The sequence below is a fragment of the Streptomyces sp. NK15101 genome (assembly GCF_020400725.1).
GTDB lineage: Bacteria > Actinomycetota > Actinomycetes > Streptomycetales > Streptomycetaceae > Streptomyces.
The window spans coordinates 1-41,823 of the sequence record NZ_JAINVG010000068.1; the positions used below are offsets into that span (position 1 = coordinate 1).

Annotated in this window: 36 protein-coding genes; 13 read left to right on the plus strand and 23 right to left on the minus strand. The window is 72.8% G+C overall.

From position 1 onward, the window contains the following. Positions 1–608 (plus strand): HAMP domain-containing sensor histidine kinase (locus tag K7G60_RS28545; RefSeq protein ID WP_225803837.1); only part of this gene is annotated, 608 nt, incomplete at its 5' end. An 18-nt stretch (positions 609–626) separates the two neighbouring features. On the opposite strand, the gene K7G60_RS28550 is transcribed toward K7G60_RS28545, so the two are convergent. Further along, positions 627–1,814 (minus strand): aromatic amino acid transaminase, encoded by a 1,188-nt coding sequence (locus K7G60_RS28550; RefSeq protein WP_225803838.1) that lies wholly within the window; start codon positions 1,812–1,814, stop codon positions 627–629. Then, complete coding sequence (locus K7G60_RS28555; protein WP_225803839.1) at positions 1,807–2,850, minus strand: DMT family transporter; 1,044 nt, start codon at positions 2,848–2,850, stop codon at positions 1,807–1,809. The genes K7G60_RS28550 and K7G60_RS28555 overlap by 8 nt, the downstream gene beginning before the upstream one ends. 158 nt (positions 2,851–3,008) lie before the next feature. On the opposite strand from K7G60_RS28555, the gene K7G60_RS28560 reads away from it, so the two are divergent. The 7 genes from K7G60_RS28560 (at position 3,009) to K7G60_RS28590 (ending at position 15,025) form a co-directional block, all read left to right on the plus strand. Continuing rightward, positions 3,009–3,506, plus strand: coding sequence for an Lrp/AsnC family transcriptional regulator (locus K7G60_RS28560; RefSeq protein WP_225803840.1), 498 nt, complete (start codon positions 3,009–3,011; stop codon positions 3,504–3,506). A gap of 184 nt (positions 3,507–3,690) precedes the next feature. Then, positions 3,691–7,065, plus strand: coding sequence for a pyruvate carboxylase (locus K7G60_RS28565; RefSeq protein ID WP_225803841.1), 3,375 nt, complete (start codon positions 3,691–3,693; stop codon positions 7,063–7,065). Positions 7,066–7,455: 390 nt separating this feature from the next. Further along, entirely contained in the window at positions 7,456–7,701 is a 246-nt protein-coding gene (locus K7G60_RS28570; RefSeq protein ID WP_225803842.1) for a hypothetical protein, read from the plus strand. A gap of 244 nt (positions 7,702–7,945) precedes the next feature. After that, complete coding sequence (locus K7G60_RS28575; protein WP_225803843.1) at positions 7,946–9,634, plus strand: GMC oxidoreductase; 1,689 nt, start codon at positions 7,946–7,948, stop codon at positions 9,632–9,634. Then, positions 9,631–11,178 carry a patatin-like phospholipase family protein gene (locus K7G60_RS28580; RefSeq protein WP_225803844.1) on the plus strand — a complete coding sequence of 516 codons (1,548 nt, stop codon included), beginning with the start codon at positions 9,631–9,633 and terminating at the stop codon, positions 11,176–11,178. The genes K7G60_RS28575 and K7G60_RS28580 overlap by 4 nt, the downstream gene beginning before the upstream one ends. A gap of 28 nt (positions 11,179–11,206) precedes the next feature. Then, on the plus strand, positions 11,207–13,084 hold the full coding sequence (locus K7G60_RS28585) for a hypothetical protein (RefSeq protein WP_225803845.1): 1,878 nt from the start codon (positions 11,207–11,209) through the stop codon (positions 13,082–13,084). A 141-nt stretch (positions 13,085–13,225) separates the two neighbouring features. After that, positions 13,226–15,025: a SpoIIE family protein phosphatase gene (locus K7G60_RS28590; protein WP_225803872.1), complete on the plus strand. Its 1,800-nt coding sequence runs from the start codon at positions 13,226–13,228 to the stop codon at positions 15,023–15,025. 52 nt (positions 15,026–15,077) lie between these two features. Here the strand turns inward: K7G60_RS28590 and K7G60_RS28595 are convergent, their stop codons facing one another. The 3 genes from K7G60_RS28595 to K7G60_RS28605 all read right to left on the minus strand — a co-directional run bounded on the left by K7G60_RS28595 (position 15,078) and on the right by K7G60_RS28605 (position 19,107). Then, on the minus strand, positions 15,078–16,247 hold the full coding sequence (locus K7G60_RS28595) for an esterase-like activity of phytase family protein (RefSeq protein WP_225803846.1): 1,170 nt from the start codon (positions 16,245–16,247) through the stop codon (positions 15,078–15,080). Between the two features lie 134 nt (positions 16,248–16,381). Then, positions 16,382–17,983, minus strand: a complete 1,602-nt coding sequence (locus tag K7G60_RS28600) for a M4 family metallopeptidase (RefSeq protein ID WP_225803847.1) — start codon at positions 17,981–17,983, stop codon at positions 16,382–16,384. A 143-nt stretch (positions 17,984–18,126) separates the two neighbouring features. Next, positions 18,127–19,107, minus strand: a complete 981-nt coding sequence (locus tag K7G60_RS28605; protein WP_225803848.1) for a LysR family transcriptional regulator — start codon at positions 19,105–19,107, stop codon at positions 18,127–18,129. A 289-nt stretch (positions 19,108–19,396) separates the two neighbouring features. On the opposite strand from K7G60_RS28605, the gene K7G60_RS28610 reads away from it, so the two are divergent. The 4 genes from K7G60_RS28610 (at position 19,397) to K7G60_RS28625 (ending at position 24,080) form a co-directional block, all read left to right on the plus strand. Further along, positions 19,397–20,017, plus strand: coding sequence for a carbonic anhydrase (locus tag K7G60_RS28610; protein ID WP_225803849.1), 621 nt, complete (start codon positions 19,397–19,399; stop codon positions 20,015–20,017). Positions 20,018–20,025: 8 nt separating this feature from the next. After that, a complete protein-coding gene (locus K7G60_RS28615) occupies positions 20,026–20,670 on the plus strand; it encodes an L-threonylcarbamoyladenylate synthase (protein ID WP_225803850.1) in 645 nt (214 codons plus the stop codon). A 232-nt stretch (positions 20,671–20,902) separates the two neighbouring features. Continuing rightward, complete coding sequence (locus tag K7G60_RS28620) at positions 20,903–22,453, plus strand: FadD3 family acyl-CoA ligase (protein ID WP_225803851.1); 1,551 nt, start codon at positions 20,903–20,905, stop codon at positions 22,451–22,453. A gap of 13 nt (positions 22,454–22,466) precedes the next feature. After that, entirely contained in the window at positions 22,467–24,080 is a 1,614-nt protein-coding gene (locus K7G60_RS28625; protein WP_225803852.1) for an NAD(P)/FAD-dependent oxidoreductase, read from the plus strand. A 70-nt stretch (positions 24,081–24,150) separates the two neighbouring features. On the opposite strand, the gene K7G60_RS28630 is transcribed toward K7G60_RS28625, so the two are convergent. The 10 genes from K7G60_RS28630 to hsaA (K7G60_RS28675) all read right to left on the minus strand — a co-directional run bounded on the left by K7G60_RS28630 (position 24,151) and on the right by hsaA (K7G60_RS28675) (position 34,171). Beyond that, the gene (locus K7G60_RS28630) at positions 24,151–25,065 is read right to left on the minus strand and encodes an alpha/beta hydrolase (protein WP_225803853.1); all 915 of its coding nucleotides are present in this window, start codon (positions 25,063–25,065) and stop codon (positions 24,151–24,153) included. Beyond that, positions 25,062–25,826, minus strand: a complete 765-nt coding sequence (locus tag K7G60_RS28635; protein WP_225803854.1) for a glucose 1-dehydrogenase — start codon at positions 25,824–25,826, stop codon at positions 25,062–25,064. The genes K7G60_RS28630 and K7G60_RS28635 overlap by 4 nt, the downstream gene beginning before the upstream one ends. Then, complete coding sequence (locus tag K7G60_RS28640; RefSeq protein ID WP_225803855.1) at positions 25,826–26,596, minus strand: glucose 1-dehydrogenase; 771 nt, start codon at positions 26,594–26,596, stop codon at positions 25,826–25,828. Before K7G60_RS28640 ends, K7G60_RS28635 begins: the two co-directional genes overlap by 1 nt. Positions 26,597–26,604: 8 nt before the next feature. After that, entirely contained in the window at positions 26,605–28,284 is a 1,680-nt protein-coding gene (locus tag K7G60_RS28645; RefSeq protein WP_225803856.1) for an FAD-dependent oxidoreductase, read from the minus strand. Between the two features lie 80 nt (positions 28,285–28,364). Further along, complete coding sequence (locus K7G60_RS28650) at positions 28,365–29,234, minus strand: MaoC/PaaZ C-terminal domain-containing protein (protein WP_225803857.1); 870 nt, start codon at positions 29,232–29,234, stop codon at positions 28,365–28,367. Then, positions 29,234–29,722, minus strand: coding sequence for a flavin reductase family protein (locus tag K7G60_RS28655; protein ID WP_225803858.1), 489 nt, complete (start codon positions 29,720–29,722; stop codon positions 29,234–29,236). The genes K7G60_RS28650 and K7G60_RS28655 overlap by 1 nt, the downstream gene beginning before the upstream one ends. Then, on the minus strand, positions 29,710–30,603 hold the full coding sequence (locus tag K7G60_RS28660; protein ID WP_225803859.1) for a VOC family protein: 894 nt from the start codon (positions 30,601–30,603) through the stop codon (positions 29,710–29,712). The genes K7G60_RS28655 and K7G60_RS28660 overlap by 13 nt, the downstream gene beginning before the upstream one ends. A 43-nt stretch (positions 30,604–30,646) precedes the next feature. Further along, positions 30,647–31,519 carry a 4,5:9,10-diseco-3-hydroxy-5,9,17-trioxoandrosta-1(10),2-diene-4-oate hydrolase gene (gene hsaD, locus K7G60_RS28665; RefSeq protein ID WP_225803860.1) on the minus strand — a complete coding sequence of 291 codons (873 nt, stop codon included), beginning with the start codon at positions 31,517–31,519 and terminating at the stop codon, positions 30,647–30,649. Between the two features lie 12 nt (positions 31,520–31,531). Then, positions 31,532–32,698, minus strand: coding sequence for a 3-hydroxy-9,10-secoandrosta-1,3,5(10)-triene-9,17-dione monooxygenase oxygenase subunit (hsaA, locus tag K7G60_RS28670; protein WP_225803861.1), 1,167 nt, complete (start codon positions 32,696–32,698; stop codon positions 31,532–31,534). Between the two features lie 303 nt (positions 32,699–33,001). After that, positions 33,002–34,171, minus strand: coding sequence for a 3-hydroxy-9,10-secoandrosta-1,3,5(10)-triene-9,17-dione monooxygenase oxygenase subunit (gene hsaA, locus K7G60_RS28675; protein ID WP_225803862.1), 1,170 nt, complete (start codon positions 34,169–34,171; stop codon positions 33,002–33,004). Between the two features lie 180 nt (positions 34,172–34,351). Between hsaA (K7G60_RS28675) and K7G60_RS28680 the strand changes: the two genes are divergently transcribed. Then, positions 34,352–35,230, plus strand: a complete 879-nt coding sequence (locus tag K7G60_RS28680; protein WP_225803863.1) for an IclR family transcriptional regulator — start codon at positions 34,352–34,354, stop codon at positions 35,228–35,230. Here K7G60_RS28680 and K7G60_RS28685 read toward each other — a convergent pair. The 8 genes from K7G60_RS28685 to K7G60_RS28720 all read right to left on the minus strand — a co-directional run. Continuing rightward, positions 35,214–35,660, minus strand: coding sequence for an SRPBCC family protein (locus tag K7G60_RS28685; protein ID WP_225803864.1), 447 nt, complete (start codon positions 35,658–35,660; stop codon positions 35,214–35,216). The genes K7G60_RS28680 and K7G60_RS28685 overlap by 17 nt on opposite strands. A 126-nt stretch (positions 35,661–35,786) precedes the next feature. Then, positions 35,787–36,563: an SDR family oxidoreductase gene (locus tag K7G60_RS28690; protein WP_225803865.1), complete on the minus strand. Its 777-nt coding sequence runs from the start codon at positions 36,561–36,563 to the stop codon at positions 35,787–35,789. A gap of 13 nt (positions 36,564–36,576) precedes the next feature. Beyond that, on the minus strand, positions 36,577–37,623 hold the full coding sequence (locus K7G60_RS28695; RefSeq protein ID WP_225803866.1) for a ferredoxin--NADP reductase: 1,047 nt from the start codon (positions 37,621–37,623) through the stop codon (positions 36,577–36,579). After that, entirely contained in the window at positions 37,616–37,978 is a 363-nt protein-coding gene (locus K7G60_RS28700) for a hypothetical protein (RefSeq protein ID WP_225803867.1), read from the minus strand. Before K7G60_RS28700 ends, K7G60_RS28695 begins: the two co-directional genes overlap by 8 nt. A gap of 1 nt (position 37,979) precedes the next feature. After that, on the minus strand, positions 37,980–39,134 hold the full coding sequence (locus K7G60_RS28705) for a Rieske 2Fe-2S domain-containing protein (protein ID WP_225803868.1): 1,155 nt from the start codon (positions 39,132–39,134) through the stop codon (positions 37,980–37,982). A 25-nt stretch (positions 39,135–39,159) separates the two neighbouring features. Then, positions 39,160–40,182, minus strand: coding sequence for a 4-hydroxy-2-oxovalerate aldolase (dmpG, locus tag K7G60_RS28710; RefSeq protein WP_225803869.1), 1,023 nt, complete (start codon positions 40,180–40,182; stop codon positions 39,160–39,162). A gap of 12 nt (positions 40,183–40,194) precedes the next feature. Further along, a complete protein-coding gene (locus K7G60_RS28715; RefSeq protein WP_225803870.1) occupies positions 40,195–41,106 on the minus strand; it encodes an acetaldehyde dehydrogenase (acetylating) in 912 nt (303 codons plus the stop codon). A 7-nt stretch (positions 41,107–41,113) separates the two neighbouring features. Continuing rightward, the coding region (locus K7G60_RS28720; RefSeq protein ID WP_225803871.1) for a 2-keto-4-pentenoate hydratase at positions 41,114–41,823 on the minus strand (710 nt) is incomplete at its 5' end.

A 41,823-nucleotide genomic window follows, 5' to 3' on the forward strand; every position in this document is an offset into this window, starting at 1 on the left:
CGCAGACGCTGCTCGACGTCGCCCGCAGGGACCCCACACGGGACCGGGACGAGCTCCTGGGACGGCTGCAGGCCGTCAACGCACGGGCGATCGACCTCACCGAGGCCCTCCTCGTACTCAGCCGCAGCGACCGGGGGACCTTCGACCGCGAGAGCGTCGACCTCTCCCTCCTCGCCGAGGAGGCCGCCGAGACCCTGCTCCCCCTGGCCGAACAGCGCGGGATCACGCTCGACGTCACCGGCGGGACGACTCGGACCAGCGGCTCCGCGGAACTCCTGCTGCGGCTGGTGACGAACCTCGTCCAGAACGCCGTCGTGCACAACCTCCCCGACGGCGGCACCGTGACGGTCCACACCGGGACACGGGACGGGGCGAGCGTGGTGCGGGTCGAGAACACGGGCCCTCCGCTCCCGCCCGACCTGGTGCCGACCCTCACCGAGCCCTTCCGGCGCGGAACGGAACGGGTGCGCACCGACGAGCACGCCGGCGCCGGTCTGGGCCTGGCCCTCGTGCACAGCATCGTCCGTGCCCACGACGGGACCCTCGACCTCGTCCCCCGCCCCGCCGGCGGCCTCGTCGTCACGGTCCGGCTTCCCGGCACGCCGTAGGCGCCGCCCCGTGGAACGTCAGACGGTTCCCCTGGCGGCCGGGGCCAGCAGGGTGTCGGCGATTCCCCGGGCCAGGAAGGGGATCCGGTGCGCGGGGACGCCCGCGATGTTGATGCGGCCCGAGGAGGTGCCGTAGATGCCGGACCGCCGGCGCATCCGGCGCATCCCCTCGGGGGTGAGGGGCAGCATCGAGAACATGCCCTTCTGGCGCCCGAGGACGCTTGCCGTCTCCTCGTGGCCGAGGGCGCCCAGGTGGGCGACGAGGTCCGTCCGGTTGGCCGTGATGCGGCGGCGCATCTCGTCGAGTTCGGCGAGCCAGGCGGCCTTCAGGCGCTCGTCCTCCAGCACGGTGGCGACGACGGCGGCACCGTGGTCGGGCGGCATGGAGTACAGGGTGCGGGCGGCGTTCTGGAGGGCGGTCTCGACGTGCCGGAGCGCCCGAGCCGAGGAGCCGACGACGACGGCGCAGCCGGTGCGGTCGCTGTAGAGGCCGAAGTTCTTGGAGCAGCTGACGGCGATCAGCACCTCCGGGAGCCGCTCGGCCAGCATCCGGGTCGGCCGCAGGTCGGCCTCCAGGCCGTCGCCGAGGCCGTGGTAGGCGAGGTCGACGAAGGGGACCCAGCCGTTCGCCCCGGCGAGCCCGGCGAGTTCTTCCCAGGTCTCGGGGGAGGGGTCCACTCCGGTGGGGTTGTGGCAGCAGCCCTGCAGCAGGACGACGTCGCCGGGTCCCGCCGCGCGAAGGTCCTCCAGCAGCTCCGCGGGGTCGAGCCACCGGTACGGGCGGACGGTGAGGCCCGCGCCTTCGAGGATGGGGCGGTGGTTCACGTACGCGGGGTCGCTGACCCACACCGTGGTGCCGGGGCGCGTCTGCCGTACGAGGTCGGCGAGGAGGCGCAGGGCGCCGGTCCCGGCCACGGTCTGGACGGCCGTCGCCCGCGCGGTGAGGGCCTCGGTGCCGAGGACGGTGGTGAGCATGGCGCGGTTGAAGGCGGTGTTGCCCGACAGGCCGAGGTACTCCTTGGAGCCGGAGCGTTCCGCCAGGCGTATCTCGGCCTCCTTGACCGCGGCCATGACGGGGGTGACCCCGGTGTGGTCGCGGTAGACGCCGAGGACGAGGTCGAGGCGCTCGGGGCGCGGATCGGCCGCGTACTCGGCGGTCAGGTCCCAGAGCGGGTCGGCGGGCGGGGCGGGGAGGAGCTCAAGCATCGGCGGAGACCTTGGTTCGGGAGCGTCGGTTGGCGAGCGCGACGCCGAGGGTGATGAGGGGGACGCCGACCACGACGGGCAGGGTCGGCGACTCGTCGAGGAGGGGAACGGCGAGCAGGACGACGGCGACCGGGCTGAGGCTGCCGACGACGGAGCTGCGCTCCGGGCCGAGTCGGCGGATGGCGAACGCGTACATCAGCCCCGCGCACAGGCCGACGCCCAGGCCCTGGACGACGAGGAAGAGCGCGATGTCGCCGCCGGCCGCGTCGGCGAGGCCGGTGGGCAGGACGCCGGTCAGCACCAACAGCGCGATGACGGCGAAGGAGGGCAGGCAGAGCAGGCCGATGGACCCGACGGGGTCGAGGTCCACCTCGCGCAGGCCCACGGTGTAGAGGGCCCACAGGCCGCTGGCGACGAGCAGCGTGCCCGTGCCGAGCAGGACGTCCGCGTCGAGGGCCGCGGTGTGGCGCCAGACCAGGGCCGCGACGCCGGCCACGATGAGGGCGAGGCCGGCCGCCTGGGTGCCGCGCGGGGCGCTCTTGCCGCCGGCGACCATGAGGGCGGAGACGAACAGCGGGACCATGCCGGGCACGATCGCCCCGACGAAGGCCGCGGAGGTCAGCGAGCCGCCGTACATGGCGGCGAGGAAGAAGGGGACCCCCGCACCACAGATGATCTTGGCCGCGGGGCCGGTCCGGACGGCGGCCAGCCGGCGCCTGCGCCGCCACAGGGCGGGCGCCAGGACCACCAGGGGCACGCCGAACCGCAGCAGGGCGGCGTCGGCGGGCAGCAGCGTGGAGGTGCTCAGCGCGCGGGCGCTGAGCGCGAAGGCGGCCCAGACGGTCACGGTGAGCAGCAGCGCGAGCATGCCCACGGCCTGCGGGGAGGGGCCCCGGAGCCGGCCGGTGCGGGGCTTTCCGTGGTGCCCCTGGGACGGGGTGCCTTGCCCCCGGGACGGGGTGCCGTGCCCCTCGGGCGGAGTGCGGTCGTCCCGCGCCTCCCCCGTCCTCGCCCCCACCGATTGCGTTGCGGCCACCGGCCGTTCCTCCCGCTCGAAGCCGTTCGGGCGCAGCCGACGTCCGGCTCGCCCCCGAGGAGCAACGCTAGAGCTTTTGCCGGGGCAGATGATTGCCAGTTATGCCCTGCAGACATAGCGTGGGGGCAGAATCTGCCAAAATCCATGAAGGAGAGTCGATGGACGCCGTGGACTTCCAGATCGTCCATGAGCTGCAGACGGACGGACGCCTGTCGAACCAGGACCTCGCCGACCGGATCAGGCTGTCCCCCTCCCCCTGTCTGCGCAGGGTGCGCCGCCTCGAGGAGTCCGGGCTGATCGGCGGCTACACGGCCACCGTCGACCAGGTCGCCTTCGGTCTGCCGATCACCGTCTTCGTACGGATCCGCCTGGAGCGGCACACGGCCGAGGCGGTGAACGTGTTCGAGCAGCACGTCGGCCTCATCGACCACATCCAGGACTGCTACCTGATGGCCGGCAGCAGCGACTACCTGCTCAGGGTCGTCATCGAGAGCCTGGAGGCGTACGAGGCGCTCGTCCGCACCCGGATCCACGCCATCCCGGGCATCGCGTCGATCGAGTCGAGCTTCGCCTTCGGCAGCGTCAAGCAGTCCAGGGTCTACCCGCGGCCGGGCGTCCCGTCCCGTCCGCGGGCGGGCGGTGGCACGGCCGGATGAGGCATGGCCGGCGGCGATGATCGATGTCACTGCCACGCGATCTTCAGCAGGCCGCGGCACAGCCCGTAGCGTGGCCGTGACGAGCCGGGCGCGACCCGGACGAGTGCGCGCCGAGGACGGCGCGGACGCACGGGGCCGGTCGCCGGCCCGTGGTGCTCGTCACCGGCCAGGTGAAGGGATCAGGATGTTCCGCAAGGTGCTGGTGGCCAACCGCGGGGAGATCGCGATTCGCGCGTTCCGCGCCGGCTACGAACTGGGGGCGCGGACGGTGGCCGTCTTCCCCCACGAGGACCGCAACTCGCTGCACCGGCTGAAGGCCGACGAGGCCTACGAGATCGGCGAACCCGGTCATCCGGTACGGGCCTACCTCTCGGTGGCGGAGGTCATCCGGGCGGCCCGCCTGGCCGGTGCCGACGCCGTCTACCCCGGTTACGGGTTCCTGTCCGAGAACCCGGAACTGGCGCGCGCCTGCGAGGAGGCGGGCATCACGTTCGTGGGGCCGTCCGCGGAGACGCTGGAGCTGACCGGGAACAAGGCGCGCGCGGTGGCCGCCGCCCGCGAGGCCGGCGTGCCCGTGCTCGGTTCCTCGGCGCCCTCCACCGACGTGGACGAACTCGTGGCGGCCGCCGAGGGGATCGGCTTCCCGGTGTTCGTCAAGGCCGTCGCCGGCGGCGGCGGTCGCGGCATGCGGCGGGTCGAGGACCCGGCGGCGCTGCGCGAGTCCATCGAGGCGGCGGCCCGCGAGGCCGAGTCCGCGTTCGGCGACGCGACCGTCTTCCTGGAGAAGGCCGTCGTCGACCCGCGCCACATCGAGGTGCAGATCCTCGCCGACGGCGAGGGCGAGGTCATCCACCTGTTCGAGCGCGACTGTTCGCTGCAGCGCCGCCACCAGAAGGTGATCGAGCTGGCGCCCGCCCCGAACCTCGACCCGGCGGTGCGGCGGCGCATCTGCGACGACGCCGTGAAGTTCGCCCGCAGGATCGGCTACCGGAACGCGGGCACCGTGGAGTTCCTCCTCGACCGCGAGGGCAACCACGTCTTCATCGAGATGAATCCGCGCATCCAGGTCGAGCACACGGTGACCGAGGAGGTCACCGACATCGACCTGGTGCAGTCGCAGCTGCGCATCGCCGCCGGGGAGACCCTCGCCGACCTCGGCCTGACGCAGGAGTCCGTCGTCCTGCGCGGTGCCGCCCTGCAGTGCCGGATCACCACCGAGGACCCGGCGAACGGCTTCCGCCCCGACACCGGCATGATCAGCGCCTACCGCTCCCCGGGCGGCTCCGGCATCCGGCTCGACGGCGGCACCACCCACGCCGGTACGGAGGTCAGCGCCCACTTCGACTCGATGCTGGTCAAACTGACCTGCCGGGGACGGGACTTCCAGACCGCCGTCGGCCGGGCCCGGCGCGCGGTGGCCGAGTTCCGCATCCGGGGCGTGTCCACCAACATCCCCTTCCTGCAGGCCGTGCTCGACGACCCGGACTTCCAGGCCGGACGGGTCACGACGGCCTTCATCGAGCAGCGGCCGCACCTGCTCACCGCCCGCCACTCGGCCGACCGCGGCACGAAGCTGCTCACCTACCTCGCCGACGTCACCGTGAACAAACCGCACGGTCCGCGCCCCGACCTGATCTCCCCGGCCGGCAAGCTGCCCCGGGTGCCGGCGGGCGAGCCTCCGGCAGGCTCCCGGCAGAAGCTCCTGGCACTGGGTCCCGAGCGGTTCGCCCGCGGGCTGCGCGAGTCGCCGACCCTCGGCGTCACCGACACCACCTTCCGCGACGCCCACCAGTCGCTGCTCGCCACCCGCGTCCGGACGAAGGACCTGCTCGCCGTCGCCCCGGCGGTCGCGCACACGCTGCCGCAGCTGCTGTCCCTGGAGTGCTGGGGCGGCGCCACGTACGACGTCGCCCTGCGCTTCCTCGCCGAGGACCCCTGGGAGCGGCTGGCCGCGCTGCGCGAGGCCGTGCCGAACATCTGCCTGCAGATGCTGCTGCGGGGCCGCAACACGGTGGGCTACACCCCGTACCCGACCGAGGTGACCGACGCCTTCGTGCAGGAGGCCGCCGCCACCGGCATCGACGTCTTCCGGATCTTCGACGCGCTCAACGACGTCCGGCAGATGCGGCCCGCCATCGACGCCGTGCGGGAGACCGGGACGGCGGTCGCCGAGGTCGCGCTCTGCTACACGGCCGACCTCTCCGACCCGGCGGAGAAGCTCTACACGCTGGACTACTACCTGCGGCTCGCCGAGGAGATCGTCGCCGCGGGGGCGCACGTCCTGGCGGTCAAGGACATGGCCGGTCTGCTGCGCGCCCCCGCCGCGGCGAAGCTGGTCTCCGCGCTGCGCCGGGAGTTCGAGCTGCCGGTGCACCTGCACACCCACGACACGGCGGGCGGCCAGCTCGCCACGTACCTCGCGGCGATCCAGGCCGGGGCGGACGCGGTGGACGGCGCGGTGGCCTCCATGGCCGGGACCACCTCGCAGCCCTCGCTGTCGGCGATCGTCGCCGCGACCGACCACTCCGAGCGGCCCACCGGCCTCGACCTGCAGGCGGTCGGCGACCTGGAGCCGTACTGGGAGGGCGTCCGCAAGGTCTACGCCCCCTTCGAAGCGGGCCTGGACTCGCCGACGGGACGCGTGTACCACCACGAGATCCCCGGCGGGCAGCTCTCCAACCTGCGCACCCAGGCCGTCGCGCTCGGGCTCGGCGACCGGTTCGAGGACGTCGAGTCGATGTACGCCGCCGCGGACCGGATGCTGGGCCGGCTGGTGAAGGTCACACCGTCGTCGAAGGTGGTGGGCGACCTCGCGCTGCACCTCGTCGGCGCCGGGGTGGCGCCCGAGGACTTCGAGGCGGCGCCGAACCGGTACGACATCCCCGACTCGGTCGTCGGCTTCCTCCACGGCGAGCTGGGCACGCCGCCCGGCGGCTGGCCCGAGCCGTTCCGCACCAAGGCCCTGGAGGGCCGCGCCGGCCCCAAGCCGATGCGGGAGCTCACGGCGGAGGACCGCACCGGCCTGGCCGAGGACCGGCGCGCCACGCTGAACCGCCTCCTCTTCCCCGGCCCGACGAAGGCGTACGAGGCGCACCGCCAGGCGTACGGCGACACCAGCGTGCTCGACAGCAAGGACTTCTTCTACGGGCTGCGCCCCGGGAAGGAGTACGGCGTCGACTTCGGGCCCGGCGTGCGGCTGCTCATCGAGCTGGAGGCCGTCGGCGAGGCCGACGAGCGCGGCATGCGCACGGTGATGTCCACCTTGAACGGCCAGCTGCGGCCGATCCAGGTGCGGGACAGGGCCGCGGCCGCCGACCTCCCGGTGACCGAGAAGGCCGACAGGTCCGACCCCGGCCATGTCGCCGCGCCGTTCGCCGGCGTGGTCACGCTGGCCGTCGCCGAGGGCGACGAGGTCGAGGCCGGCGCGACGGTGGCCACGATCGAGGCGATGAAGATGGAGGCCTCGATCACCGCCCCGAGGAGCGGACGGGTGACCCGCCTGGCCATCACCCGGATCCAGCAGGTGGAGGGCGGCGACCTCCTCGTCGAGATCGGATAGGCCGGGAGACGGCCGGGACGCCGGACGGGGCGTCCCGGCCGGATGCCTCCGGGGCGCCCACGAGGCGACGGGGCGGGCGCGGCCGCCGGGTGTGACAAGCGGAGGAGGAATCGTGGCACCTCTCGCGCGGCTTCCCCGCCCAGGCTCCGCTGGAGGGGCGCTTCGGCTACGGGGTGGCGGGAGATCTGCTGCCGGCCACCCGGAGCGGGGGCGCGCATCTGCGGCTCACGGCGGCCGACGACCTCACCACCGGCTTCAGCGGCGGGCCGGTGCTCGACGAGGTGACCGGTCCGGTCATCGGCATGATCACCGAGATCACCGCTTCCGACGCGTACGAGAGGGGGCGGGGCATCCTGGATCGGCTGCGCCCCGACCGGCCAACTGCCCGTCGTGCGGCGCACGATGACCTCGCTCGTACGGCCCGCCGGCCCCCGGCACCAGGTGCCCGCCATCCGGGCACAGATCCCCCTCGCGGAGCTGCGCGACCTGGCCGCGGACCCCGGCGAAGCGCCTGACGGTGACAGGGAGGTCGACGAGGTGCCGGTCGCTCCCGAGGGGCGCGCCGTCGCCGCCGCGAGCCTCGACAGGGCCGTGGGCTGTGGAACGCGGACCTCCCCCGGCCGGCAGACGCGGTGAAGAGGATCTGCGGCACCGTCAACCGCGCCCTCACCCCGGAGGAACGCTCGACGTACCTGCCGGACCGTTCGGCCGGCCCGGTGTGCCCCGCGGGCTGACGCGGTCCGCGCCGTACGGTCCTCGACCGGCGGTCGGCGGTTCGACGTGCGCGTCACGACACGCGGGTGAACCATGGAAAAGAGCGTGCAGCAGCCGCATGCGGGGAAAGGCCGGGCAAGGGCTCCGGCTCCTGGAGGTGGCGAGCGTGGACGTTTTCGATGCCGTCGTCGTCGGGTCGGGTTTCGGTGGATCCGTGACCGCGTTCCGCCTGGCCGAGGCCGGCCTGCGCGTGTGTCTTCTGGAAAGGGGGAAACCGTTCCCGCCCGGCTCCTTTCCACGGAGCCCCCATGACGCCGCCAAGAACTTCTGGGACCCGGATTCCCGGCTGTACGGGATGTACGACATGTGGAGCTTCTCGAAGCTCGACGCCCTGGTGTCCAGCGGGCTGGGCGGAGGCTCGCTGATCTACGCGAACGTGCTGATCCGCAAGCCCGAAAGCTGGTTCGTGCACGAGTCGTTCGACGGGGGCTACGAGGACTGGCCCGTCACGCGTGAGGACCTCGATCCCCACTACGACCGCGTCGAGCGCATGCTGGGCGCGCAGCGGTACCCGTTCGACGTGGAGCCCTACCGGGACACGCCGAAGACCGTCGCCATGCGGCAGGCGGCCTCGCGGCTCGGTCTCCCGTGGGAACTCCCCCTGCTGGCCGTCTCCTTCGGAGACCCTCCGGTGCCCGGCGTTCCCATCGAGGGCGGCGAGGACAATCTGCACCACAGCCCGCGCTACACGTGCAGACTCGTCGGTGAATGCGACCTGGGCTGCAACTTCGGCAGCAAGAACAGTCTGGATTTCACCTATCTCAGCGCCGCGGACCGGCTCGGGGCGGACATCCGGACCCTCTGCGAGGTCCGCGCCTTCGAACCGGTCCGGCAGGGGTTCCTGGTCTCGTACATCGAGCACGGGGGCGCCGGAGACGGGGATCCGCTCGCTCCTCCCGAGCGGCACACCGTCAGGGCCAGAAGGCTCGTGCTCTCCGCCGGCACGTTCGGCACCACCTATCTGCTGCTGAGGAACCGCAGCGCCTTTCCCGCGCTCAGTCCGGCGCTGGGCACCCGTTTCTCCGGGAACGGGGATTTCCTCGGGCTGGTGTTCAAAGCGCGGGAACGTCTTCAGGACCGCCCCGGGGAGACGGTGCCGCGCATGCTGGAACCGAGCTTCGGCCCGGTCATCACGAGTGCGATGCGCAGGGACCGCGAGGAGAACGGCGAGGCCGACCGGGGTTTCTACATCGAGGACGCCGGCTACCCTGAATTCCTCAACTGGCTCGTCGAGGACAACGTCCTCACCCTGTCGCACAGGGTCGCGAGGTTCCTGCTGCGGCGGGGGTGGTCGCAGCTGACGAGGACCGCCAGGAGCCGCGTGGGCCGACAGCTCGGTGACGCCATGGGCAAGGGGCTGTTCACCGCGACGTCCGTGCCGCTGCTCGGCATGGGAAGGGACGTGCCCAACGGCCGCATGTTCCTCCGGGACGGACATCTGGACCTCGACTGGCATCTGGCGGCCTCCGACGAGTACTTCGACCAGATGAACGCCACCATGGAGCACGTGTCACACAGCCTGGGCGGCCGCTACGCCTCGAATCCCCTGTGGTGGCTCAACCGTCTCATCACCGTGCATCCCCTGGGCGGCGCGCCGATGGGGCGCAGCGGCCGGGAAGGCGTGGTGGACTCCTTCGGGCGCGTGTACGGCTGTCCGGGGCTGTCGATAGCCGACGGCTCGGTGATGCCCGGTCCCGTGGGCCCGAACCCCTCGCTCACCATCGCGGCGCTGGCCGACCGGTCGGCCGACCGCATCATCGAGGATCACCGACAGAACTCCGCGAGGCCCTCATGACGTCCGGCCAGAACAGCGAGCACCGCAGCGCCTCCCCGCGCAGATCCCTCATCCTCGCCGGCGGCGGCCTGAAGGTGGCTTTCCAGGCGGGTGTTCTCCAGGTCCTGCTCGACGAGGCCGAGTTGCGGTTCGACCACGTCGACGGCGCCAGCGGAGGCGTGTTCAACCTCGCGATGTACTGCCAGGGGATGTCCGGGCGCGAGATCGCGGACAACTGGCGCACGCTCTCTCCGCTGAAGGGCGTCAGCCCGAACTGGCGCGAGTTGCCGAAGGGACCGTACGCCCGTTCCCTCTTCACGCTGGACGGCTACCGGCGCCACGTCTTCCCGGAGTGGGGGCTGGACTGGGAGAGGATCCGGGCCACCGACCGGGAGGCCACGTTCAACCTCTACAACTTCAGCGCCAACGAACTGGAGACCGTGACGGCCGACCGCATGGACGAGGACCGCTTCTGTGCCGGGGTTTCGCTGCCCATGTGGTTCCCTCCCGTCGTCATCGACGGGCAGACCTACATCGATCCGGTCTACCTGACCGACGGCAACGTCGAGGAGGCGATCCGGCGGGGCTGTGACGAACTGTGGATCATCTGGACGGTCAGCCGACGGCACCGCTGGCGGGACGGGTTCGTGGCCAACTACTTCCACATCATCGAGACGACGGCCAACGGCCAGCTGAAGCACTGGCTGCGCCGGATCGAGGCCAGCAACGCGGCCATCCGCGGCGGAGAGCGAGGAGAGTTCGGGCGCCTCATCGACGTCAGGCTCCTGAGCGCCGAGGTCCCGCTCAACTACCTCTTCAACTTCAGCAGGAGCCGTTTCGAGCAGGCCGTGGAACTCGGGGTCCAGCGCGCTCGCCGGTGGTGCACGGCCCAGGGGATCCCCTGGAAGCCCGGCGCCCCTCCGGACCGCCCTGAAGACCCCACCGGCATCCGCTTCACCGAGCGCATGGTCGGACGCGTCGCCTTCGGCCGGGAGGACGCCCGGGAGGCTCCCCCGCCGGAGGAGGGAGCGACCGCCGACCTGGCCCTGCACCTGACCGTCGACATCCGTGGAGTGGACCGCTTCCTCGCCGGTCCGGAACACGAAGCCTCGTTGCGGGGAGAGATCGTCTGCCAGGAGCTGGGCGGACGCCTTCCGGTCGAGGACGGAACGTTCCAGCTGTTCGTGGAGGAGTCCGACCCGGAACACCTGCGGATGCTCTACCGGTTGTTCTTCACCGATCGAGCCGGTCACCGGCTCACGCTCAGCGGACACAAGGACGTCAGCGAGGACTCCCGCCGTGGGATCTGGAAGGACACGTCCGTCCTCCGTACGCGCATCGTTCGTGGCCACGTCGGTGCCGACGAAGAGTCCGGGGCCGAGCTGGTGGCGTCGGGAGCCGTCCACATCCGCCCCACCGACTTCCTGAAGCAACTCACCACCTTCCGGGCCGAAGCGGCGACGCTGCCCGGCAGGGTGACGACGCTGGGGCGCTTCGGACAGTTCTTCTTCGGCAAGTTGTGGGACGTGTACGCGCAGGACGTCCTGCCCTGGTCACCACTGTGACCGCTCCCGGACCGACGGAGGAGCCATCGTGGACTTCCATGAGTTGCGCAAGCACGCGGCGGCGATCCTGTTCACCCCGCAGGAACCGGTGCGCTGGCTGGCGCCCAAGGAGCTGGCTCGCACGGCGGTCAAGGTCGGGCTGGCCGCCGTGTTCGCGAACTACTCGGACAAGCGCGAGATACAGGGCGCGCTCGAAGCCGTCCTGCTGCGGGCCCCCTTGGCGAATCCCGGCGCCGAGGAGATCTGGATCGACTTCGTCGCCGACCTCGGCGACGGCTTCGAGGCGACGTGCTCGGTGGCATCGGCCCTGGCCGCGGACCGGCTCGCCGTCGACGGATCCGTCTCGTGCCCTCGCGGCTCGCTGCTCGTCCTCGGCGGGGACCAGGTGTACCCGGTGGCGTCGGCCCCGGCGTACGAGGACCGGTTGAAGGGGCCCTATCGCGCCGCGCTCCCGTCGGCACCGGACCAGCCGCTCATGGTCGCGCTGCCGGGAAACCACGACTGGTACGACGGACTCACCGCGTTCCTGCGGATGTTCGCCCAGGGAGCGCCCATCGGCGGCTGGGAGACCCGGCAGACCCGGAGCTACTTCGCCGTGGAGCTGCCGCAGCGCTGGTGGCTCGTCGGGCTGGACAGCCAACTCGGCTCCTACTTCGACGATCCGCAGCGGCGCTACTTCGAGACCTTCCTGTCGCCGCGACTGCTGCCGGGGGACAGCGTGATCGTCTGCACCGCCGCGCCCACGTGGGTGCAGAGCGACGAGAAGCCCGACGCCTTCAACTCCCTGCACTGGTTCGACCGGACCATCATCCGGAAGCGGTTCGACCCGGCGACCGGGCGGCTCGAGGACACGGGCGCGTCCGTTCGTCTGTGGCTGACCGGCGACAAGCACCACTACGCCCGTTACGCGGAACGGCTGCCCGACGATCCGGCCGGATCCGGCGACGACCTGCCTCCGGACCCCCGGCGGCGCCAGATGGTGACGTGCGGCCTGGGCGGCGCGTTCCTGGCCTCCACGCACAGGCTTCCGAAGGCGCTGGCGCTGCCGCCGGCCGCCTCGCGGATGCGGAAGAAGGACGACCCGCCGCCGGCGTTCGCCCTCGCGCAGCACACGTACCCCGATGCGGAGGAGTCCCGCTCGCTCGCGCGCGCGATCGCCAAGCCCTGGTCACGGTACTGGCTGCCGCGGCGCAACCCCGGCTTCGCGGTACTGGCCGGGGCGGTGCAGCTGCTGCTCGTCCTGATGACGAGCGGCGCGTTCGCCCTGGCCGAAGGCAGACACAACCCCGTCGGCGCCGTACGGGGGGCCGGAGGTGACGACGTGCTCGGCCTGCTCTGCGCGAGTGCCGCCTTCTTCGTGCTGCCCTTCGTGTTCGGCTGGGGGAACGGGTTGCTGCGCGGACGGCGGCCCCGGACACCGTCCGGCCCGATCGTGGCGGTGCTGTTCCAGTTGGCGGTCGCCGCCGCGGCCCTCGCCGTCGCCGTCGCCGTGGCTCGGTCGGTCCCGCCCGCCTGGAGCGGGGTCTGGATCCTGGCGCTACTCGTCGTCGTCGCCGTTGTGCCGGGCGCGTTCCTCGGCTCCCAGCTCTTCGCCCTCTGGGTGCTGTGGACGGACCGCGGCCTCGTCGCCGAGTGGCAGATGTCCGGGCAGTCCGTCGACGACCGCACGGGATTCGTGCGGATGCGCATCGCGCCGGACGGCACGCTCACCCTCTACCCGCTGGCCCTCGACGCCACCTGCCGGGACTGGGACCTCCGCGAGGTTCCGGACACCCCGGCCGCATGGCAGCGCCCGGTGCCCGCGACGCCACCGACCGTGCGGCTCATCGAAGAACCCGTCGTGATCGCGCGGACACGGGTGCCCGGTGCTCAGCGGTCCGGACCGCGGGCGGCCCGGACCCCGTGACGTGCGTTTCCGCGTGTCGGACGGATCGGGCTTCCCGCACCGCCGGCGGGCGGGGAGATCTTGCGCAGCAGGAGGCGCGGCGGCCGTTTCCGGTGCACACTGGGCACGAAATGGCATCGAGTCCTGTTGGGGGCCGAAAGAGTGAACGGCGGCAGCGGCGGACGGCGCCTGCCCGGCCGCGGCTCGGCCGGGCGGGACCCGGCGGGACGCCGCTCGGCCGGGGAGAACGCCCGGTTCCGACGGGGCAGAGGCGTCCTGCCACCGGACCGGTTCACCACGCGCAGCCGGCTCGCCTGGCTGAATTCCGCCACCTCCAGGATCGGCACGACGCTGGACCTGGAGCGCACCGCGCAGGAGCTCGCGGAGTTCACCGTGCCCCGCTTCGCCGACGGGGCGGCCGTGGACATCCTGGAGAGCGTCCTGCGGGGCGACGAGGGGTCCCGGTGGACGGAGCCGGGCATCCCACCCCTGCGGGCCACCGCGCTGTGCGCCATCGAGGAGCTCTCCTCGCTGGAGCCGACCCCGGTGGGCGAGACCTTCGTCCACGCCGAGCAGCCCCACGAGACCCTGCTCCACCGGTACTGCCTCCGGCAGGGCAAACCGGTCCTGCTGAGCCGTATGCGCGACGAGGACTTCACGCGTGTCGCGCCCACCGCGAGTGCGGCGGCCAAGATGCGGGCCGCCGGGGTGCACAGCTATCTGGCCGTGCCCCTCATCGCCCGCGGGCTGCTCCTCGGCAGCGCCGACTTCGTCCGTGCCCCCGGGACGCCCCCGTTCTCCACCACCGACCTGGCACTGGCCGAGCAGCTCGCCTCCAAGGCGGCCGTCTTCATCGACAACGCCCGGCTGTACGGGCGCGAGCGCGAGCACGTCGTCTCGTTGCAGCGCAGCCTGCTGCCCCGGGTGACCCCGGCGACGCCGGGCCTGCTGGTGCACTCCGAGTACGCGCCCGCGGCGGCTCACCACGGCGTGGGCGGGGACTGGTACGACGTGATGGCGCTGCCCGGCGGGCGGACGGCCCTCATGGTGGGCGACGTGATGGGGCACGGGCTGCCGGCCGCCGCCACCATGGGGCGCCTGCGGACCGTCGCCCGCACCCTCATGACCCTGGACACGGCCCCCGAGAGGATCCTGGCCCGGCTGGACCTGGCCACCCGCGACCTGGAGGACGAGCAGGTCGCCACCTGCCTCTGCGCCGTCTACGACCCCGCCGACTCCACGTACACGCTGGCGAGCGCCGGGCACCTGCCGCCGCTGCTGCTCGACGGACAGGGCGGCGCCGGCTACGTCCCGGTGCCGACCGGCGCGCCGCTGGGAGCGGGCGTGATCCCGTACGACCCGCTGCGGGTGCGCGTCCCGGACGGCGCCCATCTGGTCATGTACACGGATGGCCTGGTCAAGTCGCGGGAGGAGGACGTGGACGCCCAGCTGGACCGGCTCAGCTCGGCGGCCCTGAGCCTGACTCCCGAGGCGCTGGGGCAGGGCGGTCTGGTGGAGTGCGCACCGGCCGCCGCCGCCCGCTTCGACGAGGCGGTGCTCCTGGTGACGGTGAGCTCCCCGCTCCCGGCCGGAGACCTGCGGGTGTGGGAGCTGCCCCGGGACGGTCGGGCCGCCTCGGTCGCCCGGGGCCTCGTCACCGACCAGCTCGCCGCGTGGGGGCTGGCGGAGCTGGCCGACGTCTCCGAGCTCGTCGTCTCCGAGCTGGTGGGCAACGCGCTGCGCTACGGGAACGGCCCGGGCGAGCTGCGGTTGCTGCGCGGGGAGCGGCTGGTCGTGGAGGTCTCGGACACCGGCCCCGACCTCCCCCAGATCCAGCACGCGGACCTCAGCGACGAGGGCGGCCGGGGGCTTCAGCTCATCAACATGCTGTGCCGCAGGTGGGGTTCCTGTCGCACGATCACCGGCAAGGTGGTCTGGGCGGAGCAGAACATGCCCTCCTGAATCCGGCACCCGCCGACGGTGATCGGCCGGCCCGGCCGCGCTCGTGCCGGGGTCAGCGGACGGCGAGGGCGACGATCTGGGTGACCGCCTCCGTGTCGAAGTTGTCGTCGCTGACCAGGATGAGCGACCGCTCGCCGGACGGCAGGTCCGGGCCCCACGTCATGCCTTCGGTGTTGTCGACGGTGGAGAGGCCGAGGGTGTCGAAGTCCGCGACGAGCGTCTTGCGCATCGCCACCACGGCCCGTCCGGCCAGGGACTCCATCGTCTGCACATCGGTCGCGCCGCGCGTGGTGGCGTCGTAGAGGCGGATCTTGTATCCCGAGCCGGCGACCCAGGTGCGTTCGAGCACGAGGTAGCGCTCGGGGTCGTCGGGGAAGGCGAGGATCGACGGGACGCCGGTGTCCGGGCCCCAGGGGCTGGTCGGGTCGGACTCGGCGAAGATCTTCTCGATGGGGTACGCGAACTGTCCGAGCACCCGGCCGCCCCGCGTCTGCTGCGTGACCCGGACGAGGGCGCCGTGCTGCAGGTCGGGTACGGGGCCGTCCTGGATCAGGGGGCCTTCGACCGCGCTGGTCACCACGCGGCCGCGGGCGCCGAAGGTGATGGCCTCGATCGCCTGGTTACGGCGCGGCCCGCGCTCCTCCATGGTGATCTCGTAGTTCGACGGCAGCCGCAGCCGGCCCAGGTGGGCGCCGGTGGAGTCGGCGAACTGGACGGACGGCTGGATCACCGGTCCGGCTCCGGCCGCCTTGGGCCGGTCGCCCTCCTGTGCCCACCAGTAGTGGCAGCTGCGCGGGTCGACCCGGATCTCCTCGGGATCGACGGCCCTGCCGTCCCCGACGGACGGCGAGGGGTAGACGGAGCCGTCCGGCTGGAGGAACGGGTGGGTGCCGGTGAAGTCGACGGAGTGCACGCCGGCCGCGTCCACGTCCAGCTCGGCGGTGTAGAAACGGGCGGGCTGCAGATACGAGCGGTCGTCGCTGATGAACACGTACTCGCCGGTGCACCGGTTGCGGTCGACACCGGAGAAGCCGCCGACCGTGGTGCCCCGGAAGTCGAGCTTGTGCGGAACGATTTTCTCACCGAGCAGACGGGCGTGTGCCGCGCGCTCCGACGGGCGGTCTTCTCCGCCGGGTTGGGCGGCCACGGCCACGGCGGGGGCCAGCGTCGACGTCAGGAGCAGGGCCGCGGCGAGCGCCCGGCGCGTCAAAGAAGATCTCATGCTGATGATCTTGCCGTCGCCCGGCGTCACGGCGCAGTCACCCAACCGGGTATTCCTGCCGGTACGGAGCTCCCGGTCCCCGCCGTCACGGCGGGGGCCGGGAGGATGATCGGACCGGGCGATGTGCCGGTGCGTCAGAGGACGTTGACCCCGGTCCAGGCCGCGGCCACGGTGGCGTACTCGGGGCCGGTGGCGCCGTACAGGTCCTTCGCGGCGTTCAGGGTCGCCGCGCGGGCGCCCTTGTAGTCCGTGGTGGAGGTCATGTAGACGGTCAGCGCCCGGTACCAGATGGCGGCGGCCTTCTGGTTGCCGATGCCGGCGACGGTGGAGCCGTTGTACGTCGGGCTGTTGTAGGCGACGCCGTTGATCGTCTTGGTTCCGCTGCCCTCGGAGGCCAGGTAGAACCAGTGGTTGCCGACGCCCGAGGAGTTGTGCACGTCGAGCCGGCCGACGGACTTCGACCAGTAGTCGGCGGAACGGCCGTCCAGGGAGGGCTTGTCCATGCGGCGCAGCCACGGCGGGGTGGACTGGTCGCTGAAGAGGTAGTCCGGTGTGTCGATCGCGTTGTCGGCGTACCACTCCACCATCGTGCCGAAGATGTCGCTGGTGGCCTCGTTCAGACCGCCGGACTCACCGCTGTAGCGCAGGTTGGCGGTGGCGGAGGTGACGCCGTGGGTCATCTCGTGGCCCATGGTGTCGAGGTCGACCTGCTCGGGGTCGACCGTGCCGTTGCCGTCGCCGGTCATCATGCAGAAGCAGGCGTCCGACCACTGGGCGTTGTCCCAGTTGGTGCCGACGTGGACGAAGACGGTGGCGCCGCGGCCGTCGTTCTTGATGCCGTTGCGGCCGAAGGTGCTCTTGTAGTAGTCGAAGGTCTTCGCGGTGTTGGCGTGCGCGTCGACGGCGGCGGTGGCGCGGTCGGTGGAGAACTTCCTGCCGTCGCCCCAGATGTTGTCGGCGTCGGTGAACAGGGTGCCGGAGGAGCTGTTCAGCGACGAGGACGAGACGTTGCGCGCGTCCTTGGTGACGTGGCCGCGGAGCGGGTCGATCAGCGCGAAGGTGCCGTTGGCCTGCTGGGTGGTGTCGAGGGTGACGTCGCCGGTGTACTCGGAGTGGCCGGTGCCGGTCGACTCGTGCTCGGCGTCGTAGTTCTCGATCGCGGCGCCGGTGGTGGCGTCGGTGACGAAGACCTCGCCGTGCGGCTGGCCCTTGTCGCCCAGGCCCCGCACGGTGGTGCGCCAGGCCAGGCGGGGGGTGCCGTCGGCGGCCCACACGATCAGCTCGGGGGTGGACCTGGCGTCGCGCACCAGGCCGTTCGCGCGCTCGAGGGCGCCGGCCGCGGTGCCCTCGGCGTCGATCGCGGGGGTGACGGAGGCGAGCGCCACCTTGCGGGCCTTGGCGTGGGTGGAGCCCTTGAGCGAGCCGTCGGCCTTCTGGTGGACGACGAAGTCGCCGCCGACGACGGGGAGGCCGCGGTAGGTGCGGTCGAAGCGGACGTGCTGGGTCCCGTCGGCGTCGATCACGACGTCCTTGACCCGGAGCGCCTGGCCCGCACCGAAGCCGAAGGTGTCGGCGTGCCGGGTCACGTTCGCCTCGGCCCGGGATATCGCCGTGTCGCGGACGGAGTTCCCGTGCTGCGCCGCGTCGGGCTGCGAGTACGCCGGTACGGCCACCGCGCCCGTGGTGATGACGGCGGCGGCGACCATCGTGGAGAGGGCAAGGAGAGGACGGGACATGACGGGGTGTTCCTTCGCTCGTCGTGGGGGGTGACGACGTCCTTGGACGTTGACGCGAAGTGTTCACCAGGTGACATGTTCCTGACGTGATCCCATATGGGGTACAGCCCCGGAGTTATAGGGGCGGAACGGGGCCCGGCCGGTCAGCCGTCCGCGCCGAGCGCGAACTCCTCACCGCCGTCCTCCCACCAGGCCAGGTACTGCGGCCGCCGCCTCACCAGCGACAGGTACTCCGCGAGCAGACGCTCGCCCACCGCGTCGGCGAGCTCCGGCGGAACCGACTCCGGGTTCCAGGCCAGTTGCAGCCGCCGGTGGAACGGGACGTCCACGAGCGGTCGCTGCACGGTGCCCTGGTCGGACACCTCGGCGCTCGGCCACACCCCGCAGACGGCACGCCGGCCGGCGACCAGGATCTGCGCCACGGACAGGTCCGGTGTCACGTGCGCGATGCGCGGGGTGAATCCCGCCGACTGGCAGGTGAGATGGAGATAGGCGTGCACGCCGCTCTCGTCGGCCTCCGGCATCACCCACTCCTCGCCCCCGAGGTCGGCCAGGCCGACGCTCTCCCGGTGCGCCAGCGGATGGTCCTCGGCGAGCAGGACGAAGACCGGCTCGCGCACCAGCGTGCGCGTCACGACCGACTCGCCGACCGGAAGCGGGAAGCCGGGGAACTCGCCGAAGACCGCTATGTCGCATTTCGACCGGCTCAGCGCTTTCACGAGGGTGTGCACCGAGCGGCGGGCGTCGATGGTCAGCCGGCCCTCCGGAACGAGCTCGAAGAGGGCGGATATGAGCAGTGACACCAAGGGGCCGGCCGTACCGCCCGCCCGCAGCGGCGGGACGGTTCCGCCGTCCGTCCCGGCGGCCGATCGCGCGTGCTCGCGCAGCCGGTCGAAGCCGACCACGAGGTCACGCGCGCAGCGCAGGACGTACTGGCCGTTCTCGTTCGGCCTCACGCCCTCGGCGCTGCGGACGAAGAGCGGACCGCCGAGCTCCTGTTCGATCCGTTTCAGTTGGGCGCTCGTGGCGGGCTGGGAGAGCTGCAGGCGCGCGGCGGCTTTGCGGATGCTGCCGGCCTCGGCGACGGTGAGCAGGACACGGAGGTGCCGGAACTCGAGGTGCATGAACTTTCCCCGCTCAGGGCGGAGGGCCCCGTGCACCCCCCGTGACCAGCAGAACCAGCTGCCCGAGGGGCATGGTCACCAAGAGTCCGACGGACCCGCCGGGGCGGCAACCACGGGAGGGCAAAATCTACGTGCGCATGACACGGTTGTACATCGGCGTCGCGCTGCCGGACGGCACGCCGTCCCGCTGCCGGACCGCACGCCGGCGGGGCGCCGCCCTCGCGGGCCCGCTCCCTCGTCCGGGGGACCGGCCGGGGGCCGGCCGAGGACGGCTCGTTAAAGTGGGGGCATGCCTCGTACCTCGCCTTCTGCCGCTCTCGAAGCCATGCTCGCCGGTAACCGCCGCTTCGTCGCCGGGACCCCGGAACACCCCAACCAGGACGCCGCCCGCCGTGCGCAGCTCGCACCCGGGCAGGAGCCGTTCGCGGTCATCCTCGGGTGCTCCGACTCGCGGCTCGCGGCCGAGATCATCTTCGACCAGGGACTCGGCGACCTGTTCGTCGTACGGACCGCGGGCCATGTGCTGGGGTCCGAGGTGCTGGGCAGCGTCGAGTACGCCACGAGCATGCTCGGCTGCCGGCTGGTCGTCGTCCTGGGACACGACTCGTGCGGCGCCGTCGCGGCGGCCCGCACCGCGGTGGAGGACGGGCTGCCGGCGGTCGGATTCGTACGGGACGTGGTGGAGCGGGTGACGCCGAGCGTCCTGGCGGCCCGCGCCGCGGGTCTGACCGAGGACAGCGACATCATCGACGAGCACATAAGGCACACGGTGCAGCTGCTCATGGACCGTTCCCGCGTCCTGTCCGAGCAGGTGAAGACGGGCGAGGTGGCGGTCGTGGGACTGGCCTACCAGCTCGCCGAGGGCAACGCCCGGCTGGTGACCTCGCACGGCGTGGAGAGCACGGAGTGAACGATCCCATGGCACAGCGATTCGACTGCTCGGACCCGTCGGCCCGCCCGGCCGGCATCGAGGCGGCGGTGACCGCCCTCGGGCAGGGGCAGCTCGTCGTCCTTCCGACGGACACCGTCTACGGCATCGGCGCCGACGCCTTCGACCCGAAGGCCGTCGCCGGTCTGCTGGCCGCGAAGGGACGCGGCCGGCACAAGCCCTCCCCCGTACTCGTCGGCTCCAGGGAGGCGCTCGGCGACCTGGTCGCGGAGCTGCCGCGAAAGGCCGAGGAGCTGATCGAGGCCTTCTGGCCGGGCGGTCTGACGCTGGTGCTCCGCCACCGGCCCTCGCTCTCCTGGGACCTGGGCGAGACCGGCGGGACGGTGGCCGTGCGGATGCCCGATCACCCCCTCGCGCTCGACCTGCTGGCCGCGGCCGGCCCGATGGCCGTCTCCAGCGCGAACCTCACCGACCGGCCCTCGCCGGAGGACTGCGACGCGGCCTTCGGGATGCTGGGGGACTCCGTGGCGGTGTACCTCGACGGGGGCCGGACCGCCGGGCCGGTGTCGTCGTCGATCGTCGACCTGACCGGCGACACCCCGGTCCTCGTCCGGGAGGGCGTCCTGTCCGCCGCGGAGCTGGCGAAGGTCGTCCCCGATCTGATCGTGCCCTGACCCCTTCGCCACCGCCGCTCCACCACCGCACCGCCGTTCCCCGTTCCGGGGACGGCGGTGCGGTCGTTCCGTGGGACGCGCGGCCCGGGGCGGAAGAAGTCCCCGCACCTTCCCGGTGAGCGGGAACCTCCTCCTGCGCCGGGGCGCCCCTCCCTGTCAGGCTCCGACCCGCTGTGGTTCCACCGCCCGCGCCCCGCCCGGGGGCGGGGCAGCAGGGAGGACGTGACAGATCATGAGGGGCGCGCAGACCATCGCCGGGCTCGCGGACTGGGCCGCGGAGCGGTACGGGGATGAGGAGGCCCTCGTCTTCGGCGAGGAGCGCTGGACGTTCGCGGAGCTCCGCGACCGGATCGACCGGGCGGCACGGGCGGTGATCGCGCGAGGGGTGCGCCCCGGTGACCCGGTCGCCGTGTGGGCCCCCAACAGCGCGCGCTGGGTGGTGGCCGCGCTCGGCGCGGTGGCTGCCGGCGGGGTGCTGGTCCCGGTGAACACCCGCTACAAGGCGGCCGAGGCCGCCGACATCCTGCGCCGCTCCCGGGCCCGGCTGCTCTTCACCGAGCACGACTTCCTGGGTACGGACTACCGCGCGCTGCTGGCGGCCTCCGGGGAGGAACTCCCGCTCCTGGAGCGGACGGTGGCCCTGCACTCGACGGACTGGCCGCGGTTCCTGTCGGCGGCGGACCGGGTGACCGGGGAGGAGCGGCTCGCCCGTACCGCCGCCGTGCGCCCGGCCGACACCGCCGACGTCCTCTTCACCTCCGGCACCACCGGCCGCCCCAAGGGCGTGCCCACCACCCACGGGCAGAACCTGCGCGTGTACGACGCCTGGGCCCGTACGGTCACCCTCCGGCGCGGCGACCGCCACCTCCTCGTCAACCCGTTCTTCCACACCTTCGGCTACAAGGCGGGCGTCCTCGCCTGTCTGCTGCGGGGGGCCACGATCGTCCCGGAACGGGTCTTCGACGCCGGGGCCGTGCTCGGCCGGATACGGGACGAGCGCATCTCCGTCCTGACCGGCGCCCCGACGGTCTTCACCTCGCTCATCCACCATCCCGAGCGCGAGGCGTACGACCTGACCTCGATGCGGATGGCGGTCACGGGCGCGGCGAACATCCCCACCACGCTCATCGAGGAGATCAGGACGTCCCTCGGCGCGCGGAGCGTCAACACCGCGTACGGCCTCACCGAGTCGACGGGCGTGGTCGCGATCTGTCCGCCGCACGAGTCCCCGGAGACCCTGGCCCGCACCTCCGGGACGGCCCTGGAGGGCACGGAGCTGCGCGTCGACGCCCCGCCCGGGGAGCCGGGCGAGATCCTCACCCGCGGCTACCACGTGATGCACGGCTACCTCGACGACCCCGAGGCCACCGCCCGGGTCGTCGACGCGGACGGCTGGCTGCACACGGGGGACGTCGGGGTGCTCGACGAGCGCGGATTCCTGAGGATCACCGACCGGCTGAAGGACATGTTCGTCGTGGGCGGGTTCAACGTGTACCCGGCGGAGGTGGAGCAGGTGCTGCGCGGCCACCCGGCGGTCCTGGACGCGGCGGTCGTCGGCGCGCCGGACGAACGGCTCGGGGAGGTCGGCGTCGCGTACTGCGTACCGGCCGGCGAGGACGGCATCGACGCGGCGGGGCTGACCGCGTACACGCGCGAGCGGCTGGCCAACTTCAAGGTCCCGCGCGCCTTCCGCGCCGTACCGGCGCTGCCGCACAACGCGGCGGGCAAGGTCGACAAGAAGGCGCTGCGACGGTCGGCGGCGGACACCACCACCACTCGATGAGGAGAGTACGAACGTGAACGACAGCATCACCGAGTCCGTCGACGTGGTCGTCGTCGGAGCGGGCGTCACCGGTCTGTACGCCGTGCACAGGCTGCGCGGTCTCGGCCACAGCGTGCGCGGCTTCGAGCGCGGGGACGACGTGGGCGGTGTCTGGTACTGGAACCGCTACCCCGGCGCCCGTTGCGACGTGGAGTCCGTGGACTACTCGTACTCCTTCGACGAGGAGCTCCAGCAGGAGTGGGACTGGAGCGAGAAGTACGCGACGCAGCCGGAGATCATCCGCTATCTGCGTCATGTCGCCGACCGCTTCGACCTGCGCCGCAGCTACACCTTCGCGACCTCGGTGACCTCCGCCGAGCTGGACGAGGAGACGCTGCGCTGGACGGTCCGCACGGACGGCGGCGAGGTGGTGTCGGCCCGGTACTGCGTGTTCGCCGTCGGCTGCCTCTCCAGCACGCACATGCCGGACATCCCGGGGGCCGGGGACTTCGCCGGCGCCACCTACCACACCGGTGCCTGGCCGCACGAGGGCGTGGACTTCGGCGGGCTGCGCGTCGGCGTGATCGGCACCGGCTCCTCCGGCATCCAGGCCGTCCCCCTGATCGCCGAACAGGCGGCGCACCTCACCGTCTTCCAGCGCAGCGCCAACTTCAGCATCCCGGCGGGGAACGCGCCCCTGGACGAGGAGACGCGCCGCCGGCAGAAGGCCGGCTACGCCGAGCGGCGGCGGCTCTCGCGGCTCAGCGGCGGCGGCTCGCCCCACGCGGCGCACCCCTCGCCGACGTTCGCCGTCTCCCCCGAGGAGCGGCGGGCCGCGTTCGAGGAGCGCTGGGAGCTCGGCGGCGTCCTGTACTCCAAGACGTTCCCCGACCAGCTCACCGACCGCGCGGCGAACGACGAGGCGCGCGCCTTCTGGGAGGAGAAGGTCCGCGCGATCGTCGAGGACCCGGCCGTCGCGGACCTCCTCGTGCCGACGGACCACCCGATCGGCACCAAGCGGATCGTCACCGACTCGCACTACTACGAGACGTTCAACCGCGACGACGTGCGCCTGGTGAGCCTGCGGGAGAACGCGATCGAGCGGATCGACCGCACCGGGATCGTGCTGGCCGACGGGACCCGGGTGGAGCTGGACGCGATCGTGTTCGCGACCGGTTTCGACGCGATGACCGGGGCGATCGACCGGGTGGACGTCCGGGGGCGGGACGGCCGGAGGCTGAAGGAGGTGTGGAGCGGGGGTCCCCGCACCTATCTGGGCCTGGGCGTCGACGGCTTCCCGAACCTGTTCAACCTCACCGGGGCCGGCAGCCCGTCGGTCATGGCCAACGTCGTGCTCTGCGCCGAGCAGCACGTCGACTGGCTCGCCGACTGTCTGCGCCACCTGGACGAGCACGGCTACCGCGCGATCGAGGCGAGCGAGGAGGCCGTCGAGCAGTGGGTCGCGCAGTGCCGCGACCGGGCGGCGGCCACGCTGTTCCCGGCGGCGAACTCCTGGTACCTGGGGGCCAACATCCCCGGCAAGCCCCGGGTGTTCATGCCGTTCATCGGGGGCTTCGGGGTGTACGGGGAGATCATCGCGGACGTCGCGGCCTCGGGGTACAAGGGGTTCACGCTGATACGGGGCTGATGCGAGCCCCCAAGGGAAAGCGCCCCGCCCCCACCGGTCAGGTGGGGGCGGGGCGCAGGCGTGCCGGCGGTCAGCGCCGGGCGAGCGCCTCGCGCAGGGCGGCGAAGGCGGTCGCGCGGGCCTCGGCCGCCGCGGGCAGGGCGCCCGCCATGGAGAGGAAGCCGTGGAACATCCCGGCGTGGTGGCGGGCCTCCACGGGGACGCCCGCGGCGGCGAGGGCCTCCGCGTACGCGAGGCCGTCGTCCCGCAGGGGGTCGAAGCCGGCCGTGACGACCTGGGCCGGCGGGAGCCCGGACAGGTCGGCGCCCGCCAGCGGGGCCGCGTAGGGGCTGGTGCGGTCCGCCGGGGCCTGCAGATAGCCGTCCCAGTACCAGCGCAGGTGGTCGGCGGTGAGGAAGTAGCCCTGGGCGTTCTCCCGGTGGGAGGGGCGGGAGCGGGTGGGGTCGAGCATCGGGTAGTACAACGCCTGGCAGGCGATCTCGGGGCCGCCCCGGTCGCGGGAGAGCAGGGTGAGGACGGTGGCGAGGTTGGCGCCCGCGCTGTCCCCGGCGACGGCGATCCGACGGCCCGGGTGGACCGCCGCCGCCCACAGCAGGGCCGTGTAGGCGTCCTCGGGGGCGGCGGGGAAGGGGTGTTCGGGGGCGCGGCGGTAGTCGACGGAGACGACGATCGCCTCCGTGGCCAGGGCGAGGGAGCGGCAGAAGCCGTCGTGGCTGTCGAGGTCGCAGAGGACGAAGCCGCCCCCGTGACAGAAGACGATCACGGGGGCGGTCTCGTGGACGGCCGGGTCGTAGACGCGTACGGGCACGCCGTCGGCGTCCTCGTCCGTGACGCGGGCGACGGGCGGCGGTGGGACGGCCGGCCCGGGGCGGGCGGCGAAGAAGGCGCGCACCTCGGCGATGTCCGTCATCTCCGTCGCCAGCGGGGGGAAGCCGGCGGTGGCCAGGTCGATGACCGCCTGGACCTCGGGGTCGGGCCGGTTCACGTGTCGGCTCCTTTCGGGGTGAGGACCGGCATGCGGCCCGCCGACGCGCCGCCGTCCACGGCGAGTTCGGCGCCGGTCAGGTAGGAGGAGTCGTCGGAGGCGAGGAAGGCGACGAGGCGGGCGACCTCCTCGGGCTCCCCCACCCGTCCGAGCGGGGCGGCCGGGTGTTCCCTGGTCTCCAGGTGTGCGGTCATGGCCGTGGCGATGGCTCCCGGGTGGACGGAGTTGACCCGGATGCCGTCCGGGCCGAGCTCCAGGGCCGCCGTTCTCGTGAGGCCGCGCAGTCCCCATTTCGCGGCTCCGTACGCGCCGTGTCCCCAGATGCCCTGGAGGCCGGCCTGCGAGGAGATGTTGACGATGGACCCGCCGCCGCTCTCCCTCATCGCTCCGGCGACGGCGCGGACGCCGAGGAACGGGCCGATCAGGTTGACGCGGAGGATCGCCTCCAGGCGGGCCGGGTCCTCCTCGGTGATGGGCGAGGTGGAGTGGATGGCGGCGTTGTTGACGAGGACGTCGAGCCGGCCGAAGGCGTCCAGGGCGGTGGCCACGGCGGCCGTCCAGGAGTGTTCGTCGGTCACGTCGTGGCGTACGAAGCGGGCGGCGGTGCCGAGGGAGGAGGCGGTCGCCTCTCCCTCCGGCTCCAGGACGTCGGTGAGGACGACCTTCGCGCCGAGGGCGGCGAACAGGCGGGCCTCGGCCTCGCCCATGCCGCGTGCCGCGCCGGTGACCAGCGCGACCTTTCCTGTCAGGTCGACGGGCATCAGGTGTTCTCCTCGATCGGTCGGAGGGCCGGGCCGGTCGTCCAGCCGCCGTCGACGGCCAGTTCGGCGCCCGTCACGTACGAGGCGGCGTCCGAGAGCAGGAAGACGACCGCCCGCGCGATCTCGTGGGGTTCGCCGACCCGTCCCATCGGTGTGTCCGGGTACTTCCCCTCGCCGCGCTCGATGCCCACGTGGGCGGTCATCGGGGTGTGGGTCATGCCGGGGTGTACGGAGTTGACGCGGATCCGGGCGGCGCCGAGCTCCACCGCGCCGAGTCTGGTGAGCCCGCGCACGCCCCATTTGGCCGCGCCGTAGCCGGCGGTCCTGGCCAGGCCCATGAGGCCGGCGGCGGAGGAGACGTTGACGACGGACCCGCCGCCGCCCTCCCGCATCGGCGGGATCACGGCCCGCATGCCGAGGAAGACGCCGGTGAGGTCGATGTCGAGGACGCGCCGGAAGTCCTCGGCCGTCTGTTCCTCCAGGAGGTGGGAACCCCCGGATATCCCGGCGTTGTTGACGAGGCCGTCCACCCGGCCGAACGCGGCGGCCGTGAAGGCGACGACCTCGCGCCAGTCGTCCTCGGAGGTGACGTCGTGGCGGACGAACCGGGCGTGGCCGCCGAGCCGCTGCGCCGTGGCCCGCCCCTCCTCCTCCCGCACGTCGGTGAGGACGACCCGGGCGCCGGACTCGACGGCGGCCCGGCCGGTCTCCGCGCCGATCCCCCGCGCCCCGCCGGTGATGATCACCGTTCTGCCCCGCAGGTCCGTCATCGGGCCGCTCACCGCGCCTCGGCGGAGCGCGTCCGGGCGATGTGGCCGGCCGCCAGCCAGCTGAAGGTCATGGCGGGGCCGATGGTCGCGCCGGGTCCCGGGTAGGTCTCCCCCATGACGGCGGACGAGACGTTGCCGGAGGCGTACAGGCCGTCGATGGGCGTGCCGTCCTCCCGCAGCACCCGGGCGGTGGCGTCGGTGACCAGGCCGCCCTTGGTGCCGATGTCGCCGGGGTGGACGGGGACCGCGAAGTAGGGGCCCTTCTCCAGCGGCGCCAGGTTGGGGTTGGGCAGCGTCGGGTCGCCGTAGTAGCGGTCGTAGACGCTGTCCCCGCGGTGGAAGTCCTCGTCGCGGCCGGCGCGGGCGAAGCCGTTGAAGCGGTCGACGGTGGCCCGCAGCCGCTCCGGGGCGACGCCGATCCGGTCGGCGAGCTCCTCGACGGTCGCGGCCTTCTTGACGAAGCCGCTCTCCAGCCACGGCCTGGGGAAGGCCTGGCCCGGGAAGAGGCCCGTGAAGACGTAGCGGGCCTTGGCGGTGGCGTCGAGGATCAGCCAGGACGGCACGGTGGTCGCCCCGGGCCTGTCGTTGGCGTACATGGCGTCGACGAACTCGTGGTACGGGGCGGCCTCGTTGGCGTAGCGCTCCCCCGCCGCGTTGACGATCACCATGCCGGGGATGCCCCGGTCGGCGACGAGGAAGAACGGCTTCCCGTCGGGGGGCACCACCGACGGCGCGCCCCAGACCCGGTCCATCAGGTCGGTCGCGGCGCCGAGGGCAGTGGCCGGCTCCAGGGCGTCGCCGGTCTGGCCGTCGGAGGCGGAGCTCCACTCGGTGGAGGTGGGAGCCGGCAGGTGCTTCTCGCGGAGCCGCTGGTCGTGGGAGAAGCCTCCGGAGGCGAGGACGACGCCGCCGGTCGCCCGGACGGTGAGCGCACGGCCGCCCCTGGTGATCCGGACGCCGGTGACCCGGCCGGCCTCCTCGACCAGTCCGGTCAGCGGGGCGGAGAGCCACAGGTCCGCACCGAGGGCGTCGAGCGAGTGCCGCATGCGGGCGATCAGCGCCTCGCCGAGGGAGAGCGGTTCCTTGCCGGTGAGCTTCGCCCCGACCGCCTGGGCACCGACCTTGAGGGCGGTGCGGCGGCCGGCCCAGGTGCGTCCCACCATGTTCAGCTGCCGGAAGTCCTTGGAGGTGATGGTGAGGCCGTAGGTGGGCAGCCCGGCGCGGCGCATGGTGGCGCGCTGTTCGGGGCCGAGCCTCCTGAAGTCGAAGACCTCCGGTTCGACGGAGCGGCCCTGCGGGTAGCCGCCGAGCCGCTCGGGGTAGTAGTCGGAGTAGCCGGGGGTGTAGACGAACCTCACGGCGGTGCGGTCGTGGAACTCCCGTACCATCCGCGGCCCGTGGGTGACGTAGGCGTCCTTGCGCTCGGCGGGGACCCGGTCGCCGACCGTGGCGTCCAGGTAGGCGCGGGCCTTCTCGGGCGTGTCGCCGAGGCCGGCGGCGTCCAGGTGGAAGTTGTTCGGGACCCAGATCGCGCCGCCGGACAGGGCGGTCGAGCCGCCGTAGACGTCGGTCTTCTCCACCACCAGGGCGGTCAGTCCGCGCAGCCGGGCGGTGATGGCCGCGGCCATGCCGGCGGCGCCGGAGCCGACGACCACCACGTCGTAGGTGTGGTCCCACTGGTCGTTCATCGTGTTCTCCCTGGTCGTGTCGGGCAGGCCCTGGGTGGGTCGGCGGCCGGGGCGGGCCGTCCCCCGCCCCGACCGCCGGGTCATCGCGCGGTGATCCGCGCGTCGGTGAGGACCGGCGCGTCCTCGCGGTCCGCGGCCGTGGCCGTCAGCCGGTGGCCGTCGGGGGTGTCCCAGACGCGCAGCCGCAGGGTCTCGCCGGGGAAGAAGACCCCGGCGAAGCGGGTGCGGCAGGCGGCGACCGCGCTCGCGTCGCCGCCGAGCAGCCGGTCGGTGACGGCCTTGACCGCCATCCCGAAGGTGCAGAGCCCGTGCAGGACGGGGCGGTCGTGGCCCGCGCGCCGGGCGGTGGCGGGATCGGCGTGCAGCGGGTTCCAGTCGCCGGTGAGCCGGTAGAGCAGGGCCTGCTGACGGAGCGTCGGGATCTCGACCACCAGGTCGGGCTCGCGGTCGGGGGCGGGGAGGCGCTCGGAGGGGCCGCGGTCGCCGCCGAAGCCGCCCTCCCCGTGGACGAAGATCTGGTTGCGCTGGGTGACCAGCGGCTCGCCGTCCTCGCCGAGGAGGGTGGACTCCTGGACGATGACGGCGGCCCTGCCCTTGTCGTACACGTCCGTCACGCGGGTGACGGCGGTGCCGCGGGCGGCGGCGGGCAGGGGCCGGTGGACGGTGATCTCCTGGCCGCCGTGGAGGACGGCGGCCAGGTCGATGTCCACCCCGGGGTGGTCGAAGACCTGGAAGCCGACGCCGCCGGTGCCGCCCGCGACGACTCCGAAGGTGGGCAGGACCTGGAGGCCCCGCTCGTGCCCTTCGTAGGCGTAGCGCAGTTCGCGCGGGTCGGTCTCGGGGACGCCGGCGCCGAGGGCGAGATGGTAGAGCCGTACGTCGCGCTCGTCCCACCTGGCGTCGGTGCGCACCGGCGGCGCGGAGGTCGCCTTCTCGGCGTCGATCGGCATCAGAAGGCTCCCACGGCGTAGCGGCTGCGGAAGAACAGCAGCGGCCGGCCGTCCTCGCCGGCGTCGAGCGCCACCACCTGCGCGGTGACCAGGTGGTGGTCCCCGGCCTCGTACACGGCGTCGAGTTCGCACTCCACATGGGCCAGGGCCCCGTCGACGCGCACGGTGCCGTGCCCGCCGGTGCTCCAGGGCACCCCGGCGAACTTGTCGGGGCCGCTGCGGCCCAGTGCGGCGCAGGTGGCCTGCTGGTCCTCGGCGAGGATGTTGACGCAGAAGCGGCCCGCGCGCTCGATCCTCGGCCAGCTGGTGGAGTTCTTGCCGACGGCCAGCATGACCAGCGGGGGGTCGAGGGAGAGCGAGGCGAAGGACTGGCAGGCGAACCCGACGGGCTCCCCGGCGTCGGCGTCGAGCGTCGCCACCACCGTGATGCCGCTGGCGAAGCGGCCGAGCACGTCCCGGAACTCGGAGGGGGCGATCAGCCGTTCCACTGGTGGCCCCAGAAGCTGTCGGCGGTGATCTCCTTCGCGACCCAGGTGGCGGGGTCGACGACGAGGCCGTCCCAGCCGTACTCGACCTGGAAGCCGCCGGGGGCCTGGGCGTAGAAGGACACCATGCGGTCGTTGGTGTGGCGGCCGAGGCTGGACGCGATGGGGATGCCCGCGGCGTGCATGCGGTCGAGGCCGCGGCCCACGTCGTCGAGGGTCTCCAGCTCCACCATGAAGTGCACGATGCCGGGGGGCAGCGCGCCCGGGTAGAGACCGAGGCTGTGGTGGCGGCGGTTGGGGCTGAGGAAGTGCATCCAGTGGAAGTCCCGCTGCTCGGTGGCGGTCGGGACGGCCTGCGGCGGCAGCTTCATCGAGTCGCGCAGCTGGAAGCCGAGCAGGTTCTCGTAGAAGTCGAGCGCGGCCCCGATGTCCGGCACGGGGAGCACGACGTGGCCGAGGCCCAGGTCGCCGGTGACGAAGCGGTTGCCGTACGGGGTGCCGAGCGCGGTGTGGTCCTGCGCCTGGCCCCAGTAGATCTCCAGCGGGTTGCCGCCCGGGTCCGTGACGTGGATCAGGCCCCGCACGCGGCGCTCGGCGAGTTCGGCGGGATCGGCGGCCTTGACGGCGACGCCGGCCGCCTCCAGCTCCTCGGCGGCGGCGGCGAGCGCGGCGGCGTTCGCCACCTCCCAGCCGGCCGCGAGGAGCCGGTCGCTCTCGCCCGCCTGGATGACGATGCGGTGAACGCGGTCGTCCAGGCGGAGGCAGAGGGTGTCCTCGGTGGTGCCGGATGCCTCCACCATGCCGAGGACGTCGAGCGCGTAGCGGCGCCACTCGTCCAGGGTGGTGGTCTCCAGGCGCAGGTAGCCGAGAGCACGGATGTCCATGGTGTGCACCTCTTCGGTGGAAGGTCCAGAAGGTTCGGAAGGTTCAGTGGGAGAAGAAGTCGACGGCGAGGCGGTTGAACTCGTCGGCCCGCTCGGTCTGGGCCCAGTGGCCGCAGTGCGGGAAGACGTGCAGACGGGCGTCGGGGATGGTCTTGAGGGCGACCAGGGCGCCGTCGAGGGGGTTGACGCGGTCCTCGCGGCCCCAGGTGAGGAGCACCGGCTGGGTGATCCGGTGGGCCTCGCGCCAGAGCATCGTGTCCCCGGCCCAGGCGGGCTCGGCGAACGAGGCCGCCATCCGGGCGCTGCCGAGCCGGGTCTCGGGGTCGGTGGCCGAGGCCCAGCGTTCCTCGACGAGTTCGTCGGTGACGATCGACTGGTCGTACGCCATCACGCCGAGGAAGGCGCGCAGTCGCTCACGGGTGGGCTCGGGGGCGGCGTTGAACTCGAAGAGCCGCTTGATGCCCTCGGTCGGGTCGGGGGCGAAGAGGTTGACGGAGACCCCGCCGGGGCCCATCAGGAGGAGCTTGCCGACCTTGTCCGGGTGGTTCAGGGCCATGCGGACGGCGGTGCCGCCGCCGAGGGAGTTCCCGACGAAGTGCGCCTGCCGGATGCCCAGTCCGTCCATGAGGGCGGCGACGGCGTCCGCGCTGTAGCTGAAGTAGTCCTTGTCGAGCTTCGGCTTGTCCGAGCGGCCGAAGCAGGGCTGGTCGACGAGCAGGGTGCGGAAGTGCTCGGCGAAGACGGGGAGGTTGCGGCCGAAGTTGCTCCAGGCGGAGGCGCCCGGGCCGCCGCCGTGCAGCATGATCACGACGGGCGCCTCGGCCTCCCGGCCGACGGGTGCGGCCTCGTGGTAGTGGAGGGTGAGTCCGGCCGCCTCGGCGGTGCGGGAGGTCGACTCGCGGGTGAGCTCTGCCATCGTCGGCGCCTCTCAGGCCATGGTGTCTTGGATGTCGATGCCGAGCGCGCTCTGCCCGTACATGACCAGGGCCCGCTCGGGGTCGTTGGCGGCGTGGCCGCGGCCGGTGTGGGCGTCGCGCCAGGCGCGCTGGACGAGCCCGGGGCCGGTGCGCATGGCGCTGCCGCCGGAGTTCTCCATGAGCAGGTCGACCGCCGCGACGGAGCGTTCGGTGGCGAGCACCTGGTCGCGGCGGGTGCGCGTGCGCAGCTCCATCGGGATCTCCTCGCCGCGCTCGGCGAGGGCGTACATCTCGCCCATGTTGCGGGTCAGCTGCAGCCAGCTCGCGTCGATGTCGCTGGCGGCGCGGGCGATGCGGACCTGCGCGAAGGGGTCCTCGGCGACCTTCTGCCCGTACGAGACGCGGAACCGCTGCCGGGTGGCCTCGGCGTAGGACTCGAAGGCGCCCTCGGCGATGCCGACGATCGGGGTGGAGATGGTGGTGGTGAACACCCCGGCGTACGGCAGCCGGTACAGCGGCTCGGGGTTGACCTCGTGACCGGGCACCTTCAGGGCGGTGACCGGGCCGAAGCTCAGGGCGCGGTGGTCGGGGACGAAGACGTCCTCGACGACGACGTCGTTGCTGCCGGTGCCGCGCAGGCCGACCGTGTCCCAGACGTCGTCGACGCGGTACTCGGACCGGGGGACCAGGAAGGTGCGCATGTCGACCGGGTTGCCCTCGGCGTCGGTGACGAGGCAGCCGAGGAGCGCCCAGTGGGCGTGGTCGCAGCCGGAGGAGAAGTGCCAGCGGCCGGAGAGCCGGAAGCCGCCGTCGACGGCGGTGGCCTTGCCGGTGGGGGCGTACGAGGAGGCGATGCGGGTCTTGGGGTCCCGCCCCCACACCTCCTGCTGGGCGCGGGGGTCGAACAGGGCGACGTGCCAGGGGTGGACGCCGACCACGGAGGCGACCCAGCCGGTCGAACCACAGGCCTTGGCGATCTCCTTGACCGCCGTGTAGAAGACCACCGGGTCGGCCGCGCGGCCACCGAAGGCCTTGGGCTGGAGCAGCTGGAAGAAGCCGGCGTCCTCCAGTTCCTTGACGGAGGTGTCGGGCACGCGGCGCAGCGTCTCGGCCTCGGCCGCGCGGTCGCGCAGGGCGGGAGCGAGGTCGCGGATCGCTGCCAGGACGTCATCGGCCATGGGGGCGTCCCCTTTCGGGTCGTGGTGGGGGAATGCCAGGACCGTACGGCGTGCCGTACGGCGGCGAAATGCGCTGCTCCCACTGAGCGGGAACCACCGCGGGGAGGCTCCGCCGGGAGGGCGCGGGCGGGTCCGCCGGGACGGGGCGAGAGCGGGCCGGCGGCCGCGACGACGGGGGCAGAGCGACGGGGCGGGCCGCCGCGTGGGAGCGGGGCCCGTCCGGCGCCGCTTCGGAACAGGGCCGTCCGGCGTCGTTTCGGAACAGGGCCGTCCGCCGTCGTGTCCGAAGGGGCGGTCCGCTCGTCAGAGCATCGGGTCCTGGACGTCCATGCCGAGGGCGTCCTGGGCGTAGAGGACCAGGGCCCGCTCGACGTCGTTGGCCGCCTGACCGCGGCCGGTGTGCAGGTCGCGCCAGGCCCTCTGCAGGACGTCGTCGCCCACGCGCAGCGGTCCGCGGCCGGCGTTCTCCATGAGCAGGTCCACGGCGGTGATGGCGCGTTCGGTGGCGAGCGCCTGGTCCCGGCGGGTGCGGGCGCGCAGTTCCCTCGGGATCTCCGCGCCGCCGCGCGCGACCTCGTACAGCTCCGTCATGTTGCGGGCGAGCTGCAGCCGGGCGGCGTCGATCTCGCCGGCGGAGCGGGCGAGGCGCACCTGGGCGAAGGGGTCCTCGGCGGCCCGCCGGTCGTGCGCGGCGCGGAGGCGCTCGCGGGCGGCGGTGACCTGGTCCTCGTGGGCGCCTTCGGCGATGCCGACCATCGCGGTGGAGATGGCGGTGGTGAAGACGGCCGCGTACGGCAGCCGGTACAGCGGTTCGGGGTGGACCTCCTGCCCGGGGCAGCGCAGCGTGGTCACCGGGCCGTAGCCGAGCGCCCGGTGGGCGGGGACGAAGGCGTCCCCGACGAGGATGTCGTTGCTGCCGCTGCCGCGCAGGCCGACCGTGTCCCACACGTCGTCGACGCGGTAGTCGGTGCTCGGCACCAGGAAGGTCAGCATGTCGACCGGCCGGCCCTCGCCGTCGGTGACGAGGCCGCCGAGCAGCGCCCACCGGGCGTGGTCGCAGCCGGCGGAGAAGTGCCAGCGGCCGGAGAGCCGGAAGCCGCCGTCGACGGGGGTGACCTTCCCGGTGGGGGCGTGGGAGGAGCAGATCCGGGTGGAGGCGTCCGCGCCCCAGACCTCCTCCTGGACCCGGGGGTCGAACTGGGCCACGTACCAGGGGTGGACGCCGAGGACCGACGCCGCCCAGCCGGTCGATCCGCAGGCCTTGGCGATCTCGTGCACCGCGGCGTAGAAGACGGCCGGGTCGGCGGCGAGTCCGCCGTACGCCCGGGGCCGGAGCAGCCGGAAGAAGCCGGCGGCCTCCAGTTCCCCGACGGAGGCGTCGGGCACCCGGCGCAGCCTCTCCGCCTCGGCCGCGCGCTCGCGCAGGGCGGGGGCGAGGGCGCGGACCGCCGTGAGGACGTCGTGGTCGCGCATGGTGTCCCTCTCGGATTCCGGTCCGGCGTGCCGTGACGAGAGGGAACCTACGCGTTACTGTTCCGAGACGGAACTCCCCCTTCCCAGCGCCTGTCATCCTCTGGCAATCTCCACGCAATACCGGAGATTACGGACCCAGCCACGGGCCCTTCGGCCGTGCTGTCCGTGTGGGAGGTGCCGATGACGACCAGTGCTGTCGAGCCCGTCGAGACCGGAGCGCCGCCTCTGTCCCTGCTGGAGAAGGCGGCGAAGGTGCTGAGCGCCTTCGAGAGCGCGGGGCCCCGGCTCACCCTCACCGAGGTCGTGCAGCGCTCGGGCATCCGCCGGTCCTCCGCCCACCGCATCCTCGACCAGCTGGTGCAGCTGCGCTGGCTGGAGCGCGAGGGCCGCGACTACCGGCTCGGCATGGGAATGCTGGAGCTCGGCGCCATGGCCTCGCACCACAACCGGCTCCGCCGGGCGGCACTGCCCCATCTGCACGCGCTGCACGAGTCCACCGGCCATCTGGTGCACCTCACGGTGCTCGACGGCTCCGAGGTGGTCTATCTGGAGCGGATCGGCGGTTCGGACGACTCCGTCGTGCCGTCGCGGACGGGCGGGCGCCAGCCGGCGTACTGCACGGCCTCGGGCAAGGCGATCCTGGCCTTCGGCGACGGCACGACGGTCGAGCAGGTCATCCGGGACGGGCTGCGGGCACGTACCCCGCGCACCATCACCCGCCCCGAGTCCTTCCGCCGTGAGCTGGCGATGACGCGGGAGCGCGGCGTGGCCTTCGATCACGAGGAGGGGTACCGGGGGGTGTTCTGCGTGGCCGCCCCACTGCGCGGCGCCGGCCGGGCCGTCGCCGCGATCTCGGTGAGCGGCCACGGCGTCCACCGGGAGATGGAGCGGCTGGCCCCGGCCGTGCGCGGCTGCGCGCGGTCGGTGTGGCAGTCGATGTTCGGCCCGGGGCGGCAGCCGGAGAAGCGGGCCCGGCCGGCCGGCGCGGGGCCCGCGGGGCTTCCGCAGCCCTCGATGGACAACATGATGGCCTGGCTGCGCTTCAGCGACTGGATGTGAAGCGCGCCCGCAGGGCGGCGAGGCCGGTGCCGTACGTGCCGTCCCCGAAGACCGCCTCCACCCGGGGCACGACGTCGTCCGTGCTCCTGTAGGAGGCGGACCAGCGGACCTCGGCACCGTCCGGGTGCGGGTGCACGGCGAGCGTCGCCACGTAGGCGTGGACCGGGAGCGGGACGGGGTCGAGGAGGGCGTAGCGGTACGAGCGGGCGGCCGCGTCGCGGTCGAGCAGGCGCTCCCGGGCGACGGCCCGGCCGTCGACCGTGAAGACCCGGACGGTGCCGGGGGCGTCGGGGGCGCCGCCGTCCTCCAGGGCGGAAGGCGGCACGTGGGGGTGCCAGTCGGCGAGAGCGCCGAAGTCGCCGATGACCTCCCACACGGCGTCGGGGGTGGCCGGAAGGACGGCGGAGCGTTCGAGCGTACGGGGGTTCACGGGCGTCTCCTCAGGACGGATGCGAGTACGGGTACGGGTGTGCCGCGAGGGACACCCGCACGGGTGCCCCTCCAGGTCCTCTCCGGGTCCTCTCCGGGTCCTCTCCGGGTGGCCTCGTACGGATCGTCACCAGGTGCGGTCGCCGCGCAGGACCGCGTCGGCGCCCCCGTCGGCGAAGACGACCTGTCCGGTCACGAGGGCGTTCTCGGGCGAGGCCAGCCACGCGATGAGCGGGGCGATCTGCTCGGGGCGGGCGTGGCCGTGCAGCGGCATCGGCACGCTCCGCTCGACGAGCCCCCGCATCTCGGGGTCGTCGAGCAGCCGCCGGGTCAGGGGCGTGACGACCACGCCGGGGGCCACGACGTTGAGCGGGACGCCCTCGCCGGCCCATGCCCCGGTGGGTGCGGCGCGACGGACCCAGCGGGAGATCGCCGCCTTGGACGAGGAGTAGACGAGGTGCCCCTCGCCGCGGTCGACGGCCGCCCGCGAGGCGGCCACCGCCGCCTCCTCGTCCCCGGCGAGCGCGGCGTCCACGATCGCGGGATCGACCGGGTGGACCGAGTCGACGGATCCGACGACCACGGCCCGGGGATCGGTGCCGGCCACGAGCAGCGGACGCAGTCCGTCGAGGGTGGCCGCGGCACCGAAGTGGTTGACCCTGACCGTGAGGGGGTCGAAGTGCGCGACGCCCGCGCAGGAGACGACGGCGTCGAGACGGCCGCCGGTCAGCTCGCGGGCCCGGGCGACGAGTTCGGCCCGGCCCTCCGCGGTGGACAGGTCGGCGCGGATGTCGGCGTCGGCGAGGTCGGCGCCGATGACGGTGTGGCCGCGCCGCCGCAGGAGCGCCGCGGTGGCCTCGCCGATGCCGGAGGCGGCGCCGGTGACCAGACAGGTTCGGGACATGACGGTCTCCTCCTCAGGAGTAGGTGATCTCGACCCGGTCGGTGAGGGGCAGGGCCTGGCAGGCCAGGACGTATCCCTCGGCGATGTCCTGGTCGTCCAGGGCGTCGTTGCGGAGCATCTCGACCTCGCCGGCCACGACACGGCAGGTGCAGGCGCTGCAGGCGCCTTCCCGGCAGGAGTACGGGGCGTCCACGCCCGCGGCGAGGAGCACGTCGAGCAGGGGTGCCGTCGGCGGCCAGGCGACCGTGTGGGTCTCGCCGTCGAGCTCGACCTCGGCCGTTCCGCCGCTCCCGGCCGCCGCGCCCCGCGGCACGGCCGGGGCGTCGAAGACGTCCGCGCCCAGGGAGAAGAACCGTTCCCGGTGGATGCGGTCGCCGGGCGCGCCGAGCGTGCGCAGGGCCTGCTCGACGGCGTCCATGAGCGGCTGCGGGCCGCAGACGAAGGCCTCGCGGCCGGCGTACGGCGCGAGCGTGGCCGCCAGCCGGTCCACGGACGGCAGGCCCTGGAGCGACTCCAGCCAGTGGAGCACGAGCAGCCGGTGCGGGTGGTCCTGGGCCAGTGTCCGCAGTTCGTCGCGGAAGACCACCGAGGACTCGTCGCGGTTGGCGTACAGCAGCGTCACCCTCCCCCGGCCCTCGGCGAGGGCCGATTTGGCGATCGACAGGACCGGGGTGATGCCGCTGCCTCCGGCGACGAGCAGCAGGTCGCCGTCGAGGGAGTCCGGGGTGAAGGTGCCGGCCGGGGGCAGCACCTCCAGTTCGTCGCCGGCCGTCAGCCGGTCGCAGACCCAGTTGGAGCCGTACCCGCCGGCGACCCGTTTGACGGTGATCTTCAGGGGCTCGCCGGTGTGGGGCGAGCTGGCGAGGGAGTAGCAGCGGGCGGCCGGCCTCCCGTCGGCGCCGGGCAGCTTCAGGGTGAGGAACTGTCCGGGGCGGTACGCGAAGCGGTCCGCGCTCTCCGCCGGCGCCCGGAGCACCAGGGAGTGCGCGTCGGCCGTCTCGGCGATGACCTCGACGACGCGCAGCCGGTGGGTGCGGGCCCCGGTCGTGGGCTCAGGCATCGACGGCCTCCGGGGTGCCGACGCCCGGCGTGCCGGACTCCGGCGAGTCAGTCCCCGGGGCACCGGACTCCGGAGAGACGGACTCCAGGGAGCCGGGCTCCGCGGCCCCGGACTCCGCGGGGCCGGACTCCGGGGTGCCGACCTCCAGGGTCCCGTCCTCGACCGCGCGGTCGATGCTCGCCCGCAGGGCCCGGCAGGTCCGCAGCCGGGCGGTGGTCACCCCCGGGCGCACCCGGTCGCGGAACTCCGCGCAGGCGACGGCCGCGTCGGCCGTCCACTGCACGGAGGTGTGGGCGACGCTGAACTTCTCGCACAGGACCTGGTTGCCGCAGGCCGCGCACTCCACCGCTCGCACGTCAGGCTCCGCTTTCCGTCTCCGCCGCGCGGCGGGCGAGGTTCTCCGCGACCTCGGCGCGCCATGCCGTGTTGGCGCGCCGGGTGTCGATCTCGAACTCGAAGCGGCGGGTCATCTCGTCCTTGACGTCGGCGACGTCGACGTAGAACTGCTCGTACCAGCGGCGTAGTTGGTAGACCGGGCCGTCCTCCTCGGTGAGCAGGGGGTTGTCGATCCGGGTCTTGTTCCGCCAGATCTCGACGTCCTGCTCGAAGCCGACGGTGGCGCCCTCGGCGGTGAGCCGGGCGGCCTCGGCGGCCTGCTCGTCCGTCATTCCGGGCAGCCGCTTCACGATCGCCCCGTACTGGAGCAGGAAGCTGTTCTCGTCGATCGGGTAGTGACAGTTGATGAGGACGATCTCCATCTCCGCGCCGCCGCCGACGTCGCTGTAGAGGTGGTCGATCATGTAGGAGGGGCCGTGGTAGGAGGCGTCGGAGCGCAGGCGGCCGGAGCTGAGGGTGCCCAGTTCCATGTCCCCGCGGGGGCTGCTCTCCATGTACTGCGTGGCGACGTGGCCGTCGAAGACGTTCTTGAAGTACTCGGGGAAGGCGTAGTGGACGTAGTAGAAGTGCGCCATGTCCACGACGTTGTCCACGATCTCCCGGCAGTTGGCGCCCTCGACCCGGAGGGTCTTCCAGGTCCAGTCGCTCCACTGGTCGGCGTCCGGGCCGTGGATGCCCGCGATCTCGGGGACGGTCACCTCGGGGGGCGGCGGGTTGCCCTCGGGGTCGTGCCAGACGAAGAGCTGCTCGTTCCGCTCCAGGGAGATCCAGGCGCGGGTCCTGGCGCGCGGGGGGACCCGGCGGGCGTACGGGATGCCGGCGCAGCGGCCGTCGCCCGACCAGCGCCAGTCGTGGAAGGGACAGGCGACGGCGTCGCCCTTGACGGTGCCCTGGGCGAGGTTGCCGCCCATGTGCGGGCAGTAGGCGTTCAGGACGTGCAGCCGGCCGTCGCCCTGTCCCCGGAAGACCACCAGCTTGGTGCCGAAGGCCTCGATCTCGTGCGGCTTTCCGTCCTTGAAGGCCTCGGCGAGGCCGAGGCAGTGCCAGCCCCGGGCGAACCGCGTCGGCGGCCTGCCCGTCTCGATGACCCGGACCTCGTCGTTGAGAGCAGTCATCTCGTCCCTCCTGGTTTCTCTCGGTTCACTTCTGAGCGGCGAGTTCGACGGCGATGTCGATGAGCTGGTCCTCCTGGCCGCCGACCAGGCGGCGCTCGCCGGCGCGCAGGAGGATCTCGGCGCCGGAGACCCCGTAGCGCTCGGCCTGTCGGTAGGCGTGCTTGAGGAAGCTGGAGTAGACGCCGGCGTGGCCCATCAGGAGGGCGAGCCGGTCGAGCCGGCACTCGTCGTCCATGACGGGGCGGACGACGTCCTCGGCCGCGTCGATGATCTTCAGTACGTCGACGCCGGTACGGATGCCCATCTTGGCGCAGACGGCGACCAGGGCCTCGACCGCGGTGTTGCCCGCACCGGCTCCGAGCCGGCGGGTGGAGCCGTCGATCTGGAGGGCTCCCGCCCTGATCGCGGCGATGGAGTTGCCGGTGCCGAGGGCCAGGTTCTCGTGGCCGTGGAAGCCGACCTGGGCGTCGTCGCCGAGCTCGGAGACCAGGGCCTCGACGCGGGCGGTGACGTCGTCCATGACCATGGCGCCGGCCGAGTCGACGACGTACACGCACTGGCAGCCCGCGTCGGCCATGACGCGGCCCTGCCGGGCCAGCTTCTCGGGGGTCGTGGAGTGGGCCATCATCAGGAAGCCGACGGTCTCCAGGCCCATCTCCCGGGCGAGTCCGAAGTGCTGGTCCGCGATGTCGGCCTCGGTGCAGTGGGTGGCGATGCGGCAGATGCCCGCGCCGTTGCCGTGGGCGGCCCGGATGTCGTCCTTGACGCCGAGGCCGGGGAGCATGAGGAAGGCGATCCTGGCCCGCCGCGCGGTCTCCACCGCGGCCTTGATCAGTTCTTGCTCGGGGGTGCTGGAGAAGCCGTAGCTGAAGGAGGATCCGCCGAGTCCGTCGCCGTGCGTCACCTCGATCACCGGGACGCCGGCGTCGTCGAGGGCGGCGACGACGGACCGTACGTCGTCGGCGGTGAACCGGTGGCGCTTGGCGTGCGAGCCGTCGCGCAGCGAGGAGTCGGTGATCCGGATGTCGAGGGTGTCCGAGTAGGGCATGCGGGGTGCTCCTTACGCGCCGGGAGCGAGGATCGCCTTGGCGAACTCCTCGCCGACCCTGGTGGCGGCGGCGGTCATGATGTCGAGGTTTCCGGCGTAGGGCGGCAGGTAGTCGCCCGCGCCCTCCACCTCCAGGAAGATCGCGACGCGTGCCATCCCGCCGTTCTCCGGGCTCGGGTCGTCGAACTGCGGTTCGGCGCGCAGCCGGTAGCCGGGCACGTAGGAGGCGACCTGGTCCGCGACCTCCTTGACGGAGAGCGCGATGGCGGACCGGTCGGCGTCCTCGGGGACGGCGCAGAAGACGGTGTCGCGCATGATCACCGGTGGTTCGGCGGGGTTGAGGATGATGATGGCCTTGCCGCGCGCGGCGCCGCCGATGGTCTCGATGCCTCGTGAGGTGGTGCGGGTGAACTCGTCGATGTTCGCCCGGGTTCCGGGGCCGGCCGAGACGGAGGCCACCGAGGCGACGATCTCCGCGTACGGCACGGGGACGACGCGCGAGACCGCGTACACCATGGGGATGGTGGCCTGTCCGCCGCAGGTGATCATGTTGACGTTGGGCCGGTCGAGGTGCTCGCGGAGATTGGCGGGCGGTACGACGGCGGGTCCGACGGCCGCGGGTGTCAGGTCGACCGCCTTGATGCCGAGTTCCGCGTAACGCGGGGCGTTGGCCCGGTGGACGTAGGCGCTGGTGGCCTCGAAGACGATGTCGGGCCTCTCCTCCTGGGCGAGGAGCCGGTCGACGCCTTCGTGACTGGCCTCCAGGCCGGCGCGGGCGGCGCGGGCGAGGCCCTCGCTGTCGGGGTCGACGCCGATCATCCAGCGGGGCTCGACGTGCTCGGAGCGCAGCAGCTTGTACAGCAGGTCGGTGCCGATGTTGCCGGAACCGACGATGGCGGCGGTCGCCTTTGTCTTGATGGCCATGATCACCTCAGATGAACGAGAGGGAGACGGAGCCGAGGCCGGTGAACTCGGCGGTGAAGGTCGCCCCGGCGGCCACGTCGACGGCCCGGGTGCACGATCCGGGCAGCACCACGTGCCCCTTCTTCAGGGGCACGCCGAAGCGGGCGACGGTACGGGCGAGCCAGGCGACGGAGCGGGCCGGGTCACCGAGCACGGCGTCGCTGCGGCCCTCGGCGAGGAGCTCGCCGCCGCTGCTCAACCGGGCGTCGACGGACGTGAGGTCGAGCTCGCGGGGGTCCCGCCCCTCCCCGATGACGTATCCGGCGGAGGAGGCGTTGTCCGCGATGGTGTCGGCGATGGTGATCCGCCAGTCCCGGATCCTGCTGTCGATCAGCTCCAGGGCGGGCACGACGCGTTCGGTCGCGGCGAGGACGTCCGCCGGGGTGCAGGTCCCGCCCGGCAGGTCGTCGCCGAGGACGAAGCCGACCTCGACCTCGACGCGGGGGTGGCAGTAGCGGGCGACGGGGACGGGATCGTGGGGCCGCAGCTCCATGTCGTCGAGCAGATGACCGTAGTCCGGTTCGTCGACGCCCATCATCCGCTGCATGACCGGCGAGGACAGGCCGACCTTGTGACCGCGCACCTCCGCGCCGGCCGCGAGGCGGTGGCGGATGTTGACGAGCTGGATCTCGTACGCGTCCTCGGTGCCGATGCCGGGAAACGCGTCGGTCAGCGGGG

Excerpts from the sequence above, each read along its gene's own strand:
- K7G60_RS28610 (WP_225803849.1), top strand. The coding sequence starts at position 19,397 with ATGCCTCGTACCTCGCCTTCTGCCGCTCTCGAAGCCATGCTCGCCGGT.
- K7G60_RS28705 (WP_225803868.1), bottom strand. The coding sequence starts at position 39,134 with ATGACTGCTCTCAACGACGAGGTCCGGGTCATCGAGACGGGCAGGCCG.
- K7G60_RS28595 (WP_225803846.1), bottom strand. The coding sequence starts at position 16,247 with ATGAGATCTTCTTTGACGCGCCGGGCGCTCGCCGCGGCCCTGCTCCTG.
- K7G60_RS28565 (WP_225803841.1), top strand. The coding sequence starts at position 3,691 with ATGTTCCGCAAGGTGCTGGTGGCCAACCGCGGGGAGATCGCGATTCGC.
- K7G60_RS28695 (WP_225803866.1), bottom strand. The coding sequence starts at position 37,623 with ATGCCTGAGCCCACGACCGGGGCCCGCACCCACCGGCTGCGCGTCGTC.
- K7G60_RS28550 (WP_225803838.1), bottom strand. The coding sequence starts at position 1,814 with ATGCTTGAGCTCCTCCCCGCCCCGCCCGCCGACCCGCTCTGGGACCTG.
- K7G60_RS28645 (WP_225803856.1), bottom strand. The coding sequence starts at position 28,284 with ATGAACGACCAGTGGGACCACACCTACGACGTGGTGGTCGTCGGCTCC.
- K7G60_RS28600 (WP_225803847.1), bottom strand. The coding sequence starts at position 17,983 with ATGTCCCGTCCTCTCCTTGCCCTCTCCACGATGGTCGCCGCCGCCGTC.
- K7G60_RS28640 (WP_225803855.1), bottom strand. The coding sequence starts at position 26,596 with ATGACGGACCTGCGGGGCAGAACGGTGATCATCACCGGCGGGGCGCGG.
- hsaD (WP_225803860.1), bottom strand. The coding sequence starts at position 31,519 with ATGGCAGAGCTCACCCGCGAGTCGACCTCCCGCACCGCCGAGGCGGCC.
- K7G60_RS28635 (WP_225803854.1), bottom strand. The coding sequence starts at position 25,826 with ATGCCCGTCGACCTGACAGGAAAGGTCGCGCTGGTCACCGGCGCGGCA.
- hsaA (WP_225803861.1), bottom strand. The coding sequence starts at position 32,698 with ATGGCCGATGACGTCCTGGCAGCGATCCGCGACCTCGCTCCCGCCCTG.
- K7G60_RS28605 (WP_225803848.1), bottom strand. The coding sequence starts at position 19,107 with ATGCACCTCGAGTTCCGGCACCTCCGTGTCCTGCTCACCGTCGCCGAG.
- K7G60_RS28620 (WP_225803851.1), top strand. The coding sequence starts at position 20,903 with ATGAGGGGCGCGCAGACCATCGCCGGGCTCGCGGACTGGGCCGCGGAG.
- K7G60_RS28580 (WP_225803844.1), top strand. The coding sequence starts at position 9,631 with ATGACGTCCGGCCAGAACAGCGAGCACCGCAGCGCCTCCCCGCGCAGA.
- hsaA (WP_225803862.1), bottom strand. The coding sequence starts at position 34,171 with ATGCGCGACCACGACGTCCTCACGGCGGTCCGCGCCCTCGCCCCCGCC.
- K7G60_RS28615 (WP_225803850.1), top strand. The coding sequence starts at position 20,026 with ATGGCACAGCGATTCGACTGCTCGGACCCGTCGGCCCGCCCGGCCGGC.
- K7G60_RS28660 (WP_225803859.1), bottom strand. The coding sequence starts at position 30,603 with ATGGACATCCGTGCTCTCGGCTACCTGCGCCTGGAGACCACCACCCTG.
- K7G60_RS28715 (WP_225803870.1), bottom strand. The coding sequence starts at position 41,106 with ATGGCCATCAAGACAAAGGCGACCGCCGCCATCGTCGGTTCCGGCAAC.
- K7G60_RS28560 (WP_225803840.1), top strand. The coding sequence starts at position 3,009 with ATGGACGCCGTGGACTTCCAGATCGTCCATGAGCTGCAGACGGACGGA.
- K7G60_RS28650 (WP_225803857.1), bottom strand. The coding sequence starts at position 29,234 with ATGCCGATCGACGCCGAGAAGGCGACCTCCGCGCCGCCGGTGCGCACC.
- dmpG (WP_225803869.1), bottom strand. The coding sequence starts at position 40,182 with ATGCCCTACTCGGACACCCTCGACATCCGGATCACCGACTCCTCGCTG.
- K7G60_RS28680 (WP_225803863.1), top strand. The coding sequence starts at position 34,352 with ATGACGACCAGTGCTGTCGAGCCCGTCGAGACCGGAGCGCCGCCTCTG.
- K7G60_RS28690 (WP_225803865.1), bottom strand. The coding sequence starts at position 36,563 with ATGTCCCGAACCTGTCTGGTCACCGGCGCCGCCTCCGGCATCGGCGAG.